The organism is Arthrobacter sp. GW460-12-1-14-TSB2, assembly GCF_059423525.1.
Window position 1 is genome coordinate 1 of record NZ_JBWKYC010000018.1, and the last position, 56,748, is coordinate 56,748.

At 63.4% G+C, this 56,748-nt stretch carries 49 protein-coding genes; 24 read left to right on the forward strand and 25 right to left on the reverse strand.

What is annotated here, in order from left to right; genetic code table 11:
* Positions 1-436 precede the first annotated feature (436 nt).
* On the forward strand, positions 437-1,654 hold the full coding sequence (locus AC07YR_RS18330) for an aminotransferase class I/II-fold pyridoxal phosphate-dependent enzyme (protein WP_494734858.1): 1,218 nt from the start codon (positions 437-439) through the stop codon (positions 1,652-1,654).
* 29 nt (positions 1,655-1,683) lie between these two features.
* Here AC07YR_RS18330 and AC07YR_RS18335 read toward each other — a convergent pair whose 3' ends face one another.
* Positions 1,684-3,012 (reverse strand): BTAD domain-containing putative transcriptional regulator, encoded by a 1,329-nt coding sequence (locus tag AC07YR_RS18335; RefSeq protein ID WP_494734859.1) that lies wholly within the window; start codon positions 3,010-3,012, stop codon positions 1,684-1,686.
* A gap of 284 nt (positions 3,013-3,296) precedes the next feature.
* Here AC07YR_RS18335 and AC07YR_RS18340 point away from each other — a divergent pair, with 284 nt between their 5' ends.
* On the forward strand, positions 3,297-3,908 hold the full coding sequence (locus AC07YR_RS18340; RefSeq protein WP_055804416.1) for a carboxymuconolactone decarboxylase family protein: 612 nt from the start codon (positions 3,297-3,299) through the stop codon (positions 3,906-3,908).
* A 61-nt stretch (positions 3,909-3,969) separates the two neighbouring features.
* On the opposite strand, the gene AC07YR_RS18345 is transcribed toward AC07YR_RS18340, so the two are convergent.
* Complete coding sequence (locus tag AC07YR_RS18345; protein WP_494734771.1) at positions 3,970-4,617, reverse strand: TetR/AcrR family transcriptional regulator; 648 nt, start codon at positions 4,615-4,617, stop codon at positions 3,970-3,972.
* An 81-nt stretch (positions 4,618-4,698) separates the two neighbouring features.
* On the opposite strand from AC07YR_RS18345, the gene AC07YR_RS18350 reads away from it, so the two are divergent.
* Positions 4,699-5,787, forward strand: a complete 1,089-nt coding sequence (locus tag AC07YR_RS18350) for a flavin-containing monooxygenase (RefSeq protein WP_494734772.1) — start codon at positions 4,699-4,701, stop codon at positions 5,785-5,787.
* A gap of 82 nt (positions 5,788-5,869) precedes the next feature.
* Here the strand turns inward: AC07YR_RS18350 and AC07YR_RS18355 are convergent, their stop codons facing one another.
* The 3 genes from AC07YR_RS18355 to AC07YR_RS18365 are packed head-to-tail and all read right to left on the reverse strand — an operon-like array spanning position 5,870 to position 8,715.
* A complete protein-coding gene (locus tag AC07YR_RS18355) occupies positions 5,870-7,519 on the reverse strand; it encodes an alpha-amylase family glycosyl hydrolase (RefSeq protein WP_494734773.1) in 1,650 nt (549 codons plus the stop codon).
* Positions 7,516-8,250 carry a hypothetical protein gene (locus AC07YR_RS18360; protein ID WP_494734774.1) on the reverse strand — a complete coding sequence of 245 codons (735 nt, stop codon included), beginning with the start codon at positions 8,248-8,250 and terminating at the stop codon, positions 7,516-7,518. The genes AC07YR_RS18355 and AC07YR_RS18360 overlap by 4 nt, the downstream gene beginning before the upstream one ends.
* 9 nt (positions 8,251-8,259) lie before the next feature.
* A complete protein-coding gene (locus AC07YR_RS18365; RefSeq protein ID WP_494734775.1) occupies positions 8,260-8,715 on the reverse strand; it encodes a DUF1579 family protein in 456 nt (151 codons plus the stop codon).
* Between the two features lie 81 nt (positions 8,716-8,796).
* Between AC07YR_RS18365 and AC07YR_RS18370 the strand changes: the two genes are divergently transcribed.
* Positions 8,797-9,789, forward strand: coding sequence for a zinc-binding metallopeptidase family protein (locus AC07YR_RS18370; RefSeq protein WP_494734776.1), 993 nt, complete (start codon positions 8,797-8,799; stop codon positions 9,787-9,789).
* Positions 9,790-9,843: 54 nt separating this feature from the next.
* On the opposite strand, the gene AC07YR_RS18375 is transcribed toward AC07YR_RS18370, so the two are convergent.
* Together AC07YR_RS18375 and AC07YR_RS18380 are read right to left on the reverse strand one after the other, a co-directional pair.
* The gene (locus tag AC07YR_RS18375; RefSeq protein WP_494734777.1) at positions 9,844-10,467 is read right to left on the reverse strand and encodes a dihydrofolate reductase family protein; all 624 of its coding nucleotides are present in this window, start codon (positions 10,465-10,467) and stop codon (positions 9,844-9,846) included.
* 101 nt (positions 10,468-10,568) lie between these two features.
* Positions 10,569-11,786: an MFS transporter gene (locus AC07YR_RS18380; RefSeq protein ID WP_494734778.1), complete on the reverse strand. Its 1,218-nt coding sequence runs from the start codon at positions 11,784-11,786 to the stop codon at positions 10,569-10,571.
* 116 nt (positions 11,787-11,902) lie between these two features.
* Here AC07YR_RS18380 and AC07YR_RS18385 point away from each other — a divergent pair, with 116 nt between their 5' ends.
* Both AC07YR_RS18385 and AC07YR_RS18390 read left to right on the forward strand, forming a co-directional pair.
* Positions 11,903-13,600: a multicopper oxidase family protein gene (locus tag AC07YR_RS18385; protein WP_494734779.1), complete on the forward strand. Its 1,698-nt coding sequence runs from the start codon at positions 11,903-11,905 to the stop codon at positions 13,598-13,600.
* Positions 13,601-13,616: 16 nt separating this feature from the next.
* Positions 13,617-14,390 (forward strand): hypothetical protein, encoded by a 774-nt coding sequence (locus tag AC07YR_RS18390; protein ID WP_494734780.1) that lies wholly within the window; start codon positions 13,617-13,619, stop codon positions 14,388-14,390.
* Positions 14,391-14,644: 254 nt separating this feature from the next.
* Here the strand turns inward: AC07YR_RS18390 and AC07YR_RS18395 are convergent, their stop codons facing one another.
* Positions 14,645-19,792 (reverse strand): peroxidase family protein, encoded by a 5,148-nt coding sequence (locus AC07YR_RS18395; RefSeq protein ID WP_494734781.1) that lies wholly within the window; start codon positions 19,790-19,792, stop codon positions 14,645-14,647.
* 424 nt (positions 19,793-20,216) lie between these two features.
* Here AC07YR_RS18395 and AC07YR_RS18400 point away from each other — a divergent pair, with 424 nt between their 5' ends.
* Both AC07YR_RS18400 and AC07YR_RS18405 read left to right on the forward strand, forming a co-directional pair.
* Positions 20,217-21,446: a BTAD domain-containing putative transcriptional regulator gene (locus tag AC07YR_RS18400; protein WP_494734782.1), complete on the forward strand. Its 1,230-nt coding sequence runs from the start codon at positions 20,217-20,219 to the stop codon at positions 21,444-21,446.
* Entirely contained in the window at positions 21,430-22,779 is a 1,350-nt protein-coding gene (locus AC07YR_RS18405; protein ID WP_494734783.1) for a sensor histidine kinase, read from the forward strand. The genes AC07YR_RS18400 and AC07YR_RS18405 overlap by 17 nt, the downstream gene beginning before the upstream one ends.
* A 46-nt stretch (positions 22,780-22,825) precedes the next feature.
* Here AC07YR_RS18405 and AC07YR_RS18410 read toward each other — a convergent pair whose 3' ends face one another.
* Positions 22,826-24,166, reverse strand: a complete 1,341-nt coding sequence (locus AC07YR_RS18410) for a DUF2079 domain-containing protein (RefSeq protein WP_494734784.1) — start codon at positions 24,164-24,166, stop codon at positions 22,826-22,828.
* A 211-nt stretch (positions 24,167-24,377) separates the two neighbouring features.
* Here AC07YR_RS18410 and AC07YR_RS18415 point away from each other — a divergent pair, with 211 nt between their 5' ends.
* Complete coding sequence (locus tag AC07YR_RS18415) at positions 24,378-25,118, forward strand: GAF and ANTAR domain-containing protein (RefSeq protein ID WP_436058373.1); 741 nt, start codon at positions 24,378-24,380, stop codon at positions 25,116-25,118.
* A gap of 30 nt (positions 25,119-25,148) precedes the next feature.
* Positions 25,149-25,904 carry an SDR family oxidoreductase gene (locus AC07YR_RS18420; RefSeq protein ID WP_494734785.1) on the forward strand — a complete coding sequence of 252 codons (756 nt, stop codon included), beginning with the start codon at positions 25,149-25,151 and terminating at the stop codon, positions 25,902-25,904.
* A gap of 10 nt (positions 25,905-25,914) precedes the next feature.
* Here AC07YR_RS18420 and AC07YR_RS18425 read toward each other — a convergent pair whose 3' ends face one another.
* The gene (locus AC07YR_RS18425; protein ID WP_494734786.1) at positions 25,915-27,279 is read right to left on the reverse strand and encodes a MinD/ParA family ATP-binding protein; all 1,365 of its coding nucleotides are present in this window, start codon (positions 27,277-27,279) and stop codon (positions 25,915-25,917) included.
* Between the two features lie 169 nt (positions 27,280-27,448).
* On the opposite strand from AC07YR_RS18425, the gene AC07YR_RS18430 reads away from it, so the two are divergent.
* A complete protein-coding gene (locus tag AC07YR_RS18430; protein ID WP_436058376.1) occupies positions 27,449-28,183 on the forward strand; it encodes a GAF and ANTAR domain-containing protein in 735 nt (244 codons plus the stop codon).
* 19 nt (positions 28,184-28,202) lie between these two features.
* Here AC07YR_RS18430 and AC07YR_RS18435 read toward each other — a convergent pair whose 3' ends face one another.
* Positions 28,203-28,898, reverse strand: coding sequence for a TetR/AcrR family transcriptional regulator C-terminal domain-containing protein (locus AC07YR_RS18435; protein ID WP_494734787.1), 696 nt, complete (start codon positions 28,896-28,898; stop codon positions 28,203-28,205).
* 255 nt (positions 28,899-29,153) lie between these two features.
* On the opposite strand from AC07YR_RS18435, the gene AC07YR_RS18440 reads away from it, so the two are divergent.
* On the forward strand, positions 29,154-29,411 hold the full coding sequence (locus tag AC07YR_RS18440; RefSeq protein WP_494734788.1) for a hypothetical protein: 258 nt from the start codon (positions 29,154-29,156) through the stop codon (positions 29,409-29,411).
* A gap of 89 nt (positions 29,412-29,500) precedes the next feature.
* On the opposite strand, the gene AC07YR_RS18445 is transcribed toward AC07YR_RS18440, so the two are convergent.
* On the reverse strand, positions 29,501-29,731 hold the full coding sequence (locus AC07YR_RS18445) for a zinc-ribbon domain-containing protein (protein WP_494734789.1): 231 nt from the start codon (positions 29,729-29,731) through the stop codon (positions 29,501-29,503).
* A 162-nt stretch (positions 29,732-29,893) separates the two neighbouring features.
* Here AC07YR_RS18445 and AC07YR_RS18450 point away from each other — a divergent pair, with 162 nt between their 5' ends.
* The 3 genes from AC07YR_RS18450 (at position 29,894) to AC07YR_RS18460 (ending at position 32,523) form a co-directional block, all read left to right on the forward strand.
* Positions 29,894-30,361, forward strand: a complete 468-nt coding sequence (locus AC07YR_RS18450; protein ID WP_494734790.1) for a MarR family winged helix-turn-helix transcriptional regulator — start codon at positions 29,894-29,896, stop codon at positions 30,359-30,361.
* 172 nt (positions 30,362-30,533) lie between these two features.
* On the forward strand, positions 30,534-31,007 hold the full coding sequence (locus tag AC07YR_RS18455; RefSeq protein WP_494734791.1) for a hypothetical protein: 474 nt from the start codon (positions 30,534-30,536) through the stop codon (positions 31,005-31,007).
* 97 nt (positions 31,008-31,104) lie between these two features.
* Positions 31,105-32,523, forward strand: a complete 1,419-nt coding sequence (locus AC07YR_RS18460; RefSeq protein ID WP_494734792.1) for a hypothetical protein — start codon at positions 31,105-31,107, stop codon at positions 32,521-32,523.
* 117 nt (positions 32,524-32,640) lie between these two features.
* Here the strand turns inward: AC07YR_RS18460 and AC07YR_RS18465 are convergent, their stop codons facing one another.
* The 3 genes from AC07YR_RS18465 to AC07YR_RS18475 form a co-directional block, all read right to left on the reverse strand.
* Complete coding sequence (locus tag AC07YR_RS18465) at positions 32,641-33,084, reverse strand: hypothetical protein (RefSeq protein WP_494734793.1); 444 nt, start codon at positions 33,082-33,084, stop codon at positions 32,641-32,643.
* Between the two features lie 286 nt (positions 33,085-33,370).
* Positions 33,371-33,508 (reverse strand): hypothetical protein, encoded by a 138-nt coding sequence (locus AC07YR_RS18470; RefSeq protein ID WP_156372455.1) that lies wholly within the window; start codon positions 33,506-33,508, stop codon positions 33,371-33,373.
* A gap of 413 nt (positions 33,509-33,921) precedes the next feature.
* Positions 33,922-34,086 carry a hypothetical protein gene (locus tag AC07YR_RS18475; RefSeq protein WP_494734794.1) on the reverse strand — a complete coding sequence of 55 codons (165 nt, stop codon included), beginning with the start codon at positions 34,084-34,086 and terminating at the stop codon, positions 33,922-33,924.
* Positions 34,087-34,466: 380 nt separating this feature from the next.
* Here AC07YR_RS18475 and AC07YR_RS18480 point away from each other — a divergent pair, with 380 nt between their 5' ends.
* On the forward strand, positions 34,467-35,009 hold the full coding sequence (locus AC07YR_RS18480) for a hypothetical protein (protein WP_494734795.1): 543 nt from the start codon (positions 34,467-34,469) through the stop codon (positions 35,007-35,009).
* An 86-nt stretch (positions 35,010-35,095) separates the two neighbouring features.
* On the opposite strand, the gene AC07YR_RS18485 is transcribed toward AC07YR_RS18480, so the two are convergent.
* Positions 35,096-35,665: a DUF6919 domain-containing protein gene (locus tag AC07YR_RS18485; RefSeq protein WP_494734796.1), complete on the reverse strand. Its 570-nt coding sequence runs from the start codon at positions 35,663-35,665 to the stop codon at positions 35,096-35,098.
* Between the two features lie 1,196 nt (positions 35,666-36,861).
* On the reverse strand, positions 36,862-38,247 hold the full coding sequence (locus AC07YR_RS18490; protein WP_494734797.1) for an O-antigen ligase family protein: 1,386 nt from the start codon (positions 38,245-38,247) through the stop codon (positions 36,862-36,864).
* Positions 38,248-38,343: 96 nt separating this feature from the next.
* On the opposite strand from AC07YR_RS18490, the gene AC07YR_RS18495 reads away from it, so the two are divergent.
* A complete protein-coding gene (locus AC07YR_RS18495; RefSeq protein WP_494734798.1) occupies positions 38,344-38,544 on the forward strand; it encodes a hypothetical protein in 201 nt (66 codons plus the stop codon).
* A 70-nt stretch (positions 38,545-38,614) separates the two neighbouring features.
* On the opposite strand, the gene AC07YR_RS18500 is transcribed toward AC07YR_RS18495, so the two are convergent.
* Positions 38,615-39,361: an SGNH/GDSL hydrolase family protein gene (locus tag AC07YR_RS18500; RefSeq protein WP_494734799.1), complete on the reverse strand. Its 747-nt coding sequence runs from the start codon at positions 39,359-39,361 to the stop codon at positions 38,615-38,617.
* A gap of 430 nt (positions 39,362-39,791) precedes the next feature.
* Positions 39,792-40,607, reverse strand: a complete 816-nt coding sequence (locus AC07YR_RS18505) for an MBL fold metallo-hydrolase (RefSeq protein ID WP_494734800.1) — start codon at positions 40,605-40,607, stop codon at positions 39,792-39,794.
* Between the two features lie 1,093 nt (positions 40,608-41,700).
* On the opposite strand from AC07YR_RS18505, the gene AC07YR_RS18510 reads away from it, so the two are divergent.
* Positions 41,701-43,764, forward strand: coding sequence for a hypothetical protein (locus AC07YR_RS18510; protein WP_494734801.1), 2,064 nt, complete (start codon positions 41,701-41,703; stop codon positions 43,762-43,764).
* Between the two features lie 506 nt (positions 43,765-44,270).
* On the opposite strand, the gene AC07YR_RS18515 is transcribed toward AC07YR_RS18510, so the two are convergent.
* From AC07YR_RS18515 to pdhA, 3 genes are read right to left on the reverse strand one after another with little or no spacing between them, the layout of a single operon-like run.
* Positions 44,271-45,797 (reverse strand): dihydrolipoamide acetyltransferase family protein, encoded by a 1,527-nt coding sequence (locus AC07YR_RS18515; RefSeq protein ID WP_494734802.1) that lies wholly within the window; start codon positions 45,795-45,797, stop codon positions 44,271-44,273.
* Positions 45,798-45,801: 4 nt separating this feature from the next.
* Entirely contained in the window at positions 45,802-46,914 is a 1,113-nt protein-coding gene (locus AC07YR_RS18520) for an alpha-ketoacid dehydrogenase subunit beta (protein WP_494734803.1), read from the reverse strand.
* A complete protein-coding gene (gene pdhA / locus AC07YR_RS18525) occupies positions 46,911-48,134 on the reverse strand; it encodes a pyruvate dehydrogenase (acetyl-transferring) E1 component subunit alpha (protein ID WP_494734804.1) in 1,224 nt (407 codons plus the stop codon). The genes AC07YR_RS18520 and pdhA overlap by 4 nt, the downstream gene beginning before the upstream one ends.
* Positions 48,135-48,293: 159 nt before the next feature.
* Between pdhA and AC07YR_RS18530 the strand changes: the two genes are divergently transcribed.
* The 6 genes from AC07YR_RS18530 (at position 48,294) to AC07YR_RS18555 (ending at position 54,565) form a co-directional block, all read left to right on the forward strand.
* Positions 48,294-48,758, forward strand: a complete 465-nt coding sequence (locus AC07YR_RS18530; RefSeq protein ID WP_028271531.1) for an Lrp/AsnC family transcriptional regulator — start codon at positions 48,294-48,296, stop codon at positions 48,756-48,758.
* Positions 48,759-48,984: 226 nt separating this feature from the next.
* Positions 48,985-50,496, forward strand: a complete 1,512-nt coding sequence (locus AC07YR_RS18535) for a tyrosine-protein kinase domain-containing protein (RefSeq protein WP_494734805.1) — start codon at positions 48,985-48,987, stop codon at positions 50,494-50,496.
* Between the two features lie 98 nt (positions 50,497-50,594).
* Entirely contained in the window at positions 50,595-51,524 is a 930-nt protein-coding gene (locus AC07YR_RS18540; protein WP_494734806.1) for a glycosyltransferase family 2 protein, read from the forward strand.
* A gap of 289 nt (positions 51,525-51,813) precedes the next feature.
* Positions 51,814-52,377 carry an acyltransferase gene (locus tag AC07YR_RS18545; protein ID WP_494734807.1) on the forward strand — a complete coding sequence of 188 codons (564 nt, stop codon included), beginning with the start codon at positions 51,814-51,816 and terminating at the stop codon, positions 52,375-52,377.
* Positions 52,374-53,237 (forward strand): glycosyltransferase family 2 protein, encoded by an 864-nt coding sequence (locus tag AC07YR_RS18550; protein ID WP_494734808.1) that lies wholly within the window; start codon positions 52,374-52,376, stop codon positions 53,235-53,237. The genes AC07YR_RS18545 and AC07YR_RS18550 overlap by 4 nt, the downstream gene beginning before the upstream one ends.
* 14 nt (positions 53,238-53,251) lie before the next feature.
* Positions 53,252-54,565 (forward strand): lipopolysaccharide biosynthesis protein, encoded by a 1,314-nt coding sequence (locus AC07YR_RS18555; RefSeq protein WP_494734809.1) that lies wholly within the window; start codon positions 53,252-53,254, stop codon positions 54,563-54,565.
* Between the two features lie 561 nt (positions 54,566-55,126).
* Here the strand turns inward: AC07YR_RS18555 and AC07YR_RS18560 are convergent.
* The 3 genes from AC07YR_RS18560 to AC07YR_RS18570 all read right to left on the reverse strand — a co-directional run bounded on the left by AC07YR_RS18560 (position 55,127) and on the right by AC07YR_RS18570 (position 56,712).
* Positions 55,127-55,513 carry a transposase gene (locus tag AC07YR_RS18560; protein WP_494734810.1) on the reverse strand — a complete coding sequence of 129 codons (387 nt, stop codon included), beginning with the start codon at positions 55,511-55,513 and terminating at the stop codon, positions 55,127-55,129.
* A 201-nt stretch (positions 55,514-55,714) separates the two neighbouring features.
* Entirely contained in the window at positions 55,715-55,933 is a 219-nt protein-coding gene (locus AC07YR_RS18565) for a hypothetical protein (RefSeq protein WP_494734811.1), read from the reverse strand.
* Between the two features lie 272 nt (positions 55,934-56,205).
* The gene (locus AC07YR_RS18570; protein WP_494734812.1) at positions 56,206-56,712 is read right to left on the reverse strand and encodes a transposase; all 507 of its coding nucleotides are present in this window, start codon (positions 56,710-56,712) and stop codon (positions 56,206-56,208) included.
* Positions 56,713-56,748: the final 36 nt, after the last annotated feature.

The window sequence follows — 56,748 nt, forward strand, 5'->3', positions numbered from 1 at the left end:
GGTCGAAACCGGTGCCGCGGCGGGGGCCGTTCCGAGGCCCAGCAGGAGGGGCAGTGCCGCGAGGGCGGCAACCAGGTTGATCTGAAGCAAAACGATACTCCTGGGTCTGGCCGGCCCGGTTGGATCGGGGGCAGGCATGGCGCAGCGAAGGCCGCGTTCGGGTGAGATGCGCAGTTGATCGAGCCCAGTTCCCGGTCAACCCATGGGACCGCGCACAAGGAGCGCCAGGGTCCGCCCCCTACTTTACGGATGTTGCGGCAGGTAGCGAAAAGCGGAAAAGCGAGTGTTGACCTGGCGGGTCCCTCATTGGTATGGGCCAGCGGAGTTCCGTCCCATTTACATTGCCGCCGGCGGGGGCCAGAATAAATCGCACAACAGCCTCCACTGGCTCAGCAGCGAGCTGACTTCCGTGCTGCTTAACCAGGGGGCTGATTTCATGGCCGGCATCTACGATTCAAAACTCTCCACCCGCGTGGATTTCCCGGCCCGGGCCAGGGCAGTGGCGTCCATTCCATCCTTGCTGAGGGTGCAGGGATTCCTGCGCACCCATGCCCGCCGCCAGCATGACCCGGGAATCTGCGATTTCACTTTGGGCAATCCGCATCAGATGCCGCAGGAGGCGTATGTCTCGGCGTTGCGGGACCAGCTCGAACCCCGGAACGAAAGCTGGTTTGCGTACAAGACGAACGGCGCGGAAGCCCAGGTCGCCGCGGCCCAATCGCTGCGGCGTCTGCTCGAGATGCCGTTCGAGCCGGAGGACTTCCTGCTCACCACGGGCGGTTTCACGGCCATAGCCATGGCGTTGAAGGCCGTGGCCGATCCGGGCGACGAGGTGATTTACAGCCTGCCGCCATGGTTCCTGTACGAACCGATCATTGTGGAGGCCGGGCTGGTGCCGGTCAAAGTGCACATCAACCCCGAGACGTTCGACCTGGATCTGATGGCTATAGCCTCCGCCATTACGCCGCGGACCAGGGTGGTGATCGTCAATACGCCCAACAATCCCACGGGCCGGATCTACCCGGAGACGCTGCTGGTGAAGCTGGCCGCGATGCTGGAACTCGCCTCGGAGCGGAACGGGCGGCGGATCTATCTCCTGTCCGATGAGGCCTACAACCGGATTGTGTATGACGGCGCCCGCTTCCACAGCCCTGCCGAGTTCTATCCGTACACGCTGCTGGCCTACTCCTACGGCAAGACGCACCTGGCACCCGGGGAGCGCGTTGGGTACCTTGCTCTGCCGCCCACCATGCCGGACCGTGACGGTCTGCGCGAAATCCTGAGCGCCCTGCAGGTTGCCCTGGGCTGGATCTACCCCAACGCCCTGCTCCAGTACGCGTTGCCCGCACTGGAGACATTCACCATCGACGTCGGGCAGTTGCAGCGGAAGAGGGACCGGCTGTACCAGGAGCTGACCGGGATGGGCTACCAACTGCACCGGCCGGAGGGCTCGTTCTACCTCTTTGTGCACTCACCGGTGGCCGACGACGAAGCGTTCACCGAGTCCCTGGCCACCCGGAACGTCTATGTACTGCCGGGCGTCCTGTTTGAAACACCCGGGTTCTTCAGGATCTCGCTGACCGCCAACGAGGAGATGGTGGAACGCAGCCTGCCCGTGTTCGCAGAGGCAATCCGGTTGGCGGAGGTTGGGTAGGGCGGAAGCAGAAGCGCGAGCCAGGGGCCCTAATCGTTGCCCTGTCCGAGCCTGGCCACTATGGACGGGTGCACCAGCATGTTGCCCGTTTTCGCATGACGGAGCGTTTCCAGCACGAGCGCCAGGGGGCCTTCCTTCGGAAGGAAGGCACACACTCCCATTGCCGCGGCTTCGCACAAAGCCGCGGGCGTACATTCGGCGGTCAGCATCACGATTCTCGTCTCCGGTAACGCCAGCAAGATCTGCCTGGCGGCGTCCAGCCCGCTACCGTCAGGCAGCCGATAGGACATGATCACGGCATCGGGCTTCACGGAACGCGTCATGGCCACACCTGACTCGACTGACGTTGCTGCCCCCACGCCATGCAGGCCCGGCTCGCGCTCCAGGGCATCAGTGAGCTGCTCGACGAACATTTCGGGGTGTCCAATTGTCAGGACCATCCGTTCGGCCGCCCCCGGCTCCGGTCGCCTTGGCTCGGGTCGCGCGTGTCCGGTGCCTCCAGTGCCTGGGGTACCCGCAATCTCGAGTACGGTCTCCGGTTCGTCGGTAGCGGCCGTGCCTTGCAGGAGGCGGGCGTGCGCCGCCTGCAGGATCGGCCCCGGCGCGCACCCCATTTCCTGGTCCATCACGTGCCGGCACCGGTCAAATTCCCGCAGCGCTGCGGTCAGCTGCCCGGACCGTTCCAGCCCAAGGACCAGCACCGTCCAGGCGCGTTCGGCCAGGGCATCGTCCTCCAGCGCGGCGGCTGCCCAGAGGATGGCGGTTTCTGATTCTCCCAGCGCGCACGCCGCCTGGGCAGCTTGGACTTTGGCCTCCACCACCCGCGCCGCGTGCAGGGTTCTTTCCTCCTCCGCCCAGGCGGGCAGGAGTTCTCCGCCGAGCAAGGGCGCTGGAGCAAGGGCGAGTGCCTCCGTCAGGAAGCTGAGAGCCCGCCGCGGTTCAGCCTGCGCGGCCAGGCGGAACAGGACGTCGAACCGGTCGAGGTCCAGGTCCACCAGGGCCCTGTCCATGAGGTAGCCGCCGGTCACTGTCTTCAGCGGTCCGGCCCGTCCAGACCCGGGCTGCAGGTGGCGGCGCAGGACGCTGACGTGGCTTTCCAACGTTGGATGCGCCAGGACGGGGGCGCGACCCTCCCACAACAGGTCGATCAGCCGCCCCTTCGACACCGGGCTGCCCAGATGGAGCAGAAGGATTTCCAGGATCTGGCGTGGCTTGGGTCCGCCCAGGTCATGCGCGCCCAGCGTCAGAGCCCCGCGTCGAACGGTCAGCGGACCCAGGACGCTGACGTCCAGCTTGCCGGACGGAACCATGGCCTCCGAAGCCGACAACCCTCTGTGCGGTTCTGAAACCAATTCCACTTCCAGCATGCGGGAAACCCCCAATTCCACACCGACGGCGATTAGGGACCATCCTTACTCAGCAAGCTGATCATTAGCCTGAGTAACCGCTACTTGTTAATCGGCCCCGGCTCCCTCAAAAACCGCCGTCGGCTACCCACTGCCCCTGCCGTTCCGCCGAACACGCCGGGCCATGTGTTGACTCACCGCGGGCCGCGGAGGAATATCGCAGGTGTCCGCACCGGCGCTGTCAGGGCTCCCGCCGTCGTGCAGCGCGGTGGCCCCAGCCGGAAGAAGGATCCTCCATGTCCATATTCGCCACCACTCCCGAAAGCCAGGCGTTCGGCCAAAAGGCGAAGATTTACGACGACGAACTCCGGTCCCGCGGCTACGTCGCCAAGCACGCCAAGGATCTGGCGGTGAACCCGGAAGCGTATCTGGCGTTCGAAGCGCTCATCAGCGCCATCACCCAGAACATGGACCTCCGGCGGTACGAGCTGGTCACCCTTGCCGCAGCCCAGGCACTCGGATCCGCCCACTGCCGGCTGGCCCACGGGCTAAAAGCCCTGCGGGCCATTGACGAGGAAGAGCTGATCCAGATCGCCCGGGACTACCACAACGCGGGACTGTCACCGGCGGAGGTGGCCATGATGGAGTACGCCGAACGGATCAGCACCGACGCCGTGAACATGACGGACTCGGACACGCTGGAGCTCAGGGACCACGGCTTCACCGACCGGGAAATCCTGGACATCACCCTCGCGGCCGGCGCCCGCAACTACCTGAGCCGCGTGCTGCAGGCCATCGCCGCCGAGGTGGACGTACCCACCAAGCTCTCCCCCCAGCTCCGCAGCGCCCTGTTGGCGCCGCTGGCCAAGTATGGAGCGGCCGCGAAGCCCCGCCACCGGGACGCCTGAACCGGCCGCCGCCGCCGTCAGGCCGCACGCCAAAGCCGTTCCTTACGCCAAGGGGGCTTCCCTACGCCAAAGCAGCGGCGAGCGCCCTGAGCATCCACTCCCGGTATGCCTCCGGGGTCCAGCCGGCGTCATTCACCAGCGTGCGGTAGGCCTGCGGGTGCCCCAGCGACCAGATGGCTGCGGCAGCGTCCTCGTCCGACATTCCCGACGTCAGGCCGCCCCGCTCGCGGACAGCCGCGGCCGCCTCGTGGTACCGCGTCAGCCGTTGCAGCGCCCGGGCCTTTTCCAGCTTCGCCACCTCCGTATCCACCGCCGCCGCCTGGGCAATAACAGCCAGCACCGCCCCTGTCCGCTGATGGACTTCCACGAACCAGTCCGCCAGCACGGCCAGCATGGATTCGAGATCCGGAGCCTGGCGGGTCCGTTCCCGCATGAACTCCAGCACCTGCGCCGGCGCGTTGGGCCCCGATGCTGCGGCGTCCAGCACGGCGGAGAGGAGCGCCGCCTTATTGCCCACGGAGTTGTAGACCGTCTGCACCGCAACCCCGCTCTCCACCGCGATGCCTTCGATGGTGGTGCGCACGTAGCCGTTCGCCAGGAAGAGCCGGCGGGCGGTGGCCACAATGTGCAGCCGGGTGTCCGCCGCCTGGGCCGTCCTGCGGGTGACCTTGGGTGATGCAGGGGTAGGTGCTGTGGTTTTTCCTGGCATGAACTTAGACTATCCCTCCACTCACTGGAATGGTATTCTAACGACATCGGAATAGGGGTTGTTCGGTCAAGGGAGCCAGTCATGGACCAGGACGTGCAGCAGTTTGATGTAGTGGTGCTCGGCGCCGGGCAGGCGGGTCTTGCCGCGGGCTATCACCTGTCCAGAGCGGGGCTGCGGTTCGTCATTCTGGAGCAGGCACCCCGGATCGGGGACGGCTGGCGGGCCAGGTGGGACTCCCTTCGGCTCTTCACCCCGGCCCAGCGCGACGGCCTCCCCGGCCTTGCCTTCCCGGCGGCCCGCAACACATTCCCTTCCAAGAACGAGTTCGCCGACTTCCTTGAGGCCTATGCCCGGGAGTTCAGCCTTCCGGTCCGGACCGGGGTGCACGTGGCGGCCGTTCGCCCAACGGACACCGGCTTTGCCGTCACCACAGGCGATGGCGTGCTCCAGGCGCGCAACGTCATTGCCGCCGTCGGCGCCAACGCGGTCCCCCGCATCCCGGCTGCGACCGCCGGGCTGGATGACGGGATCCTGCAACTCCACAGCTCGCAGTACCGGCACCCGTCGGACATTCCGGAGGGCGACGTCCTCGTGGTCGGCGCCGGGACCTCCGGTGCCGAGATTGCGCTGGAGCTCGCTGCCACCCACCGGACCTTCATCGCCGGCCGCCCCACGCCGCACGTTCCCGACCCCGTGCTGCGCTGGGCCGACCCCCTCTACTGGCGCTTCATCCATTTCATCCTGACGACGGACAACCCGCTGGGACGGAAGGTGCGCGCCAACTTCCACCGGCGCGGGGCGCCGCTCATCCGGATCTCGGTCAAGGACCTGGACAGGGCCGGCGTGGTCCGGCTGCCGCGGTTCAGCGCCGTTGCCGGCGGACAGCCGGCGTTCGACGACGGCACGTCCCGCAGCGTACAGACCGTCATCTGGGCGACGGGCTACAAGCCGTCGCTCGAGTGGATCGAGGGCCTGAACCTGACGGACTGGGGCTGGCCGGAAACCCGCCGCGGCGCCGTGCCGGAACTGCCCGGGCTGTATTTCGTGGGCATGCCGTTCCAGTACTCGCTCACGTCGGGCCTCATCGGCGGAGTGGGCCGGGACGCGGCGTATGTTGTGGACGGAATCCTGGCGCGAACCAGGGAAGGCGTCCCCGCTCCGGTTAAGTAGCCCCGCCCCCAACTAGGTAGCAGTTAATGTCGTTATGGGGGCTCAAAACGACATCTAATGCGACCTAGTTGGGCGGGGCGACCTAGTTGGGCGGGGCGAGTTCGAAGATCCCGCAGCCGAAGCCGTCCGCGTGGATTCCGCCGTCGTCGACCGTCACGCCCTTGCCGATCAGGCTCCGGACTGCCGAACCCGGAGGAAGCTCCACCGTCACCCGGGCCGCACGCCGGAGCGGGTTGACGACGACCAGGTGCGTCTCGTTCCTGACGTAAACGAGCGGATAGCCGACGGCGAGCAGTCTTCTGGACGGCCGGGTTCCCAAAGCCGGGGTTGATTTACGGAGTTGGACCAGGCCCCGGACAAAGTGCAGGAGCGACTGTGGATCGTCCATTTGCTCCGCTACGGTGGGCCGTTCCGGGTCGGGATCCTGCGGAAGGTACAGGTCCTGCGGCGCCGCGGTGGAAAATCCGGCGTTGGGAAGGGAGTTGTCCCACTGCATCGGGGTCCGGCAGCCAGCCCGGTTGTATTTGGGCGTCCAGATGCTGCCTTCCTTCTCGGGGGCATCTTCCAGGTAGCGCATGCCGATCTCGTCGCCGTAGTAGATCGACGGAATGGAACCCCAGGTCAGCAGGAACGTGAAAGCCGCCGGGAGTTGTTCCCGCGTCCGGTTCCCGCACACGAGCCGCGAGAAATCGTGATCGGCGGAGGGCAGCACCACCAGGCGATCCGTCCCGTTGGTCTCGGGATGGTGATTCCACAGGCTGAGGAACCTCTCAAAAGCACGGGTTCCCTCGGCAGCGTCAGCGTCCGCGTCGAAATAGCAGGGCTCGGTGCTCTCCTGCCAGGGCAGGATGCCCGCGCCGCCGTTGTTGAAGAGCGCGCTGTGTTCGTCGTGGATGACGAGCGAGAAGTCCGCATCGAAGCCGCCGCGCACTCCGGCGTCCGCGGTCCTCAGCTCGTCGCTCTCCGGGATGAGGACGGCGTCCGGATAAGCGCCGCGCATCCACTCCCCCAGCTCACGCCACAGAGCCGTGGTCTCAACGAGTCCGGGGTCGTCCTTCACCAGGGAGAATGCCATGTCCACGCGGAAACCCGCGATGCCCTGGTCCAGCCAGTACCCGATGATTTCCCGGAGCGCGGCCCTGTTCTGTTGGGGTCCCTCCGCGTCCGGCAGTTGCCGCCACGGTTCGTCCGGCGTCAGCCGCGCAAATCCAAAATTCAGCGCCGGCTGTTCCGGGAAGAAGTTCTTCAGGTACCAGCCGGGGCGGCTTCCCGGCGCGGCGACAAGGGCATCACCGGCGCGGTCCGACCAGACGTAGCGGTGGTCGGACTCGTCGTTCATGGATGCCTGGAACCACGGATGGTCAACGGACGTGTGGCCCGCCACCAGGTCCAGCAGCACCCGGATTCCGCGCGCGCCCGCTTCCTGGACGACGGCGATCATGTCCTCGTTTGTCCCGTAGCGAGGGGCGATGGTGAGGTAGTCCGAAACGTCGTAGCCCGCATCGCGGAAGGGCGAGGCGAAGCACGGGTTGAACCAGATCACGTCCACCCCAAGCCACTCCAGGTAGTCCAGGTGCCGCCGCACCCCGGCGAGGTCACCCACACCGTCTCCGTTCGAGTCCGCGAACGACTGGGGATAGATCTCGTAGATCACGGCGTCCGCCAGCCACTGAGGGGCCACCACGGCGCCGGCCGTGGCCTCCCTGCCAGCAGATGCCTCCACGCCGGTCACGAAGGCATCCCCGGAAGTGCGTGATGCGCGGCGGGGTCGAACGGGTCGAATGCGGCCGTGCCCATCATGAAGATCCCGCGCTGGGGAATCCAGAAGTCACCCAGCCGGGTCTGCACGGGGAGGGGCTTCAGGCTGCCCAGGTCCTCGCCCCGCAGCGTGGCGGTGCTTCCCGAGATGAACCACACCCGCTTGGGGTTGGCCCGGAAGCCCTGCCCGTTGGGTACCCGGCCAATGAGCCCCATCTTTCCCGACTGCAGCACCGGGCCCGCCACCGCTCCCATGACCCGCAGGAACGCCGGGTTCTGCCACAGTCTGGCCGGCAGCGCGGAGGCGACCGCGGACATCGCCCGGGTGATTGGTGTGGCGGCGAGGCTGACCTCCCAGTGGAGGCCGACGTCGTCCGCTACATCCACCGTGAAGCGGTGGTCATCAAGCCATGCGACGTCAATCCGGTGGACCGAGGTGGACTCCAGGGCGCTGCCGAAGTAGCGCGGGCAGGACACCGCAGCGGGCACACTCGTGTACATGGTCCAGGAACCGGAGGGGCGGCGCACCCACACCGATGTGTAGCCCGGCCCAACAGAGGTGACAGGGAACCTGCGCATGGCGAGCAGGTAGCCGGAGCTGAACGCCTGGCCCATGAGGCCGTAACCGGAAAACCGCTCGTCTTCCCCGTCCGGCAGCCGGGATTCGCGTTCGGCGGAGGCGATGATCGCCCTGATGGACTCCATGGCGCGCCCCTACGCCTGCCGCCGGTAGGTGGCCTCAACCACCTGGTACGGGTCGTGGCCCGGAACCACGTTGTGCATGGTGATGCGTCCGCCGTTGCCCGTGCCGGGCTCGACGTGGATCTGCCAGCCCCAGTCGGGGCCCTCCGGAGCTGGATATGTGCAGGCCAGCCGGACCACGCCGTCGTCGTCGATCGTCCCGGACAGGGTGAGCCACTGCGGCGCCGCATGGAAGGAATCCACCCAGACGGCAGTCGCGCCCGCCGGACCTGAGCCCAGAAGCAGCAGGCCGTTCTGCGGCTGGCCCTCCTGCGACCACGTGTACTCGATGGTCACGAAGTCCTTGGCCGTTACCGCGACCGTCGCGGCCGACACTGATTCCTGGTATTCATCGGTGGGCATGAACCGGAAACGGTTGTGGCCCTGCCAGCTTCCGGTGAACGGCGCCAAAAATTCGACAATTTTCATACGGGCAGTCTGTCCCGGATCCGCCTGCACCGCTAGTAGCGCAGCCCGGCGAAGCACATCTGACAAGGGTAGGATCGTGAGGTGAAAAAACAATCCTGCGGTGCCTGCGGTTCGGCCGTTTACTTTGAAAACTCGGTCTGCCTGCATTGCGGGTCCAATCTCGCTTACCTGCGGAACTCGCGCGCCGTGGTGGTTGCGGACAGCCAGGGCAAGCACACGGATGCGTCCGGAAACACCTGGCACCGCTGCGTCAATTTGTTGCTATCCGGGTGCACTTGGCTTGCGCCGGAGAGCGGCCGCCAATGCTTCAGTTGCGAGCTCACGCGTACTCGACCGAACGACAGCGATGCCAAGGGCCTGACGCAGTTCGTTGCCGCCGAGCAGGCCAAGCGCCATCTCATTGCCGAACTCGATGAACTTGGCATGCCCATCGTCACCCGCGCCGAAGATCACGACGGCGGCCTGGCGTTCGACCTGTTGTCCAGCGTCAAGGAAGATGTGGTGATCGGACACGCTGAGGGTGTCATTACCATCAACCTGGCCGAGAGCGACGACGCCTATCGCGAAAGAATGCGAACCCAACTCGATGAACCGTACCGGACCATGCTTGGTCATTTCCGGCATGAAGTGGGGCACTATTTCGAGACGGCGCTCGTGTTCGGCCACGAGGGACGGACGCGCGAGGCGAGGGAACTCTTTGGCGACGACACCAAGGACTACCAGGCAGAAATAGACCGCCACTACAGCGAAGGCGCTCCCGCGGACTGGAACGAGCAGTACATTTCAAAATACGCCACCATGCATCCCTATGAAGACTTCGCCGAGTCCTTCGCCCACTACCTGCACATCTGCGACACCCTCGATACTGCACGGGAGTTCGGACTAATTTCTGCCGCTTCCGGGGATTCCTCTTTCCGTAAGCGCGTGGAAAAGGAGTGGCTGCCCCTCTCGATAGCTTTGAACCAGGTCAACCGCAGCATGGGGAAAGCCGATCTCTACCCCTTCGTTCTCTCAAGTGCCGTGATCGACAAGCTCGAGTTCGTCCACGGGCTGCGCACTTCAGGGACCGCCTAAGCCTGCCTGCGGCGGGCGGCCCCGGCCTCCTGTTTAGGCTGCCAATGGCCCCGCTTACCCTTCCGGCTCGCCGGCCGCCATATCGCCGACGCCGGGCGTGCCCCCGGCGAGCGCGTAGCGCTGCAGCACCGCACCCTTCGGTGAGGCGAGCACCGGCTCGATGAGGGTGAGGTTCGTCGGCACCACCCCGTCGGCGAAGACCTTCTTTCCGCTGCCGAGGAGGATCGGATACACCCAGAGGGTGAGCCGGTCGAAGAGCTTCTCGGCGAAGAGGGTCTGCACGAAGTTGAGGCTGCCGATGACGTGGATGTTCTCGTGCTGGTCGCGCAGTTCGCGCACGCCGGCCGCCACATCAGGGCCGAGCAGTGTGGAGTCGGCCCACTCGAGGGTTGGCGCCTGCCGGGAGGCAACATATTTCGGGATGCGGTTGAACAGCTGCGCGATGTCACCGTGCTGATGCGGCCAGTACGCGGCGAAAATATCGTAGGTCCGGCGCCCCAGCAGCAGCGCGTCCATCCCCGCCATCCCGGACTGGATCTGCTCGCCGACCACCTCGTCGATGAGGGGTGCCTGCCAGCCGCCAAACTCGAAGCCGTCCGTAGGGTCCTCGTCCGGGCCGCCGGGCGCCTGCGCCACGCCGTCGAGCGTCGTGAACAGGTCTATATGGATCAGTCCCATGCCGTGTTCCTCCTCTGTCGCCCGTCGTCGTCCCGGCGACGGGATCACTTCGAGGCTGGCACACGATTCCCGGCGAAGCAACAGGTAATGGACGCCGGCCGCTAGTAGTTCCGGCGGTGCCTGAGCCGGGGAATGGTGATGGCAAATACGACGGCGGCGGCGAACCCCAGTACGCCGGTGGCCCAGACGCCGGCCCCCAGTGAGACGGCGGCGGTGACGCCGGAGAGGAGCACCGGGCCGCCGGTGGCGCCGGCGTCGGCAATAAAACGCCAGAGCCCCAGGAACTGGCCGCGGCCGCGGTCCGGGGAGAAGTCGGCGCCGAGGGTCATGATGAGGCCGGAGCTGATGCCGTTGCCGAACCCGATCAGCAGCGCCGCCAGCAGCAGGCCGACAAAGCTGCCCGTCAGCGGGATGAGCATCAGAGCGGTACCCATGATCACCGTGGACGGGATGGCCACCCACTGCCTGCCCTTGCGGTCCATGAGCTTGCCGGCCGGGTAGAACACCAGCATGTCGATCGCTCCGGAGAGTCCGTAGATCAGCGAGGCGTGCGTGGCGTCCATGCCCAGGTTGTCCGCCCACAGCGGGATGACCACCTGACGGGACGCCCGCAGTGCGCTGAGCAGCAGGATGCCGGCGCCCACGGTGAGGAACACCCCCGCGTGGGACCTGGCGATGCCGCGCATGGTGGGTTCCGGTCCGCGGTGCGCGTCGCCCGAACTGCCAACAGCGGGCAGGTCGGGGATGGTGACGGACAGGACGGCGGCCGCGGCCATGGCGGCCACACCCACCCAGCACGCGCCGCTGATTCCGGCAAACTGCATGACGCCGGCGCCCACGAACGGCCCGATGAAGATGCCGATCCTGCTCACGCCGCCCAGGGTGGACAGGGCGCGGGCGCGGAAGGCCACCGGCACCGCTTCGGTCAGGTATTTCTGCCGGGCCAGGCTGAAGACGCTTGCAGCCATCCCGACGACGATCATCGCCACGGCGAGCAGCCACAGTCCGTTGGGAATCACCGAGGACAGCCCCGCCGCCGTTAGCGCCAGCGCACCCGCTGCGGCGGCTCCCACGATGGACCAGCGTTCGCCGAACTTGAGGGTGATCAGGGAGGCCGGCAGGTTGAAGAACCACGAGCCCAGGCCGATCAACGTGACGATCAGCGCGGCCACCGCCACGGACGCGCCAAGGTCGCGGGCCGAAAGCGCCACCACCGGCAACACCGCCCCCTCACCGATGCAAAAGAGCAGCGCGGGCCCGAACGCGGGGACGGCAATGCTGCGGAGGCTGAAGGGTTTCGTGGCTTGTGCGGAGGTCATCCCTTTCATCCTATGCAGGCCCGGCCCGGACGGCCGCCGGCGGCCCCGCTCCAGCCTTTTTACAAGTTGCGCGGAGCATCATCTGATCAGGATTGAGCAAGCCATGAGGAGAGGTCATGACAACTCGCAGGGAAGTTCTAAAGCTGGGCGGAACGCTAGGGGCATTCAGCCTTGTGGGGATGAGGGGGGCCCCGCTCACCGTTCCCCCACCCACCACGCCGCCCATCACCACGAGCCAGCTGGCGCCTCAAAACACGCCGGTTCCCTATGCCGGCGTCTTCCGGCGGCCGCCCGTGCTGGAGCCGTTCGAGACCGGCTTCGACGACGGCGATCCCAGCCGGCCGTATGCCAAGTACGCGCTGACCCAGAAGCTTGGCCAAACCCAGTTTGTTCCCGGCCTCACCACCACGCTGGCCGGCTACAACGGCATTTTCCCCGGCCCCACCATCCGAGCCATCCAGGGCACCCGGACCGAGGTGCGGATCCGAAATGACTTCCCGGCGCTGGGCCTGCTGCATCCTCTGGCCTTCCAGACCGTCACCCACCTGCACGGCTCGGCGTCGCTGCCGCAGTACGACGGCTACGCCAACGACACCACCTCGCCTGGGTACGTGAAGAACTACCACTACCCCAACTGGCAAACCGGCCGCACGCTCTGGTACCACGACCACAAGCACCACGTGACGGCACAGAACGTGTACTCAGGGCTGGCCGGCTTCTACCCCCTCTCCGACGCGTTCGAACGTGACCAGCTGCCGCAGGGTGAGTTCGATGTGCCGCTGATGATCTCGGACGCACTGTTCAACGCCGACGGCTCCTTCGGCTACAACGACAACGACCACGACGGCCTGTGGGGCGACATCATCATGGTCAACGGGGTTCCGTGGCCGACGATGAAGGTGAAGCCGCGAATCTACCGTTTCCGGGTCCTTGTGGCCTCGATTACCCGTTCCTACCGCCCCACGCTTTCCACGGGCGAGCCGGTCTATATCGTTGGCACCGACGGCGGCATGGTGCCGAAGGTCCAGGCTGTCCAGTCCTGGCGGCAGGGAACTGCCGAGCGCTACGAGATCCTGATCGACTTCCGGAGGTACAAGCCCGGGCAGAAGATCCAGCTGAAAAACCTGAGCAACAAGAACAACGTGGATTTTGCCAATACGGACAAGATCATGCAGTTCGAGGTCGTGCGCAACTCCGGCTCAAGCAAGGGGACCATCTCCGCGATTCCCAAGACGCTCGACGACGGCGGCTCGCCGAATGCGGCCCGCGGCGGGCTGCCCACCATGAGCCTGACACCGGACCTGGTGGTCGCCAAACGGGAGCTGAGGGTGGAACGCGAGAACGGCGAATGGGTCGTCAGCGGCGTCACCTGGGCCGACGTGGAAGCTTCCGGATTTACCAAGCTGCTGGGCAACCCCCAGGCCTTTGACGTCGAGCAGTGGACCATCACCAACGCTTCCGGCGGCTGGTTCCATCCGGTGCACATTCATCTGATTGACGCGAAGATCATCGGCCGCAACACCAACGGCGGGCAGCCGTTCGCGTGGGAGACGGGGCCCAAGGATGTCTTCTATACCGGAGAGAACGAGTCCGTCACCTTGCTTACCCAGTTCGACACCGGAGCGCACACAGGCGGCCGCTACATGGTGCACTGCCACAACCTGGTGCACGAGGACCACGACATGATGGTCCAGTTCTCCGTGGGTGACCTCCGGAACAACGACCCGATCACCTCGGACCCGGCCGTCCCGGACACCCTGCCCGCCAACTTCTTCGTCCCGAAATACCAGCCGGGCTTCCCGGCGGGTACGTGAGATGAAGGCACCTGAGATGAAGGCGGCTGCCGTTGCCGTCTCGGTGGTGCTGGCTTCTTCCCTGTTGGCCGGCTGCACCGCCGGAGCGCCCGGTCCCCGTCCTTCCGACCCGTCCGGCGTCGTCCTGACGTCCGGGTCGGGCGCCGAGCTGGGGAACGGCCGGCCCCAGGTGAGCCACGACGGGCTAATGGTCCGCCGGCGCATTGCGGTGGCCATCCACCCTGCCCCGGACGCGGAGGTGGACAAGCTCCGCACGGCTCTTTCCTCGGCCGCGGGCAGCCTTGGACTGGCCATTTCCCCGATATCACCGGACGTCCTGGGGGCCAGCGTGCTGCAGCATACGGTGCCTGAACTCATTGTTGCGTTGCCGGGTGATGCCACCATCGCAGACGGCGGTGAGCTGGTTGACCTCGCATTCGGCCACGACCAGGCGTTTCCGGGACTGGACCACGTTCACGTGGCCCAGGTGCTGGTGCACGATCTCCGCTTCACCGTCAGCTCGCCGAACCCCGGCACCGTGGCTGAGTCCGTCGCGCTGGAAGGAATCCTCGCCGACGCGCTGGGCAACTATGACACGCGTGTAGGCGACGGCGAGCTCGAATTCGCGTACACCGGCCCGCTGCTGAGCGACAAGACGGTGGAGGCTGTCCGCCGCGGCGTTGCCCGCGCCGCAGGCAACACCGCGGACGACGTCAAAGTGGCTCCGCGGTCGGAAACGGGAACAGGCGTGGACATGACTAAGGAGCCGGCGGAGGCCGCCGCTGCCGAGGAACCCGTGCACGGCCACTGACGGCAAATAACGACGACGGGCCAGGCCGGCTGAGACAACAACATCTCAGCCGGCCTGGCCCTTCTTTATGCCTGTCTGGACCATGACCCACGGCAGCCTCTGGGCAACGCTGGGCACACAGCCAGGCACACAGCCGGGCACGGGAACAGGAAGGCCCCGGGGCCGCACGCACAAGGAGAACCCCACAGCAAAGGGGGTGGCCGGTGGGCCACCCCCTTCACTTGCCAGCGACTGCTAGCTGCGCTGCGCCTTAGCTACCGCGCCACCACGCTGTTCGAACGGGCGGACTCCGGGCTGGTGCCCGCCGCGTTGATGGCTACCACTATGAAGCGGTAGTTGTTGTTGGTCAGGGTCATCTCCAGGGACCTGGCCGTCGCCGGCAGGACTGCAGAGTCTGTCCGTGAGACCACGGTGGCGTTGGCTGCGGCCGAGCTCATCCGCAGTGCCGTTACCTTGTAGCCCGTGATCGGGGAACCGCCGGTGGCGGCTGGCGGCGTCCAGTTGGCGATGGCCGTCGCTGCTCCCCGGTTGGCCCCTTGCCTGGCGGTTCCGATCACCGGAGCGCTTGGCGCGGCTGGCGTGTTGATCGCATTCGACGGTGCAGAACCCGCACTGGCGCCGGAGGCGTTGACCGCCCGGACCACGAACGTGTACTGGGTACCGTTATCCAGGCCTGTGACCACCTGGCTGGTGGCCGCGTTGGTGAAGGTGACGGTCCTGACCACAGCGGTTCCCATGCGGACGTCGATCTGGGACCCGGTAATCGGGGACCCACCGTCACTGGCCGGCGCCGTCCACGTCACGGTTGCCGAAGCAACCCCCGCAGTGGCCGCCACATTGGTCGGTGAACCCGGAGCCGTAGCAGCGGGGGTGACAGCGTTGGATGCCGCGGACAGCGCCCCTGCACCGAACTGGTTCACCGCGCGCACCTGGAAGGTGTACGAAGTGCCGTTGGTCAGTCCCGTGACCGTGGCGCTGGTGGCCGTGGCCGCAATGCCGGTGACAGTCCGGACCGCGGTGCCGCCGGTGTTCACGACGACCTCGAAGCCCGTTATCGGCGAAGACCCGTTGGCGGCCGGGGCCGTGAACTCCACCGTGGCGGAGCTGTTGGCTGCGGTCACCGAGGTGATGATCGGCGCATCAGGCACCGCCAGCGTGACCACCTGGTCGGTGAACTGCAGACGCTCGATGTTCCGCAGCGTGTCGATCCCGTCGCTGGCCCGCTGGCCGACCACGTCGGCGCCGGTCTGGGTGACCGTCACCTTGGCCAGCTCGGTGTCCGTTGCCGGGGTGGCAACGACCGTGTAGTTGGACAGCGGTCCGGAGAACAATGCCGTGTCGGTGCCGCCGGTACCCGTCAGGATCTCGCGCACTGCCACGATGTTGCCCGGGTTCACGGTTCCCGCGAACACTGCTTCCTGGAGGGTCGGACCGGTAAGGTTGCCGGCGCCGTCCCGCAGGTACTGCGTGGTCATTCCGGCCGCGCTGCCAATCTCGGAGGCCGGGTTGTTCGCGTCCGTGCGGACGCTGAGCCGGACACTGAAGTACCTGTCGCCGTCGATGATGTCATCGGCGCCACGTCCTTCGATCAGGTCGCTGCCGCCGCCGCCGAGGAGGATGTTGCCGTCGCCCCAGACGTTGCTGCCGGGGACCAGCAGCGGGCAGTTCCTGGATGCCGATGCCGCGATGACCGTGTCAGCGGGAGTGCTGAGCGCGGGTACCAGCGGGTCGAGGCCCGCGATGCGGTCAAGGCCCGCCTGGTCCAGCACGTCGCATCCGATAAATCCGGCACCGCCGACGGCGCTGGGAACCACGTCGTCGCCCCGAAGGATGTCGTCGAGGTTAGCACCGGAGAGCGCCTCAAGTTCGTTGAACTTGTCGCGGACGCCCACCTGCAGGATGTCCAGCGGCGGGATCGGGAGATTCAGGTCGGCGTCCTGTGCCTGCGGATCCTGAAGGCCGATTTCCCAGTCGTACCCCGAAGCTCCGGCGACCTTCTCGATGCCGGGTCCTGCGAGACCAACGTCGTCGCCGCCCTCCATGTCGTAGTCGTCGTCGCCGCCCTGGCCGATGAGGATGTCATGGCCCGGCTTCTGGGAATCGTCCAGGAAGAACAGGTTGCCGCTGTCTCCTTGGAGGAGGTCCGGCTGATCGCCGCCCTCCTGCCAGTCATCGCCGCTGTCACCGAACACTGCGTCTTCTCCCTGTCCGGCGATGATGAAGTCATCACCGGCACCGGCGAAGGTTTCGTTGATGTTGGCTCCGCCGTTCGAGAAGTCCTTGCCGTCGCCACCCATGAGGATGTCCAGGCCCGGACCGGCGTCGATCGCGTCGTTTCCGGGACCGCCCTTGGGTACGTCGTCGCCGGCGAGGTCGGTGATGATGTCATCACCTTCACCGCCGAGTGCGACGTCGGCGCCGTCACCGCCCTGGATGATGTCGTTCCCGAGGCCACCCCAGAAGGTGTCGTTGTCGTTGCCTCCGTACATCCGGTCCACGCCGGCAGTGCCGTTGTAGACGCTCTGGCCGTTGATCCCGGAGGGGTCCACGGTGTTGATGGCCCGGTACTTGATGGTGCCGTCGGGCATCCGGATCAGGAGCGCGGTTTCGTTGCATTCCGACGCCGGGTCATCGGCCACCGTGTTGCCGGAGGCCGTGAAGCCGTCGGTAGTGCCCGCCAGGTTCTTCAGCTCGAACTTGCAGTCCGCGGTGGCGAATGCATCGGCCTTCAGGGTGTGCACATTGGTGTTGCGCATCATCAGTTCGGCGAATGAGTTGCCTTCCAGCTGCGCCCGCAGGTTCATGCCCGGGGTGCGCGCGAGGTAGTACAGCCGGTCGCCGTTTTGGAGGTCGGTGAGCTGGCTTTCAAACACGAAGTTGAACGTGCTGCCCAGCAGGCCGCCGAACAGGTTGGTCCGTTCGGCGAGGCCGCCAACCCAGAGGTCCACGGTGTCGAGTCCGGTGATGGACCTCGTCCCGTCGTTCGCCCACGCACCGATGCTGTTCATGAACGCCGCGGCGTCACTCGGGCCGACTTCGCCGGCGAGGGTGTCTGGGCTGACGATCTTGCGGGCAGCCGTACGGCGTGATTCAAGGGTGGCCGGTCCGTCGTCGGCCGTCCCCAGTGTTGCATCGGGGCCGGCATCCGTGAGGATGGTCGGGTGCTGCCCGTAGGCTGCCACGAAGTTGATCAGCGACTCCGGGTGCTTGAGGTTCTCGCCGAAGTCGATCCAGTTGGTGTAAGGCTGCAGCTGGCCGTCGTTGGTCGAGGCGTGGAGCTCCCGGCGGAGGTTGTTCAGCGTCGGGATGCCTTCGGACCGGGCCCTGGTCATGTTGATGGTTGGCAGGTCCAGCGGCAGGCCCAGCAGGTTGTTCCGGAGCGTGTCGGTGACGAACTCGTCGAGCTCGTTGCCCACCTGGTCCGACATGCCCATGATGATGCTGCCGGCTGCTTCCTCGGAGGTCAGCGAGCCGGCGGGGCCGCCGTCCGTGTAGGCCGGCGGGTTCAGGAACCCGTCCAGCAGCGAGATGTCGTTGTCGCTTCCTCGGATGTCATCGGAGGTGCCGAACACCGCGTCAGGACCGGCCTGGTCCTCGTTGCGGCGGGAGATCGTCTCCGTCAGCATCGAGTGGCCGAAACGGTACACGGCATGGGCGAATTCCGCCTTGATGGCCGGGTTGAGCTCGGTCTGGGTGAAGGCGAACGGCTGGAAGGGGTTGATCGCGGGCTGCACCTTGCGGGCAAACTCCTCGAAGACCAGGTGCTGGTACTCCATTTCCGTGATGAACCGTGCCGCCTGGAAGAGGCGCTCACCGTTCCAGCCCTCAGCACCCGCGGCCAGCTGCCACTCCTGGAGCGCAGCAGTGCCGCTCGCCGAGGTGTCGTCGGTCAGCACATTCTTGATGTCGCCTACCAGGCGGTCGTGCTCGGAGTGGAAGATCTGGTGGATGGCGGTCAGGCCGATGTTCTCATTCACACGGCCGTCGCCGGCGATGAAGTGTGCGTTCAGCATTTCATCGTCGTACGTTCCCGCCGGCTGGTTGGCGAAGTCGGCGGAGGCGACGTTGTCGTCGTCCGGGACCGGGGCCACCGGCGGTGTATCCGGGTTGCGGTCGGTGTCCACCGGCGTGGGATCCGCGTTGTGCGCAATGTCCGTCAGGAACGGCGTGTCGAAGTGCAGCGCGTTGGCCGGAACCGGAACCGGGGAGGCGATGTTGCCTTCCACCAGGCCGGTGGCGGTCACGTACTGCGGCAGTCCGTTGGGGCCGGGAATGAACTTGCCGTAGGGGTCTGCGGCGATCATGGGGATGTTGGTCACGTCGGTGTCCACCAGCCGGAGGCCGAGCAATGCTGCTGCCTGCGTCTTGGTGGTGGCCCAGGTGGCCATGCCGCCGGCGGTGGGCCCTGCCGGGCCGCCCAGCAGCTTACCGGTGGACACCGGCTTGCCGTCGCTGTTGTTGACGTATTCGCGGAGGAATACCTGGTGTGACGGGTGCGAGGTGTAGGTCTGGCTCTGGTCAACCCAGGGCGAGTCCGTGTTGGTCGCATCCTGGATGTCGTCATCGGTACCCAGGATGCCGTCCGTCCCCGGCTGGTTCTGGCCGCGGGTCAGCACCATGAAGCGCAGGTTCGGGTCCAGGTCGTCGCCGTTGCCCAGGATGTGGTCGGGACCTGCGATGAGCGGATCGTCCGCCTTCAGCGGCACGAACACCGTGCCTCCGCCCTTGACGGTCTGATCCACGCCATGGTCGAAGAACTGGCCGAACAGCGTGAACATCGAGTTGTACGGTGGCGAAAGGCCCACGTCGGTGGTCACGTTGGGCATGAACAGGGTCTGGTGGGACGGAACGCAGCCGGCAGGAATGCCGGCAGCGTCCGGAGTGGGATCGGTGGTGCACGGCACAACGCCCTCGGCGCCCTGGGTCCTGACCGGGTTCCCTGCTGCGGCCACGGCGGCGGGGTTGGTGGAAGTCTGGTCAACCACGAGGTTGCTAATCACGCGGGGCTGGGAATCGAAAACGACGCCGGACTTCTGCTCGTAGCTGGTCGGCGCGGGCGGTCCGCCCAGCGATCCAGACTCAGCGGGGCGGAATGATTTGGAGCCCAGCCGCGGGAATATCTCGTCGGCCGCGCCGAAGGTTTCCTGGCCGGGCACGAGGTTGTTGCAGGAACCGTCCACAGTGCGCAGCCCCTTGGAGACGAGGGGGCTGGCGATCTGGTTGGGGCCGGTGCCGATCATGGTGTCACACGGGTGCTCCGGCGACAGCGTTGCAGCGTGCGCTTCGGCGATCTTGATCTGCTGCAGGATGAACGCCAGGTCGGCGGGGCTCACCGTGAACCCCTGGCCAACGGCGGCCGTGACGGCGTTGGCGGCCACGGGCAGGCCCATGCCAACCGGCATGACTATCGCCGCGATGGCCGCGACCAGCCGGACCCGCGCCGGCCTGACTCGTGCCGGGTTGACTCGTGCCGAGCGGGGGGCCGCGTGCCGCCCGCGTCTGGCGTGGAAACTGCTGTCTTCAGGGTTTGGGGGCGCCGAGGCCTTACCGTCGGCCGGGCCCAGGGGCATCCAATTGAAGGGTCTCATGACATGCCTGCCGTTAGAGGGATGGAATGACGCCATGGTGAACCGGACACCTCGGAAAAACCTTGTTGAGACAGTCAGCGCACCGCGGCAAAAGGAGTGGCGGGCGGGTGCGAAAGAAGTGACACCGGGCGAATAAGTACATTCGAGGGGCGAAAGACCAGTAGGGGCCACTCGTGTTCCCGGGGCGGTAACTAGCGACGATGGACAAAAGCTTCCCGACTGAATCGCAGGTTTCTTGATGTCTTCAGTGGATATAGCCAAATCAGACCAGGCATTGCCGCCGGCCCTGACAGGGCCGGCAACGTGCCGTCTCGAGGCGAACATCATCGGCCCGCTCAGGATACGGCGCGGGGAAACAGTGCTCGGATGCCGGGAGCTCGGCGGACCGAAGCCCCGGCAGATTCTCGAACTCCTGCTTCTGAATCTAGGCGCTCCCGTTTCCAAGGACCGCCTGATCGACATCCTCTGGGCCGGGCAGGCCCCGCCGGAGGCACTCCCTACCCTGGAGAGCTATGTGAGTGTGCTGCGTCGCCATCTGCAGCCCGGGATGGGAAAGGACGGTCCGCTGCGGACCGTGACCGGCGGCTACATGCTGGAACGGTCGCTGGTGGACCTGGATCTGGACCGCTTCGACGCCCTCATACGCGGCGCCGAAACCGCCGAGCCAGAGCGCGCGATTGGGCTGCTCCAGGAGGCTCTGGGCCTGGCGTCTGCTCCCTTGATGGGCGATGAACTGATGCCTTCCTGGGCAGAGGCGGAGCGGACACGCCACGCGGGGCGCGTTTTCCGTGCCCGGATACTGGCAGCGGAGTCGGCCCTTGCCCTCGGAAAAACCCAGCTCGCCGCTACCTGGGCCAGGGAAGCGGTGTCGGATGATCCCCTCAGCGAGCAGGCCTGGACGGCCTTGGTCCTTGGGCTCGAGAAAAATGGCCAGCCCACGGAGGCACTACGTGCCTTCAATCAGTGCCGGCGGATCATGGACCGGGAAATGGGCTGCGCTCCGGGTCCTGTGTTGCGGTCCATCCACGCCAGACTCCTGGAGGCCACGGCCGACGTCACCCCGCCGGGGGTCGGTGGCGCCCCGGCCACGCGAAGAATCCGCGTCATGACCATCAACCGACACCGGACGTTCACCGAGCTCCTCGCCGGCGCACTGGACCGCGAACCGGACATGCTCAGCGTGGGTACCGCGGACTCGGCGCAAGCGGGTGTTGACCTGGTCCGCGAACTGGCCCCCGACGTCGTCATTCTTGACTACCGCCTGCGCGGCGAGGACGGCATAGCGGCGGCGGTGCAAATTCTTGCTGCCGCGCCCCACACGCGCATTGTCATGCTGGTCGGGGCGCCGACTCCGGAGGCGCAACGGCAGGCAGCCGCAGCGGGAATCTGTGCATTCCTGCCCAAGGACGGTTCACTTTCCACGCTGCTGGATGCCCTCAGGCAGACAAGCAATGTCCAAGTACGCTGACTGGCGCCTCGGCGCACGGCCGCCGGATGACCACGGTTCAGCCGAGCATTCCGAAGTCCGCACGGCGGTGGTGAAGTTCCTCCTGATGGGTGTCCTTGCCCTGGTCCTGGTGGCACTCCCGGTAACGTTCTGGGTCCGCGCCGAGGCGGAAGACCATGCCCTGCAGGAGGCGATCCTTGTCACCCAGCGGCTGGCGGACCATACCGCCGGCCCGCTCGCCACCGAGAAACTCCTGGCCGGTGACCCCGCCGCGATTGCGGAACTGGACCAGAAGGTGGGGCCGTGGCTGGATAAGGAAGGTGTGCTGCGGATCAAGATTTGGACTCCCGACGGCAAGGTGGTGTATTCGGACCAGGGCTCCCTGATCGGCCAGGTTTTTGAACTACGGGCTCCTGAGCGCCAGCTGCTGGCGGGAGGCGACGCCACGGCCTCCCTCAGCCATCATCAGGAATTCGAGAATCAGTTCGAATCGGCCCGCGGGGAACTGGTTGAGGTATATGTCCGCTTCGCGGCCACCAACGGGACGCCGCTGGTCTTCGAGGCTTATTACGACGACGAACCCCTGCGCGAGGTACAGGAAAAGGTTCTGCTCGGCATGGTTCCCCCGCTCCTGCTTGCCTTGCTCGCACTCCAGCTGGCGCAACTGCCCACCGCTATCCGGCTGGCTCGCAAGATCCAGGCGAACAGAACCACCGGCCACCGCCTGCTCAAACACGCGGTGGAGGCGTCTGACCTGGAACGCAGGAGAATCGCCAGGGACCTCCACGACGACGTGATCCAGGACTTGTCCGGCCTGTGCTACGCCCTCGAGTCCGAGGAGCTGCATGGCCAGGGCAAGAACCAGTTGCTCACCGAGGCGCGCTCCATCCTGCAGCTCAACGTCAGAAAACTCCGGGAAATTACTACCGAGCTGTACCCGCCCGACCTGGACGAGTTTGGTTTACCGGCAGCGTTGGCGAGGCTTGCCGGTCCGGTGCAGGGCCGCGGCATCACGCTGCAGCTGGATCTCCCCTCGGACATCGACTTGGACCGCGACCAGTCCGCCATGCTGTACCGGGTGGCCCGGGAGTCCCTGGCCAACGTTGCCAAGCATTCGCACGCCACCAACGTCCGGGTCAGCTTGAAGAACGACCCCGGCGGGGCCGAGATTTCCGTCTCCGACGACGGCATCGGCTTTGACCAGGCCCACGGTTCCCCTGAAGGGCACAGCGGCCTGCGGATTCTGCGGGACACGTTCAAGGCGGCGGGCGGAACGCTGGAAGTCCGGACGGCGCCCGGGGCGGGCACCACCGTCAAAGCCCGACTGGAAAGCCCGACCGCCGCCCTCCTTTAGCCGCGGATGTAGCACCGCATTTACCGGCATGTCTTGTGGGCGGTCGTTAACGGTCGATACGGCAGGCGAGTTCGTAGCCGTCGACCTCGTGAGTGATGGTGTAGTCGGTGGATGGGTGCAATCGCTTAGCAATGCTTTTGAGGTTGCCCCATTCCTTGGGAATGCCTCCTGCGATCCGGTCCACGAGGATGCAGTCCGGGGCGGGGTTCGTGTTGCCGATCCAGTACACGTCGTGGTCATCGACTAGATAGTTCATCAGCCCGATGTCTGTCTCAACGCTCGTCCCGGCCGGCACGGGCGCGAGCACGGCCGCTACGGCATCAGCCCGGGCGGGCGTTGTCCAGGCTTTCGGGTCAGTGAGGGTGCGTAGCGGAAGACCGGGTTGAAGCACGACTGCTGCGGTGATCGCGATGGCGACACCATGGGAAGTGTAGGTGCGCAGCCAGGCCCAGCGGCTATCGGGTCCATGATCGATCGCGTCGAGGAGGGCGACGAATGCGATCGGCATGAGGACCGCACTGTAGTGCCAGGTAGGCCCCCAATGGCCGTCATTGGTGGACAGGAACCGCCATGCCAACGTGGGAACCAGCACGAGCGCAATGGGGGACCGCGCTATCAGCCCTCCGGTGACCACGATGAGCAGCAGCAGAGTCTCACCCTTGGACGGATTGAAGAGCGAAGCGGGATCGGACAGGACGGCCACCGGGTTCGCATTGGCTGCATATGCCCATGCCCCGTTCGGGTTCAGCCCAGGCAGGATGACCCGGGTGGCCAGCACGAACCAGCCGAACCCCCACGCGGCCAGCCAGAAGCCGACCGGTTTGCGGGCACGATAGGCGATGAGAAGGCCGACCGCGACCACAGTAAGCCCGAGGTCCTCTTTCACGAACACCAGGGGTGCCGCCCAGATCGCGGCCGCCCGCCACCGGCTCTCAAGAACGGCGACGAGACTGGCGGTGAGGAGGGGAACGGCGAGGGCAATTTCGTGAAACTGAGCTTCAGCGGCGTTTTGCAATCCCCAGCTGAGCCCGAATGCGATCCCAAGGAGGATGCCAGCCGCTGGGCCGAGGCGTCGTTGCGCTGCGCGGGCGAGGATGCCTGCGGCCGCGGCGAAGCACAGCGCCTGGATCACGAGGAGGGTGAAGGCGTGGGGGAAAGCAGCGTAGACCGGAGCGAAGATGGCCAGCAACGGGTGGAAGTGGTCACCCAGGAGGTTGAACCCGTCGCCCTTCACCGTCACAATCGGAACCCGCAGCGTTGCGTACCGGTCGAGGAGTTGGGCGAAAATGCTCAGATCCCACGACTTCACCGTGAACTGCGACCACTGCCACGCCGCGAACAGGACGTACGCCGCGGCGACGATAACTGCCACGACGACTGGTGCCATCCACAGAGCGTGAGCGTGGCGGGCCGGCTCTAGGCGAGAGGCGGGCTGCACAGCGGCCATATGCCCGACAAGATGTTCATCACGGAAACGACTCTAACCCGCAACTGGTCTCCCCGGTCCTCTCTCGTGCCGGCCCTTTGCGGACTACGATCAGAAGTATCGCGAAGTACACCTTCGCAGTCCCCTGGTTTAGGACGAATAAGGACGACACATGACATCGAAGTCCGCCAGCACGCGTGAACCGGTTGAACAGCCGCCTGCCGTCATTGGCGGGCTGGCCGGCCGGCTCAGTGACCTTGCCCGTGACCTGCAGCAGGAACAGGACACCGAAGCGATCCTGGCCACCATCGTCCACGCCGCGCTGGAACTGATCCCGCACGTCACCGATGCATCCATCAGCCTCGTTACCGGCCGCCGCGAGATTCAGTCCCGGGCTGCGTCGGGGGAACTTCCCCTCAAGGTGGACGCGCTGCAAAGCGAAAAAGGCCAGGGCCCCTGCCTCGACGCCGCCTATGACCAACGCGTCGTCCGCGTCCCTGACCTGAGCAAAGGCAAACGATGGCCGGATTTCGCTCAGGCGGCCTACGACATTGGCGCGCGGAGCATGCTCTCCATCCAGCTCTTTGTGGAGGGGGACAAACTCGGCGCCCTGAACCTTTACGGCGACGAGGTGAACGTCTTCGACGAGGAATCAGAACAGATCGCAATGCTCTTGGCCGCCCACGCCGCCATCGCTTTCTCCGACGCCAAGGAAATCGCGCAGCTGACCCAGGCACTGGACACCAGGGACCTGATCGGCCAGGCGAAAGGGATCCTGATGGAAAGATTCAAGATCACGTCCCAACAGGCCTTCCTGGTCCTGACCAAGGCCAGCTCCGAATCGAATATCAAGCTCAGGGACGTCGCCGAGCACCTTACCAGCAGCGGGGAAATCCCCACCCGCCGGAGATGACCCGGAGCTCTGCTCCATAGGAGGCACGTTATGAACATCGCCGTTGCCGGGGGAACCGGAACTGTCGGCCGCCATGTGGTCAGCGCCGCCAGGCGGCGGGGGCACCAGGTGGTGAGCCTGAGCCGCGCAGACGGCGTGGACCTGCTCACCGGCCGCGGCCTCGACGAGGCACTCCGGGGCGTGGAAACGGTTATCGACGTTTCCGGCCCCCGGTCCGTGTCCACCAAGAAGGCCGTGGACTATTTCACGAACAGCACCCAGAACCTGCTCGCGGCAGAGAAGGAGGCGGGCGTGCGGCACCACCTTGCCCTCTCGATTGTGGGCATCGACAGGGCGGCGTCGGGGCTCTATGCGGGAAAGCTGGTGCAGGAGGACGCCGTCCGCCACGGGGATGTGCCGTGGACCCTCCTGAGGTCCACGCAGTTCCACGAGTTTGTGCCGTTGACCGTCAGCGTCGCTTCACTGGGCCCGCTGGTGTTCGTTCCGCGGATGCGGACTCAGCCCGTGGCGGCGCGTGAAGTGGCCGAGGCACTGGTGGACGCCGCCGAAGCAGGGCCCCAGGGCCGGGTGGCGGACCTCGGCGGGCCCCGCCCGGAGGACCTCGCCGCCCTGGTCCGCGCCTACCTGAAGAGAACCGGCAGGCGGAAGCGGGCGGTGAAGATCTCTGTCCCCGGCTCCATGGGCAAAGCCATGCGCAACGGCGACCTCATCCCGAAGCCGGGAGCCGCCGTCGGACGCCAGACGTTCCGGGAGTGGCTGGAGACGCAACCGTCCTCCCCCCGCTAGCAGAAGCCGCCTACACGTACCCGTCCACAATCGCCGCCGCGATTTCCTTGTACGCACGCCGGGTCTCCGGCTTCAGCACGTCCAGGGTGACCAGGTCGCCGTCGGCCACTCCGCGGTCGTGCGGGACGGCGATCAGCTGCCGGCAGATGCCGGAGAGGTGTTCCTCGATCGCGTCCTTGTCCACGCGGGAGGAGACCTCGTCCTTGTCCGTGATCACCACGATCGCGTTGCGGGCCAGGTCCTCGTAGCCGTGGCTGGCGAGCCACTGCAGGGTGCTGCGGGCACGCTTGGCGCCGCTCACCGCGTACCCGGCGGCGATCACCAGGTTGTCCGCGGACTGCAGGATGCCGCTCATGGCGTTGTGTGTGACGCCGGTGCCGCAGTCGGTCAGGGCCACGGAGTAGTAGCCGGAGATGAGCTTGCGGATGCGGAGGTATTCCTCGGCCGTGAGCGAGTCGGACACTTCCGGGTCCTGCTCCCCCGCGATCAGGTGCAGGCGGCCGGCGTGGTGCATGTAGCGGGCCAGTGCGGTGAGGGAGTCCACGGAGTCGATGTTCTTGAGCAGGTCCGTGATGGTGCGCGGGCTGGACTGCTGGTAGATGCCTTCGCCCAGGGCGCGCTCCACGAGGTCGCCCGAGTCCGGGTTGGCGTCGATCGCGCAAGGGGCGTCGCCGCGGAATTCGGCCAGGGTCAGGCCCACACCCACGGTGGTGGAGGTCTTGCCGATGCCGCCCTTGAGGCTGAGCACCGCGGTGTTGTAGCTCCCCTGCAGCTGGCGCGAGATCCGCCGGCCCAGTTCGTCCTCTTCGCGCTGGCGGGGACCGGGGCCCAGGTTGATGGCTCCGCCGGTCAGGGCGAACAGGGCGCCGCGGAAGCCGCCGCGGGGGCGCGGCTTCTGTTCGCGGACAAAGGAACCGGGTGAGGTGATGAAGTCGGAAACGGGCGCGTCCGCAGCCGCCAGTTTGGCGGCCTGGCGGGAAACGTTCGACGGCGGCGCGCTGGGTTCCGCGGGCACGCCGCCCCTGCGGGAGGTGGCGGGCTGCGCCTCAGGCTGCGAGGCGGGCTGGGCCACCGGCTGGGCGGCGGGCTGGGCCGGAACAGCAGGAGCGGAAGCCGGCACCGGGGCCGCCGCGGAAACCTCGGCGCCACCTTCCGCTTCCACCTGCGCGTCCGCGACGGCTGCCGCTTCGGCCCAGGAACTCCGGCGGGTGGGAGCAGTGCGGCTGTTGTTCGGGGTGGCAGCGGCGGGCATGGTTCCTGTCCGGGCGTCCGGAGATGCACCTGCCGGGCGACGGAGGTCGCGGCGGCGGCGCGTCTGGGGCTGCCCTGCATTGTGTGCAGTGGCGCGTGCGTTCTTATCGGCCGATTCGGGCATGTTCGTCCCCCCAGGACATTCGGCAAAGCGTGCAACGGCTCTTTACGGCTTCGGTCAAGGAGCAATTCTAGGCGCAATAGGCCAAAAGTCCCCCATATGCCGGCCAGGTTCCGGCGGAAGAGAGGCACGGCACAGTTGCCCGGGCGGGGCGTGCGCTTTACATTGAGGCATGGCCAACTCTTCCGAGCACGAGCGCGTCCTGGAACTTCAGGACCTCATTGTCGGCACGCAGAATGTCGCCGAGTTCCTGCAGCGCCTGTCCGTCATGGCGGCGGGGGCTCTGAGCCGTGAAACGTCCGGCACCGTCGAGTGCGGTGTCACGCTGAAGCGGAGGCGTCGGACCTTCACCGTGGCCGGGAGCAGTCCGAAGGCGGTCCTCCTGGACGAGATCGAACAGCGCATCGGGGACGGCCCGTGCATCGAGGCGCTCCGGGTGAAGGCGCCGGTGCTGCTGGCCAACGTGGACACGGATCCGCGCTGGCCGGTCTACCGGGAAGCACTGGAGGTTGAGGGATGCCGTGCCACCCTGGGTGTGCCGCTGGAACTCGGTGAGGATGCGGCCGCCGCGCTGAACTTTTTCGCGTTCGAATCAGGTGTATTCACCCCGGCCGTCGTGCAGGAAGCCGTGGAATTCGCGGACCTTGCCGGCGGTGCCGTGCGGCTGGCTGTGAGGCTGGGCACCGCGCAGTCGCTGGCGGACGATCTCGCCGCCGCCATGCAGAGCCGCACGTCCATCGACCTGGCGTGCGGAGTGATCATGGGCCAGAACCGCTGCAGCCAGGCTGAGGCCATGGCCATCCTCACCAAGGTGTCCAGCCACCGCAACCAGAAACTTCGCGTAGTGGCCGAGGAGATGCTCGCCAATCTGGTGGGCGGAGGCGTCCACACGCACTTCGATCCCTAAGGATTGAGGCACGATAACGTCAGCCGGCCGGTGCGTCCTTGCCCGTCGTCAGTCTCTCGGCGAGTCCGGAGAGCAGGATGCTGATTCCTTCATCCAGCTCCGCCTCGCCGTCGTAGTCCGCCAGTACGGGCGCCAGCTCGCGAAGGTTGGGGAAATCCCTGGCAGGGAGCCGGTGCAGGCCCAGCCGGAGCAGCGCTACGTTTTCTTCCGGATCCACGATGTATTCCTGAAGTTCGTTCAGGATGTGGCCGTAGAGGAAGCCGTAGTAGGCGCGGTAAACGTGGAGGGCGTCGTTCGGCGCAAAGCCCGCCTCGACCAGCAGTCCCAGGATCTGCTCCAGCGGGCGCAGCGTCCCCAGCGGACGGAGGCCCAGCGGTGTTGAGAGCGGGCGCGTCACCAGCAGCGGCACAACGTTCGGATGCCGGAGGGCCAGGAGCCGGAGGTCGTGCGCGATCCTGCGGAGCTGGGCCTGCCAGTCAGGGTCCGTCGGGAAGATCGCCAACTCGTTGAGGACCAGTTCGGTGATGCCGTCCAGCAGGTCGGCCCGGTTGGCGGCGTAACGGTAGAGGCCCATGGGGTCCCGGTCCAGCGCCTGGCCCAGCCGGCGCATGCTCAGCGCCTCGAGCCCCTCGGAGTCCACCAGCTCAAGCGCTGTCCGGAGGACTTCCTCCCGGTTCAGCCTTCTTCTGGAATCTGTTTCCTGCGGCGCTGACATGGCGGTGGGTCCTTACGTCGGTGTGGCCGGTGGGTGGAAAGCATGTGGCTGTCCACTCTTGCTTAACCCGTAGTCTACGCCTAGAGTCTACGGTGTAGATGCATTCGGCGGAGACTAATTCTTAGCCCTACGGATGCGGCTCGTCACTGCTGCTAATACAGGGCGTGGAACTCCTCAGGCTTAGTGCAGGGACCTGGGGTTCAGCTGCTGTAGCCGAATGGCGGCACTTGACGCACAGTACGGAAAGAGCCAACCATGGGCATTTCAAAAATTGATCGTTTTCTCACTGAAGCCACCGTTCCGGACCAGGAAGGCGACTCCTCCCTCAGGAAAGACCAGCTCTACGGGCTTTACACCAGCTGGTGCATGCTCAATCAGTTCATCCCGGCAACCGCCGGGGAATTCTGGTCGGAGATGAAGGCCCGCAGGATCAGGTCGTCGGACAGTCGCCTGCGCATGACCGGGGCAGCCGCCGCCGACTACATCCTGGCCACCCGCCCGGTTCTGGTCTAGCAGACAGCAGGCCCGGCAGAAGCACGACGACGAGAGGCCGGTTCGCGGTCAGCCTTGGGGGCTGACCGAGGAACCGGCCTTTTTCGCGCCTACCGGGCCATCGCCTTCATCCCCCGCTTCGACAGCGACGAACGCTGCCCGCAGTTGGAGCAGGTAATGCGGTACGTGCGTGACATCGTGAAGATCGGGATGAAGAAGAGCGTGAACTTGTTTGCCCGTTCTTCGAGGTACTGCTCCACGTACTGGCCGCAGGAGCGGCACAATGAAAGCCTCCCGGGCAGTGCCCGCTGGACGGTCTTGAGGCCGAAGAGTAGAAGCATCTCTGCCTTTCTGGGTTTTCTCGACCCGGGGTGGCGAAACACCCGGATTATCAGGGTGCTTACGGTCCAATAGTAATCATGCTTAGTATTAGGTGAGGTTTATCCAGCAGACCCACCACCGTGCCCCCAGCCGCGGTCTCCCGGAAGGCAGGCAACACGCACATGGCTTTGGCCCAGCAGAACAGACCGGCAGGATGGTCCACCCACCGCTTATTGTCGACGGCGGCGCGGCTGGACGAGCGCAGAATTAACCGCCGGCTGGTCGGGCTGGGGCTCACCAAGTCATCCTTCGACGCGCTGGACTGCGTGGAGGAGCTGGGCCCTGCCACGCAGAACTGCCTGGCCGACGAGCTTGGGATCACCGCCCAGAGCCTGGGAAAGATCCTGGACCGGCTGAGGGACCTGGGCCTCCTGACCAAGGAGCGCGGCGCGGGCGACGGCAGGAGCCGGAGCGTCCGGCTGACGCCCCGCGGGCGGTCCGTGCTGCGGACGGCCGAGGAACTGGTCCGCGGACTCCCCCGGCCCGAGCATGAGGTGGAGGTGGATTTGCGGCGGCATCTGGAACAGCACATCGCGCACCTCGCGGAGCCTCCGCAGGAACAATCCCGGGACGCCCAGGCAGAGGCCTGACCCGGGCAGCATCGCCCTCTTTTCTGTTACAGGAGTGACAGAAATAAAGTTGAGTTAATCTTGAGTCTTCCTTGGCGGCCACTTGAGTGTGCTCCCTGAGACTTTCTATATCGGAGCCGGACAGGCCTCGAAGGTCTGCGGATACGCCGCACAAGTTCAAGGGGCACTTCAAATGAGCAAAGTAGCTGGACGCAAGAAGCGCATCATCATCACCACGGCTGCCCTGGTGGCAATCGGCGGCGGCGCGGCCTTCGCCTACTGGACCGCCACGGGCACCGGAACCGGCCAGGCTTCCGCCGGCCAGACGGTGGCCTTCAAGGTCGCCAGCACCCCGGCAACCGGCGACGCCCTGACCCCGGGCGGCCCCACCCAGTCCGCGGCCTTCACGGTCAAGAACGAAAACACCGGCACGCAGATTCTGGCCAACGTCACCGCCAAGGTGGCCAACCCGGACGGCTCCGCCTGGGTTGCGGTAGCGGGTTGCTCCGCGGCCGACTTCGCCGTCGGCACCCCGGACATCACCAAGGGCCAGATCGCCGCCGGTACAACGGTTTCCGGCACGGTCACCATCCAGATGGTCAACCGCGATGCCAACCAGAACGGATGCCAGAACGTCACCGTGCCGCTGTACTTCGAAGCAAGCTGAAGAGGTAGCGCCCTTACGCTCCTCCTAAATACCGCCACGTTCATCCCCCAATGGTGAGCGTGGCACCCACCCCTGAGCCAATGTCGAGAAGGTGCGAATGTCCGGCAGGCGCAACACCAGCTCCCCCGAAAGCCCCCGCGGCTTTCGGCGGGGGCTGGTGCTGTTTCAGCGCCTGTTCGGCCGCGGCTTCATTGCAGGCATCGCCATGGTGGTGGTGGCCCTGATCGGCGCCACGGCAGCATCCGCTTACTGGCCGGGCTCCGGAACGGGAGGTACGACGGCGGCAGTCGCCACCCTGGCACCGCCCACCACTGTGACCGTCCCGGCCAGCAGCACCCCCAACGTTGCGGTCAGCTGGACCGCGGCCGCCGGACCCACCGCACCCACCGGCTACTTCGTCACCCGGATCACCGGCGCCACGTCAAGGCCCGCATGCGGCAGCAGCCCCACTGCCCTCATCACCGGCACCAGCTGCACGGACTCCTCTGTCCCCGAAGGCACCCACAAGTACCTAGTCACCGCGGTTCATCGTTCTTGGACCGCAACCAGCGCGCCCAGCGGCAATGTCCTGGTGTGGAGCATGCAGAGCGCTGCGTTCACGGTTCAGCCTGCGAATGTTGTGGCGGGGCAGGCACTCCCCGCCGTCAAGGTGTCGGTTCGAACTGTGGACCTCCTGCCGGTAGCAGGGGCGGCGGTGACTCTGGCCCTCAGCAACAACCCGGGCGGCGGCACGCTCTCCGGCACGCTGACGGCGATTACCAACAGCTTCGGTGAGGCCACGTTCAGCGGCCTGTCCATCAACAAAGCCGGTGCCGGCTACACGCTCGCGGCGTCGAGCCCCGGAGTTGCCGGTGCCATCAGCACGCCCTTCACCGTCACGGCAGCCGCCGCCACCCAGCTGGTTGTTACCGGTCCTGCCTCAGGCATCGCGTCCGCCACCGCCACTGTGGGGCCGTTCACTGTGCAGCGCCAGGATGCCTTCGGGAATGCCGTGGCTGCCGGCAGCACCGAGGTCACCCTCGCGTCCAACTCCGCCGGAACCAAGGTGTTCGCCGCAACGTCTGGCGGCGCAAGTGTCACGAAGGTGACCATTCCCGCAGGGTCCGCGTCGGCGTCGTTCTTCTATGGCGACACGAAGGCGGGATCGCCCTCCGTCACCGCAGCGGCAACAGGCCTGGGCCAGGCCACGGCGCAGGTCAGCGTGACGGCGGCAGCTGCCACCAAGCTGGTCTTCGGGCAGCAGCCCACCAACACGGCGAAGGCGCAGAGGATTACACCCGTGACGGTGCTGGTGTTGGACCAGTTCGACAACCTGCAGACCACAAGCGTCGCCACGGTAACAATGGACAAGACCGTCAAGCAGGGAAACCTGGGCGGAACCGTGGTTCAGAATGCGGTGGGCGGCGTGGCCACGTTCAGCGACCTGACCATCAACCCGGCCGGCGTGCACACGCTGATCGCCACGAGCCCGGGCCTTGGAACCGTCACCAGTGCGGAGTTCACCTCAGGCGGTTAGACCCGGGAGGTGCTGGCAATAGGGCGCGGCCAAACTCATGGGCCCCGATGATTGTCCTTTGATCAGACAAGCCCACGGTCCCTGACCGTCTGGGCTCAATGCTCGCCCTTATGAAAGTCAGGCTCGGCCGATGCACTCGGTTCTGTCCGTTAAGAGAACAGCGTCGCCATTTGCCAAAATTGTGAACTTTATAAAGGCGACAAAGTTCGGCGCTGAACCCTTGCTAATGAAGTGAAATTGATCCTGAACGAGTACGGTGCCATCGGCCTTGACGGTGGTTGACGCATTCTCGTTGAGGACGTAGGCATTGCCTTCGTCGTCGCTGGCAGTGGCCTTGATCGTGACGTGGCCGCTCCAGGAGCCGTCGGCATTGGTGTGGATGACTTCCTGATAGGTGCCATCCACCCTGATAGTTCCGGTGGTGCAGTCCACGGTGATTACAGCCCCACCGCCGTAACCAATTCGGATAACCGTGGCCGGAGCCGCGTTGGCTGCGGTGGCCGGAACAACGGCGGCCACGGCCAGGACGGCTCCTGCGAGGGATCGGCTAATAGCGCGCATGTAGAAGTCCTAACTAGGCGTATCCCACAAAGTGCGGGGTTCTAGCAAGTTAGTCATAACAGGGGGCCAGTGCGCGGGAGTGCCCGCTACCCGTCTTCAACACGCACGGGGCGAGTAGCCAAGGGGACGTTACCCACCAAATGATCAGCGCCTCCCGCAGCCGTACGTCACCCCCGGAACAAAGCCGCTGCCACCACGCCCGCGGTGATCACCAGGAGGACGCCGAGCAGCAGGTAACCGCGCCACTTGGGGCCGGAGCGGTGGGGGTTGATGTCTACGTAGGGCATTACCGGCGGACCTTTACGGGAACGGGCTTCGCTGCGGCGCCGCGCTTGAGGCGGAGCAGCAGGTACAGAGCGGTGAACGGAATGAACAGGGTTCCCATCAATGCGCACAGCGCAAAGGCATAATCGGTCAGGGCCACGGAATTACCTCCAGGATGCGTCGTTGCACTCGAGGCTGGCACGCTAGCAGAAAGCTCTTCGCATCAACGGCCGGCAACGAACTGTGGGATCCCCCATGTCGGATCGTGGATCACTCTACAGGTGAGGCCGGTAATGTCCAAAGCAGTATAGGCGCGCCACAAATCCTGTCAACCGAATGCCGGTTTTGGGCCGTGTGATCCCGGACTCAGCGCCCCAGCGCCATCCAAACTACGACGGCGGTGGCAGCGGCCAGCGCCGCCAGCCCCACGTTCGCCAGCACGCGAAGACGCCGTCTCCGCAGTTCCCGCCGCGAATCCCTGGACGTCAGACCACTCGTATATTTCCCCATGACGGCGATAGTACCTGCACAATGTTTCAGGAAAACCAAGTCAAGCGGTTTAAGACGCAGGAATTAGTGCGAGAACCCGTTCGTGTCCCGCAGGGGCGGCGGGAAAGTGTTCCGGGTTTCCGGGGGCATGTTCTGCTGGTCCAGCCAGGATCGGACGGGGTACGGATCATCAGCGACGATGTTCCTCGCCACGAAGCGGCGGAACGCTTCCTTGATGGCTCTAATCATGCACTTACGCTACGGGCAGGTAACTCCTCTAGACAGAGTGGTCTGTACTCGTCTTTTCGGGGTTTAACCACTCGTAAAAGGATGTAAACGGTACTTGTTTTTCCGCGAAAGCGGCAAAAGTGTTAGCGGGCATTTCAGCAATTCAGTAGCAGTGAAAACCCCTGCATTTAAACATTCGCACCGCATCTAGCGCCGCTTCCCGGCGGAGGAGCATACTTTTAACGCCGCCCCAATCGATGGATATTCTCCACCCGGACGGCCCAACACCGGCCGTACCCATCAGGTCCGCCGGCATCCTGGCGAAGGCGGGGCATCCCTCCCCGTGCTTCGCGTCCCTTGCCGAACAATGAAATCTCGGGTCTCAGAGGGTTGGAAGAAAAATGAGGAATCGCACCAGAACAGGACTGATGTCCATGGTGGCCGCAGCGGTGCTGGCCGTGGGGCTCGCACCCGCAGCCGCCGTCGCGCATGAAGGGTCCGGACGCGGCGGCGACTCGGACAAGAGCGACGACTGGAAGAAGAATTCGGAGCAGCGCAGGCTGGTCAAAACGCTGCGGGATGTCACTGACGATTACCGCTGGCTGGATAACGCAAAGAAGGACGGCTACAAGAAGATCACCGAATGCATCGAGAAGGACGGCGTCGGCGCGATGGGATTCCACTACGCCAAGGAATCATTGATCGATGACAAGACCCAGGCCCGCAAGCCGGAGATTCTGGTGTACATGCCAAATGATCGCGGACGCATGAAGCTGGTGGCGGTGGAGTTCCTGTCCACGGCAAAGGACCGGCCGGAGATCGCCGGCCTGGACTTTGATAACGGTCCGTTCCCGGGTTCCTTTGCCCTGCACGCCTGGGTGTGGAAGGACAATCCGGACGGCATGTTCGCCGCCTACAACCCTGACCACAAGTGCCCGAAGTAGCTGACTCCTAACAAAAGGTCACTCGTGAAGGGTGGCGGCGCCGCGGTCCTGCCGGGGTGGCGCCACCCTTCACTGTTGCAGGGGCTTCAGCCCTTGGCGGTGATCAGTGCCTTCTGCAGGAGGGGTACCAGCTTGGAGTTCCGGCCCCAGACGGGGTCGAAGATCTGCAGTTCCCAGCACTCGGCCAGCGATTTGGCGAGGGTCTCGTTGGTCCAGTCCGTGTAGGTCTCGTGGGCATAGGAGGGCCCGCCGGAGCTGCCCAGCCAGGTGAACTCCCTGGCCCCGTCCAGCGTCACGCAGATCTGCCCGTTGCCGGTTTCGCCCGGAGGGAACACCAGCACCACCAGGTCCGTTTCCACCAGGACTGCCGAGATGACGGCTGCCGACTGTTCGGTGCACCGGCCGGTCACAAAGGCGCGCTGCCCGTGGCCGCTGGACATCTCCGCCCCGGGCTGTGAGTCGTCCGTGAGGAAGCCAAGCCGGTTGATCGCTGCCAGGGCTTCGCTCATGGGGCCGTTCTCGCCGGCGTACTGCGGCGCGGCATAACCGGGCACGTAGCTGAGGGAACCCTCAAGCCAGCGGGCGGTCAGTTCGCAAGCGCCTTCAAGCGTGGTGCAGTTGCGCCACGCGTCCTCGTCGGGGACACCTTCAAACATGCAACTATCTCCTTAAAGTTCCCCCAGTAGTCACAAGCAGAATGTATCACTGCTCACAGTGGTTACGCTTGGTCACTTGTGTAACACGTTGGTGTATTCGGTACAGGCACGGAAGCCGCAGGAGCCCCGCCACAACAAGCCGAAACCGAATCCCATTGCCCGTCCCCATTAGTAAATGGGTAATTCAGCATTCCACTTTCCGGGCCGTGGCGCGGGTCGAACTCCTTCTTTATCGGTTTCGGCACAAAATGCCACTTATGCAGGCAAGGCAGTGGAGACTTCCAGCTGGACAAAACCGAGGCGGCGTCACGTATGCGACGGCCGTCGAGAAGCTTGACCTCTACCCTGGTCCCGGCAACACCGTGGCTATTGGTTACTCGCTCACGGCTTGGGGCGGAGATGGTAAACCGCTAGGTCAGCTCTGCGCCCGCACCTACTAGCGCATCCGCTAGGGTGGCGTGTTCGCCACCGGCTCCTGCAAGCTTGGCCCAGCAACTCGATGCCAAGGGAATCGCCTCGGTACCCGTGCCCCTCCTGCCCCGGTCGGACGCGAACAACACCAACCACCAGAACTGGAACTTGGACTCCGCCCCCTTGCGGCCAAACGCAACTGCCTGCTGCACGACCCCGCCCCCCGCCCTGCTCACCGCATCGGGAGCGCAACCAAGACACTCTACGCGGACAGTGCCCCGGCCATCCACCCGGTACGTCCGGCAGGTCACACTGCCATGACGGAGCGCGGCATCAGCGACGACCTCGCGGCAGCCTTCCCCAGATGAGGGTGACCTGCAAGGAAGCGAACGCGCGAACACTCCTTCTGAGGTTCAACACCGGACTGTTCCTCGTGGACACCCGCCGCCAACGGACTGGCGGACAACTAGTCAGCGGCTGGAACCAACTTCACGTTCTGACTCGTCGCACCCATCGGCGAAGGGGACATCGTCGGCAACTGCCAGCGCGCCGTCCGCACCACTGACGGCACAACCTCCACCGTAATGCAGCGCTCCGCGGCCACCGGATTCGCCGCGGGCAACCGCATCTCCCTATCCGACCGCTTCAAAGCCACAGTGGAAGGCACGGGCAGCACCTACACGTCCCCATCGGAACACCGTCCCTCAACGTTCGGGTTGCGCTTTCCATACCCACCCGCGGATCGTCCAGCATCCAAGTAGCCGAGCTCACTTGAGTGGACCAGCCTAAGGGGAGTGCACTACTGCCCGCCTAGTCCTGACACGATGCTTGTGAAGGGAAGCCGCAGTCGGATCAAGACGGGGCTCGGCATGAGCTGCCTCTGGTGAGAAAAGCATGACAGCTAGGGGAATCCAGCCGATGTAGGCCAGCTCGGTCAGGTCCGTGTACGTGATGGTGTTCTGGAGCCATCCGTTGAAGATCAGCCCGATCAATGCCGCGAGCATGATGGGACGCAGGTGGCGAGGCATGCCGTTGGCCCGGCGGAAGGCGACAACATACAGCAGTAAAACGGAGGCGACCAGAAGTAGGCCACCTGTCGTCAGAAGGTGGATAAGGGCGTTGTGGCCGGAGAAAGCGGTCAGGCCAAGGTCATTCGAGTACTGCGCAATGTCACCGTAGAACCGTGGCCCCCGGCCCAAGATGGGGCTATCCTGCCAATATTCGAGGCTGCTCATCCAGATCTGTCCACGGTAGCTGTAATCGTCAGCCGATGTCGACGTGAGCGGCGTGACCACGACGAGTGCCGCGCCTGCGACCGCTGCGACAGCAGGGAGCAGCTTTCCGGTGGGGCGGAACGATGTATAGGCGTATATGGCGATGCACACGGCCGCCGCGAGGATGGAGCACCTGTTGCCGCTCCATAGGACCGACAGGAAGGCTAGTCCCACACCGATGATCTGGATCCAGCGCTGCTTGATCAGGAGGATGAACGGTATACCCAGCGAGAGGGCAAGCCCTAGAACGTTAGGGTGTGCGTATGGACCGGCAAGCAGTGTAGGCCAGAACGCCTTGTCACCGACAATGGGCGGCAGTGTGGTTCCAACCAGCGGAACAGCAGCCCCGAGGCCGAAGCTGGCCGCCGATGCCAAGCCTGTAATCCAGCCAATGACCACGAGCGTTCGGATTGGCACCTGAGTGCGCCACATGACCAGGACCGTCAGCGGGTAGATTACCGTATCGAGTGAGAACTTGTCACCGTTGAGCATGGCCGAGAAGGATGTGAACACGAACGGCGTCAACATCACGAATAAAAGCCAGTGCCTTGCCGGGACCTTTGCCTTGAGCGTTGAAAGCAAGAGTATTACCGCCAGGGCCACGAACGCCGCGAAGATGACCTTCAGCGTCAGCTGCGCAGCCGGCACTGGGCCAAGGACTTTGTCTACTTCAACCCGGCTTCGGCCGTTCTGGAAGGTGGTAATCATGTTGGGGAAGAAGCCGTAAGACCAGGCCAAACCGAGTAGCACCATCACCCACCGCTCTGTCCGAGTGCGAGGGGATGCCGTTTCCGCTGCCCGCGCGGTGCGCCCGCGACGGGACCATTGCGTCACGATTACTGCAAACCAAACCGCTGCCGATACCCCGACGCCCACCCAAAGCCAAAGCATTTCCATTTCGCAATTATCGCAGAGCAGTGGCCACTCCCTTGCCCATCAGCCACGCCTGTAACATGCCGCGGGAGAAATGGCGCAACCACGTAGGGGGAAATCGTGTCAGACGTCGAGTACAACTACGGGACCACTGCGTCGAACTGGGACGCCGGGCCCGGGCTGGAGCCTTTCGTCGATCAGGTTTTCTGGATGGTGTTCGTGGCCGTAATCATCGGTGCGGCAGTGGGGCTCCAGCGGCTGGTGGCTCAGACAATCGTCCTCAGGAAGCGCGGACCATCGGTCAACGACCAGACGAGATGACGATCAAGGCCGCTTGGTGGCCCATGCTGCACCCTCCAATAAGAGGGCCGAGACACACGTTGGGGAACGGCTAGAGCTTCACCTTCACCGCTGCTTTGATGGCGGCGTGCCCCTTGTCATTAGGATGCACTCCGTCGGTAGCAACAAAGTCCCGGTGCCCGACGAGCGGTTCGCCGATGTCAACATACGTTGCCCCTACATCCACCGCCAGTGCCTTGATGATTGCCGCGTACTCGACCAGCGTTCCGGGCGCAACATCGTCGTCCCAGATCGGACTAGTGACAATGATCTTCGCCTCCGGGAGTGCCTTGCGTAGATCCTGGAAGAACGCGGTCACGGCTGCGGCAGATTCATCCGATGGCCCGTCATTCCGGCCGCCGGAAACGATGACAATGGACGGTTTAGCCTTGACCGCTTCGGGGATCATCTCCCGGTAGTTCGGGCAATAGTCCAGTCCGCAGCCGGCCTTGCCGCTGGTTGCTAGGTAACCGGTGCCGCCCTTAGCGACGTTGGTTTCGCTCCATCCCATCTCGGATGACAGTAGGGAAGTCCAGCGCAGCGCGGGAGCCGAAGCTCCGGCGCCCGCAGAGTAGGAATCTCCGATGTAAGCGACAACGGGCGCGGCCTGCGCCGCTGTCTTTGCCGGGAGGTTCTTGTGCGTCTCGTAGTACTCCGAAACCTTCTCGGAGACAGGCGGGGCGTACTGCGCATTCGCGCTCGCACCGACCGCCCATGCAGTCAGCAGGACGGCGCCGACAGCGCCCGCGCCGATAGCCCCGAATTTGAGACGAGTGCGCGTCTGACGGCTGAGCTTCAAAGTTCCCCCAAAAGAAAGTACGTGCGTATGTGCTAATTCTACGGTCCCCGAATCGCCCTCAAGTCTCAACCAAAGGTGGGGCCGTCTATGCTCCTCCCGAGTCGCCGCGGCCACTTCGGTCAGCTTCTTAAGTCGTCGCCACCGAGTCGGAATCAGACAAAGTTACGGTCCCATAAGACCTGTTTTGCTCACCAACCGACGCCCGCAACGGCCTGTCCCGCTGGGAGGCAACCGATGCAATCAGCGACTAGCGGTCGCTGGTAATGCCACTCAGAGGCCGTGGTAATGGAGAGCACAAGGGAAGCCAATGGACACCTCCGGACTTACCGCTCCTGACGCGCACACGGCGTTAGAACAAGTTGCCTCACCGGAAAGGACGCTCTGGCATGCCTCCATCCCAGTACTCTGGACCCGGACCCTCCGACGGAATCTAGTGGCGCGACTGAGTCTCCTGCAAGCGCTTGATGAACCAGCGGGATTGGTCCGGACCGTACGGCAGCACCGGGATCGCCTTGGTGGCGTCGCTGGGGGTATCGCGGATGGACTGGATGGCCTGGCGGACGGCGGTGGACATGGTGTTGGCCATGGTCTTTACGAACTGGTCGCTGCAGGGTTCGCCGTGGCCCGGGATGAGGAATTCGTAGCGGTGCCGGAGGGCGGAGATGTGCCGCAAGGCGTCGGCCCATTCCTCCGGGAAGGCGTCCTCGAAGGACGGGTGGGCGCCCTGCTCCACAAGGTCGCCGGCGTACAGCGTGGTGGACGTTCCCACCAGCAGGTCGCCGTCGGTGTGGCCGCGGCCCAGGTAGAAGAGGGTGACGGTCTGGCCGCCGAGGTCCACCAGGACGGGCTGGTCCTTCACAATCGCGTTCGGAACCACCAGTTCGGCTTCGGCGCCTTCGCCAGCCGCCATTTCCGGCTCCAAGGCGGCGACCATGCGGCGCTGCCGGTCCCCGTTTTGCTCAATCTCACGTGCACAGTTTTCGTGGGCATAGAACTCCGTGACGCCGTCGTCCGCGAAGACGGCATTGCCGAAGAAGTGGTCGTAGTGAGCGTGGGTGTTCACCACCACCAGAGGCAGCTGGGTCTTTTCGCGCACGGCGGCCAGGATTTCCCGTCCCTGCCGGGGTCCGCCGCCGGTGTCGATCACCATGGCGCGTTCGGCGCCGACTATGAGTCCGGTATTGAGCTTCGAGCCTTCGGTGGCCAGCACATAGTTGCCCTGGCCGACCTCCATCCATCGCGACATTCTGTTCTCCGTATTCATGCGTTCCGGCGATCTTAGGCCTCGATTCTACCCACGCCTTGCTGGTGGAAGCCTGATGAACGGCCCGCGGCCGCCGAGCAAACTTGACCAAAATTGACGGTGGCCCCTTATGCCGAATGCTGTCGCGGAGTCCTGCAGCACTGGCGGCAGGTTGCAAATGAAAACTGGCCAGTCCGGAGCGCCCGGCGAAAACCTGTCGGCCCGATCGGTATCGCAACAGGATGGCGGCCGCGCCCAGGGCTGCGACCAACGGGACAAGCATGATCGACCATCCCACGAGACGACTAGTGATGGTCATGGTGCTTGCGCTGTGTTCAATGGAGTTCGTGGGCCATACGACGGCGTGGGCTGGAGAGTGGACGCAGCCCTGACGCCTGTCACATACATCAATGTAGCTGTGGCTCGTAGAGACGTGGTGGCAACGTTGCTGTGACCTCGATGCACCATTTTGTTCCACTGTGGTAACCCCGGGGAAACGCGCCACTGATTATGATCTGGCTATGGCTACTAAACAACACAAGGCTCATTGCGGTCCGTGCGGCGTCGCGACGAACCACGTCACGTCATACGGATCTTCCGACGGACGCAACGGCACCTATGTGATCAGTGTCAGGTGTTCGGAACATTCAGAGCTGCGTTCATAGAAACGGCGAGTCAATTTCGACGGGGCACTCAGCTTGGGCTCAATCCTTGCCTGGTATCTTGGTCCAACTCCTAGGCTGTCGGCATGTTATTGTCGATAGGCTTTTTTATACGGGTTGCGGGTGCGGTCAAGCTCGAACGCCATCTGGGACACTTCGAATCCGATACGTGAGAGCGAAAAAGTCCTCCTTATTGTGTTACGAATTTTCCGGTTGGATGGTGGTTTACCGCCGACGAATGCGCCTTTAGATCAGCCCAAGCGGCCGAAGCCCGTTCAACAGGTCATCCTGTTTGTGGCTGGTACTCGGACGACAGTCTCGCTGAGTAACTCCACATCAACTGAGTAACACGGGTATATATCAGGTACTCACGCCACATTAAACGCGTAGCCTCCACTGTGGTTCGTATAGCTCTGAGGAAATAGCTTCTACTCATGGCTAGCGAAAGTGTAAAGAAGAATCATCCGGTGTCTCCGCACACTGCCGATGTCAAACGCCGCGGGCTCCTCAGATTCGGAACACTGTTGACTGCTTTCACTGGTGCTTCCGCCATATCAGCCATAGGTGCCAACATTGCTCATGCTGGCCCAGGGGATAAAACCCCGCCTACTTCCTACGTTCCCCTTTCGGAAAAGGGCGCACCAACTGGCGTTGCAACCCTGGACGCAGCTTCTAAGATCTTACCTGCCCAGCTTCCTGACCTTTCTGCCGCATTTGCACCCACCTCCGGCTCGACTGTCTATGCGCCGATGGTCTCGCCGGCGCTGACCGGCAACCCCCTTGTCGGAGGCGTTCCGATCTCCACAGTCCACGGCGGTGTGAGCGTCCTCAGCTACGGCGCCCAAGCCGATATGCGCTCACCCTCTGATGTGACCATGAACTCCGGCAGCGCCACCATCACCAGCTCCTCGTTTGGTTTTACAGTTGGAGATGTCGGGAAGTACGTCAGGTTGGCTGGTGCTGGCGTTGCCGGGGCAGCGCTGGTGACCACAATCGCGTCAGTCACCAACGGCACCACCGCTGTGCTCGCAGCTTCAGCTTCGACCACAGTCAGCGGCGCTACGGCCTTCGTCGGAACCGACAACACGGCTGCATTCCAGAATGCGGTGAATGCGCTGCCAACCGGCGGCCAGGTAACGATTCCTCAGGGCCGCTACCTGCTGTCCGGCACGGTCAATGTAACCGTCCCGATCCGGTTTCAGGGATCCGTGGCGAGCTACAACAATCCTTCGCACGGCACGTACCTGGGGGAAGTATCTCCCGGAGTGTCTGGCTTTCTGTGCTCGGCGGACAACGTCCGCTTCTACAATATCGCGCTGAACAATACGGCAACCTATGCGGACGTTTCCGCTGCGGCCGCAGCCATTGGTATCAACTTCACGTCCGGCACCGGTTGCAGGGTTGAAGACTGCCGTATCTACGGGTGGTACACCGCACTGTGGTTCCAGAACTGCGCCCTGTGGTCCGTGGAGAAGAACTCCATTTCAGCCAGCGTCAAGTACCACATTCGGATTCAGAACGTCGCCACCCCAGACGCTGGCGACCAGTTCCTCGAACGGAATTACTTCACGTCGACCCCTCCCTACGCGCCAGAGGCCACCATACGGTACGAATCAGGTGGCGGGCTCAAGATGATCGGCAACAAGATCCTCGGCGGAACCTACGGCGTTGACCTTGCGGTGGCTGACGGCGTGTCCACAAGCATCATAGTCATCACCGGCAATAGCTTCGAAACCGTCACCAACGGGCACCTCCGCTTCGGTCAGCTAGGAACTACGGGTAAATACCGTCAATGCGTCATCAGCGGTAACCAGTTCTCTGGGCAGAACATCGGCTCGAACTACTACATGCAGTTCAATGCTGGGATATCGGAAGTGAACATCAGTGGCAACATGATGTACGGACCCAATGGCGCGGCCAGGTACATCAATATACTGGGCGGCTCGCGATACAACATCGATGGGAACTCCTTCAACGACGGCCTCGTCGGGATCAACATCAACACGGGCGGCCTCGACGTACGGGTCGGCGATGGCAACAAATTCCGCGGCATAATCGACCCCGTCATTGATGGCGGCGTGTTCAGCATGAATTCACGGGAGACCATCATCCACGAATACTCGCGGACGATTCCGGGGATCGGCACCGGCTCCTACACTGCACTTGTGCAGATCGGCTTCGGCACACCTGGCGCTGCTGAGGTTGAGTTTGCCATTTACGGCAGGCTAACTACAGCTGGAGTTATTGCCGGTGTTGGCGTGCGCGTGCATCGGCTCCTTGTCCAAACCGTCGCCGGCGCTGCGCCATTGGTAACGGTTATTGGAACGGACACCCAGGTCGGCCAGTTGAATCTCCAATTCGACACAACCACAACAGTCGGTAGTCTCCGGATTGGCGTAAAGCGAGACCCATCAGACGGGGCCGACAGCTTCAGCGGCATGTACAGGGTTAAGGTGTCGGGAGCGCAGAACCGTGTCTCGCTTCTGACTAACGCCTAGTTCACACAATCGGTAACGGCTAAGGGAGAACGTCCATCGCCGGATCGACGCGAATGGCAGATCCTCGGGCGGGCCAGCCATCATCGCGACGTGAAAGATAGGCGAACCTACCTGATAGGCGCCGACGGCGAAAAACAACAGGGACGTAGCGGAGCTCGTCCTTAGGAACGTCTGCCTCATCTCTGCCCCGAGAAGACGTCGAGGCCCACCCCGGCAAAGTCTCGCGCGGTTCCATCGACTCGATCAAGCTCCGCGACGAGCTCAGCAGGGAACCGAGGATCTCCAATCCAACACCAGCATCGGCGACACCATCCAAATGATCAAACCGATGCCCAGTACCAGTACACCTAATAGGGGCCAGTAGAAGAAGAGGAGAGGAATTCCAGCGATCATTGGCGTTTGAAGAAGCAAAGGCGCCGTCGGAGCCGCCCATTGCCATGCGCTGGCGGACTTCTGCGACTTTGTGGCCCAGATCCGATCAAATCCTCGGGGCCCAGTTCACCTAGTCACATATCGACCAACACAGACACCGAGTTCTCGATCGCATCTGCCACGTAGCGGAGGAACCCTCCGGCTGCTTCGCCGTCGCACACACGGTGATCGAAGGTGAGCGTCAGCTCCGTGACCTTACGGACGGCGAGCTGCCCGTCAACCACCCAGGGTTTGTCGACGATCCGTCCCAGGCCTAGGATCCCCACTTCAGGGTGATTGATGATCGCGGCGGATCCGTCCACCCCGAAGACGCCATAGTTGTTGAGCGTGAAGGTGCCGCTGCCCAGCTCGGACGGTGTCGCCTTACCCTCCCGCACGACTGCGGTGAGCCGGCGAATTTCGACATCCAACTCTCGGGCACTCATCTTATCCGCGTTTCGGATCGACGGCACCATGAGCCCGCGGTCCGTCTGAGCTGCGAAGCCCAGGTTGACTCCGTCGAACGCCACGATTTCCTGGCTCTCTCCGCCAACGGCGTCTTCGATAGTGACGATCCGGGTGTTCAGCTCCGGGTACTTCTTCAGTCCGGCCGTGACGAACCGCGCGATGAATGCCAGCAGGCCCGGGGTATTGTGCGGGTCCGCCTTCTTCAAGGTGGCGCGTATTTCCACGAGAGCAGTGGCGTCCACGTCGACCCATACGGTGGCTTCCGGGATCTCCGAGCGGCTGCGGGCCAGATTCGCGGCCACAGCCTTCCGCACTCCTCTGACCGGCGTGCGGCTACTGATGCCGAGGCCCGTGCGGGAGTCGGTTTCAGTTCTGGGCCCTGCAGGCTCAACCGCCGGGCGCGGGCGGCGGGTTTCGACAGGCTCAACCATCGAGCGCTTCTGTGGCACTTCGGCAGGCTCAACCTTTGAAGGAGCGATCGCCGCCTCGACATCTTTCCGCATGATCAGCCCGCTGGTTCCCGAGCCCTGCAGTCCGCTCAAGTCAACACCGTGGTCACGGGCCATCCTGCGGACCAACGGCGAAATCACGGCACCGAGCTTGCCTGGCACGCGGGTGCGTAGGAGGATGACATCGTCGGCGGCCATTTCCGCGGCGCTGACCTTGGTTGCCACAGAGCGTATCCCGGCGGTTTCGACCGTGGCGGACTTCCGGGCACGGGTGCGACGGGCTTGGCCGTGTCCGCCCGGCGTTCCGTAGCCGATGAGAACGTTGCCGGAGCCGGCCTTTTCCTCGTCTCGATAGGTTTCTGCTGCGGCAGAGGCTGTGGCCCCGGTTTCGGCAGGCTCAACCACCGGCGTTTCGACACGCTCGACGGCCGGAGACTTAGGCTCAGCCGCCGGCCCAGCGCCAATAGGCGTGACCGAGATCAGCGGCTTGCCAACGTCGAGGGTCTGTCCCGGCTCTCCGTGGAGCACGGCGACGGTGCCGGCGTACGGGGAAGGGACCTCGACCATGGATTTCGCGGTCTCAACCTCGGCGATGGGCTGGTCGACGCGGATTTCATCGCCCACGGAGACGAGCCAGCTCACCAGTTCGGCTTCGGTGAGGCCCTCGCCCAGGTCCGGCAGCAGGAATACTTTCGGTTCACTCATCTGATCAGTCTTCCCACTGGAGGTCGTCAACGGCGTCGAGGATGCGGTCCACGCCGGGCAGGTAGTAGTGCTCGAGTTTCGGTGCCGGGTAGGGCACGTCGAAGCCAGTGACACGGCGGATCGGCGCGGCCAGGTAGTGGAAGCAGCGCTCCTGGACCCGCGCCACGATCTCTGAGGAAACCGATGCAAAGCCGTGCGCCTCAGCGATCACGACAGCACGTCCGGTCTTGCGGACTGACGCGCAGACAGTTTCGTCGTCAAACGGCACTATGGAGCGGACATCGATCACTTCGAGTGAGCGGCCTTCCTCTGCCGCCGCAGCAGCTGCTGCCAGTGCGGTGGGCACGGACGGACCGTAGGCGATCAGGGTGGCATCGGTGCCGGGGCGGGCGACGGCGGCACGGCCTTCCGAGGACGTTCCGCGCTCCGTGTTGTCGGCGTGCTCGGCACGGAGTCCTTCCAGGTCCACCACGTCCTTGGACCAGTAGAGCTTCTTGGGCTCCATGAACATCACCGGGTCATCGGAGTCGATGGCTTCGCGGAGCATGCGGTAGCCGTCGGCGACAGTGGCCGGGGTGAAGACCTTCAGACCGGCAGTGTGGGCGTAGTAGGACTCGGAAGAATCGCAGTGGTGCTCCACTCCCCCGATGCCGCCGGCGTAAGGGACGCGGATGACGATGGGCAGCTTGACCGCACCCTTGGTGCGGTTGTGCATCTTGGCCACATGGCTGACGATTTGCTCAAAAGCAGGGTAGGCAAAGGCATCGAATTGCATCTCGATCACCGGGCGCATGCCGTTCATGGCCATCCCCACGGCCATGCCGACAATGCCGGACTCTGCCAGCGGGGTGTCGAAGCAGCGGGACTCGCCGAAGGTCTTGGTGAGTCCGTCCGTGATCCGGAAGACGCCGCCGAGCATTCCGACGTCCTCGCCGAACACCAGCACGGAGGAGTCAGCATGCATGGCGTCGGCCATGGCGGTGTTCAGCGCCTTGGCCAGGGTGATGGTCTGCGGGCCGGTCGATTCGGCGGTGGCGGCGGCCTTGGCAGCGGCGCGGGCGGTTGCCGCGCTGACGTTACCGTTGACCTCGGAGGACGTGGTGACAGTGGGGCTCATTTTGCGGCCTCGTCTCGGGAGATTTCGTCGGCGAGCATGGCGGACTGTTCCTTCAGCTGCGGGGTGGGGGTGGAGAAGACGTAGCGGAAGAGGTCCTGCGGGTCGACGGGGACGTCCTCGCCCAGGCCCTCGCGGAGCTGCGTGGCAACCGCTTCCGCCTTCTCCGCGATCCGGGCGGCGCCGTCGTCGTCCAGCAGTCCGCGGCCGGTCAGGTAGGTCTGCATCCGCTTCAGCGGATCCTTGGCCACCCACTGGGCCACTTCGCTGTCCTGGCGGTAGCGGGTGGCGTCGTCGGCGTTTGTGTGGGCCTGCATCCGGTAGGTGTGGGCCTCCACGAGGAGCGGGCCGGAGCCATCGCGGGCCAGCTTGACTGCGCGGCCGAGCACGGCGAGGAGGGCGACGACGTCGTTGCCGTCCACGCGTTCGCCGGCCATGCCGTAGCCCACGGCCTTGTGGGCGAGTGACGGCGCCACGGACTGGTGGGCCAGCGGTACCGAGATGGCGTACTGGTTGTTCTGCACGAAGAAAACGACGGGCAGGTGGAAGACGGCCGCGAAGTTCAGTGCCTCGTGGAAGTCGCCTTCACTGGTGGCGCCGTCGCCGCACATGGCCAGGACCACGGTGTCCTCGCCGCGGAGCTTTGCGGCGTGGGCGACGCCGACGGCGTGCAGAAGCTGGGTGGTGAGCGGCGTGCACTGGATGCCCACCTTGTGCTTTGTGGGGTCGTAGCCGCTGTGCCAGTCGCCGCGGAAGAGAGTCATCGTCTGCACCGGGTCCACGCCGCGAGCCATCACGGCCACGGAGTCGCGGTAGGTGGGGAAGATCCAGTCGCCGTCGGCAAGGCAGAGGGCGGCCGCCACCTGGCAGGCCTCCTGGCCGTGGCTTGACGGGTAAACAGCCATGCGGCCCTGGCGGACCAGAGCGGAATTCTGGTCATTGACGCGGCGGCCGACGACAAGCTGCTCGTACGCGGCCAGCAGTTCGGCGTCGCCGGGCAGCGCGTATTCGTGGCCGGGCTGGGCGCCCTGCTCGGTGTGTGGGTTCAGGGTGCCGTCTTGATCCACCATCTGGATCTGGTGGCGGGCGGGCAGCATGTAGTCCTCCACCGTGATGCCGAACTTGCGCACAGCCTCGGCTGCCGCACCTTCGGCCAGGTGGTTCCCGTTCGCCTGTTCCGGCGCGTCCTGCCCGAGGGCGGTGTGGTCCGCGGAGATCGTCATTGGTCCGTCCTTCTGTAGCCACTATTCGCTTCAAGTATCACTCTGAAGGAACTTTCGTATCCAGTCCCGCGCGGAATCGTGGAGAAGTACGTTATTTTGGCCTAGTCTGAAAGACGAATCGTAAGTGTGAGCTGCGTTACCGGCAGGAGTTGTGGACAAATGGCAGAGACCGAGGCGGACCAGGTGGCGGTGCCGCTGGATGACGTAGACCGGAACATCATCGCGGAGCTGACCCGCGACGGGCGGATGTCCGTCACTCAGGTTGCGGAGAACGTCCATATCTCGCGGGCTCACGCCTACACACGGATTGCGCGACTGACCGGCGAGGGCGTGCTGACGAAGTTCACGGCGCTGGTTGATCCCATTAAGGCGGGGCTCAAATCCTCAGCCTACGTAACGTTGAAAGTAAGGCAGCATTCCTGGCGAGAACTGCGCGAGCTGCTCCGCGCCATCCCGGAGGTGCACCACATTGCCCTGGTGGGCGGGGACTTTGACGTCATCCTGCTGGTCCGGGCAGTGGACAACGTGGACCTGCGCAGAGTGATCTTTGACCAGTTGCAGTCCATGCCTGGGGTGCTGGACACGCAGACGTTTTTGGTGTTTGAGGATGTTGATACGCGCTAGAACAGCGCGCGGCATGAGGCAAGTGGTCCAACTCACTTTGTTTGCAGGAGCAATGGCCACCCCCTTGTCCGCTAGTTCGCACAGGACAGTTTTGCCTCATCCTCAGCTTCGACACAGAGAATTCACAAATTCTCAGTCCGGGTATGATGGCTGTGACCACAAGAATATTGCCGTTCTGAGGCATTCCTTTCGGTTGCCTTGAGAATCAACACAGGGGGACCCCGGTTTGGACTTACGCGACTACTTGCGCATCCTTCGGCGACATTGGATATTGATTCTGGCCGCATCTCTTACTGGCCTGCTCGGTGGCGGTGCAACAGCCTTCGCGACTCAGCCGACGTATACCGCTGAGACACAGTTGTTCGTGGCAATCCAAAGTTCCGGGTCGGTCCAGGAACTTCAGCAGGGCAATACCTTCAGCCAGGCTAGGGTTCAGTCATACGTGAAGACCGTAGGCTCTCCAGTCGTTCTTCAGCCTGTAATTGACAATCTGGGCCTTTCCATGACGGCGGACGAACTGTCAAAACGAGTTGCCGCGACGTCGGATATTAATACTGTCCTCATCAATATTTCAGTCGAAGATCACTCCCCAGTTCAGGCGGCCGGAATCGCCCAGGCCGTGGCGAATAGTCTCATCGTGGCTGTCGATTCATTGGAACGACCGAAGGCTGGTGGTTCGTCGCCGGTCAATCTTTCAATCATCAAACCAGCAACTGCCCCGCCCCTGCCCTCCGCACCAAACACAAGGCTTAACCTATTGCTCGGACTGACCCTTGGCTTGGCCGCAGGCGTAGGTTCAGCAGTACTCCGAAGCACACTGGATAATCGGATTCGTGGCGAGCAGGATCTCCGCCAAGTCACTGATTCGCCTCTCCTCGGCGGCATTTCGTTCGACCAAGACGCAACGAGAAAACCTCTTCTGACTCAAACTTCTCCGCAAAGTCCTCGAGCGGAGTCCTTTCGACAGCTACGGACTAACCTTCAGTTCGCGAATGTCTCGGGAAAAGCAAAAACAGTCCTTGTGACGTCATCGCTTCCCGGTGAAGGGAAAAGCACAACCGCAACGAACCTCGCAATTGCATTGGCCCAAGCGGGGCAGACCGTGTGCTTGATTGATGCGGACCTTCGCCGCCCCATGGTAAGCGAGTATCTTGGAATCGACCGAAATGCTGGGCTTACCACAGCATTGGTAAGCGCTGCAGATATCAATTCACTCCTTCAGCCGTGGGGCGAAGACAGTCTTTTTGTCTTGACCTCAGGCCAGATTCCCCCAAACCCAAGCGAGCTCCTCGGTTCGGAGGAGATGAGGGATCTGATAGGCAGTCTGGAGCAGGTCTTCGATACGATCATCATTGACGCCCCGCCCCTGCTTCCGGTTACCGATGCGGCAGTTCTGTCCCAACATGTCAGCGGGGTCGTGCTTGTGGTTGGTGCCCAAAAGCTTAGAACTCAGGATCTGCAAAAGTCACTAACGGCCTTAGAGATGGTGGGCTCCAACGTACTTGGAGTCGTCTTGAATCGTCTTCCGGTGAAAGGCCCCGACGCGTACTCCTACAGCTACTACAGCCACGATACGCAATCCAAGGGAAGCCCCAATGGCTCTCGCAGGGGGGACAGCACATCAAACGACTTGCACGGTGAACGAACCGCGCGACGTGACTACCCGTCCGGCCTCAGCGGCCCGGATGGCACACAACGTCCCGCGACGAAGTACCTGTCACAGGCAGAGCATCTCTAGACCTTGCGGAAGCGGGGCGGCCTGGGTCCGAAATCACCAATATGGTACCCAGCCTATGAGCCACTGCAGAATAATCTCCAAACCACGTGGAAGTAGCTATGAGCGGGAACTTAGACGAAAATCAAAGTAGCGGGTCGGGTCCCACTGCCTCAGACCTTGATGTCACAGTGGTAATCGCTGCATACAATGCAGAGGCGACGATAGCTGAAGCTATCGTCAGTATCGCCTCTCTAGCCTCTTGGCCTGTAATCGTTGTTGATGATGGAAGTACAGATGGAACTGGCGCCATCGCCGCCGCCCACGGGGCGGAAGTCATTCGCCAAGATAACAGGGGGGCCAGTCTCGCGAGATCCGCTGGGCTTACCGTCGCAGATTCGACGTTTGTCATCTTTCTGGACAGCGATGATGCCCTCTTGCCCGGGGCAATTAATGCGGCACAGTTGCTCAACAAGAATCCCACGGCAGGCGTCATTGGTGGCCTGATCACGCCTAATAGTGAATCCAATCAGGGCATGCTCCAGCCCCGCCGAAGTCTGCCCCGTCAACTTGACACGCGATACCTCCTGCAGGAGACCTACGCACCATGGCCTCAGAGCGCTGCCATTTGGAGACGGTCGTCTTTGGTATCTGCGAGCGGCCAGGATCCAGTCGCGCTGCATCCTAGGTTCGCAGAAGACTTCGAACTCCTCATACGAGTTTCCCTTGTATCGGATGTTCTCGCCATTCCCGAGCCTACGTGCCTCCACCGTCTGGCAGGCGGTAAGTCTGCCACCAAGGCCATTGAAGCTGTGAAACAAAGCGAGCGCGTCCGCTCCTACTATTCGTCGTTCCTTGGTCTGGATATAGACGTACTAACAACAAGGGGCATTGAGGACCAGGCAGCGTGGCGACAGTTTCGGGCCCTGCAGTCAGAACTGGGGCTCCCTCGAGCAATTGCAGAAAGAATCGCGCGCCCGCATACTCTGTTCCGCCTATTGCGACATCAGATAAGGCGCATATCGAAAAAACCGTCGATGTCTCGGGCCTAATTGAAGGGTTCAGCCCCTGGACGAACCGGGCCTTTCGAAACCATCAGTTCAGCCGATCTGCGATGAATTCTTCATCGCGGAACGATCGTGGTCCTACCGACCATTGGATTAGAACCCTTGGACTTTAGTCGTTTTCCTGCAATCCGCTCCAGGTCCGGCCAACGGCGAAACCAACGCTGTTGCGGCACCCGACAAAGTTAAGGTGAGGTCCTACTCGTCACGGCGGTGGCCATTCCTTGAACCCAGAAAGGCAATCCTGAAATTGAAACTTACGGCCAAGGCTTCCATAATGAGAGTAATCAAAGCCAGTTTATTGAGACACCAGGGCCTGCAACTTTCAGCAACAGCTCGTTTCAATGGACTGCCGATTGTAAAGGTCCATCAGGGCTCGACAATACTTGTTGGCAATAATGTCGTTATTAACTCAAAACCAAAATCCAACGACATACTCTGCCAACATCGCAGCGCTCTCATAACACTCACTCCCCAAGCAAAAATTGTGGTTGAAGAGAGCGCCGGCTTATCTGCAGCCATTCTGTCAGCCAGAGACTCCATCACTATTGGTAAACGTACTCTCATCGGCGCCGGCGTGCTGATTACTGACTCGGATCACCACCCGGCGAAACTGGCAGACGTATCCTTGCGTCGTTTTGCCCCTCCCGGTGATGTTGATACGGCTCCCGTCGTGATTGAAGACGATGTCTTCATCGGAACAAGATCTACGGTATTGAAAGGGGTCACGATTGGTCGCGGGTCGGTAATCGCAGCCGGGTCCATTGTTTCTAGGAGCATCCCGGCAGGAGTCGTCGCTGGGGGAAACCCATGCCGCGTCATCTCAAGGATTGAATCATGAGCACAAACCCAGAAGGCCTCAATTCGCCCCCTACTATTGTGGTAGCAATGACTTGCCACAACCGCCGACATCTTTCAACTCGGATTGTTTCCCAAATACTTCGTCAAGCCAATGAAGATGCATGCGTCCGATTTGTCGCAGTGGACGATGGGTCCACCGATGGCACAGGTGAAGCACTTCGAGCCATGGGCGTAAACGTAATAGACGGCAATGGAAACATGTACTGGGCGGGAGGTATGAGGGAGGCACACAAAGTTGCACGCCGCGAAGACCCAGATCTAATCCTCTGGGTGAACGATGATTTAGACTTATCGGCCGACGCAATCAAAGTCCTTCTTGCGGGCTACCGAGCAACCCAAGGAAACGCCATTCTTGCTGGTGCCGTAGAGTCCGCAGATTCAGGCGAAATCTCCTACGGTGGCCGAAATCAAAGCAGACTTAACCCTCTCAGCTTTCAACTCAGTGGCGCATCCGATCTCGGCAAAGAATGCGACACATTTAACGGAAACTTCGTGGGCATACCTCGCGCAATCTATGACAATGTTGAATTTCCGACAGGTTATCGCCACGCCTATGCAGACCTGGCATATGGAATTCTCGCCAAAAAGCATGGCTTTAAATCGAACATCTTACCAAAGGCAATCGGCCAAAATGATCGCAATCCGCAAACGGGAAAAATGTTCCGCCATGATGTCCCACTCTATCTTCGCGTGCGATTTGCGCTCTCCCCCTTCGGATTGCCTCCTGCCCAGCAGTGGCGTTTTGCCTGTCTCACCACCGGAAAGTTAGCTCCTCTCTGGTTTATACGATCATATGTCCGGGTGTTCTTCCCTTCTAGGAAATTGCGGCAAGAGGAATGAAGATGCCCAGTTTAATGGCAAGTGTAATCAAGGCTGGCGGTGCACGCAGTGTAGCACTTGCATCGAGTCTTATATTCACTGCATTAGCTTCGAAAATAGTCTTCCAAGAGTACGGTGCAGCGGCATTCGGTATCGTTACTTTCATCGCAAGTCTCCAGTACTTGATTCCATTTGCGGATCTTGGACTAGGCGCTGTGATTATGAACAGCGTTTCAATTGCCAGGAGAGACGGCGACGTCCGTCGATCACATCCGATGATTTTCCGAAGCCTAAAAGCACAATTAGTATTTGCTCTTTTAATTGGAATGGGCGTCGTGGCAGCCGCGTTTCAATTAGGACCTGAACTGGACTTCGCCGCAGGGAGGATACCCACCGCGGCCTTGCTCGCTGCGGCGGCGATTATTAGCGTTAACATACCAATCTCATTCGGCAATCGAGTTCTTATCGGACTTGATTCAACCCACACAAGTATCTACATACTCTCGATCGCGCCACCTTTGGTATTGTCGGTGGTTGCGATATTTGCGGTACTGAGAGTTGACGTAATTTATCTCTACTCAGTTTGGCCGGCGGCAGCGCTGGTTTCATCCGTGGCCGTAACTGTCGTTGCAATGACGCGTATCCACCTCAGACCTGGACAACTTATTCGTGGAATTTTTCGAACGAAAATGAGGGATAGATCTGAGCCCATATGGGGCACTGCCGTCAGTATGTTCTTAATTTCCGTTTCATCTCCATTGACGCACAATTCCCATCGTCTTATCCTTGGAATAACGGCGGTCCCGCATGGCCTGGCGACCTATGCTTTGGGCGCCCAGATATTTTCTCCGCTTCTCAGCCTAATAACCAGTTCAGCGACACCCCTGTGGACGAGGTTTGCGTCGGCGAGAGGTTCTAAACGTGGATTTGTGATTGCCACGGGGTTGTTTGGCCTAATTGGTGTACTGGCTAGTGGATTGTTGTTCATCGCCACACCCCTCTATTCTTGGTTCGTCGCCGGTGACGCAAATTATGTTCCGTGGCAAGTAACTTCAGCGTTTGCGGCATTTCTAATAGCTAACTCTCTATCCTTGCCGTCCATGATGAGGCTTAACAGCGGCCGTGACATCAATTTTCAGGCGCTGGTCACCTCAATTGCATGCCTAATCGGCCTTCCCTTTGCGGTCTGGGCAGCACTGACTTGGGGGACTCCGGGGCCTATCGTTGCATCTGCAATTACAATGACGGTAATCCAGTTGGTTCCAATGCTTCTCTGGCAGCTATTGGGAAGTAATAGGTCAGCTCCGAAAGCACCAGCACGTATGACGGCGGCCTCACAAGAGGCTTAGCCCAAGACATACCGGCGTTGTGCCTGTTCGAATTGGATCTCCCATTTAGGCACGTAACAATTTCGTCGCTAGATGAAGCAACTCCCGAGCGTTGCATGGTGGCCACTATGGGGCTCTTCATGGTTGACGGTGAGTGTTCTGCCGTGAGGATTGTTCATGCCGCTGTTCTGGCAGCACTGCGCAACACGATACGCGTTTGTAGGTTGCGTGCATTGGTGAATCCCGGGCCCGTCTTTTTTATTTGCTTGATGGCGGTGTTGTTCGCTTCTACTTTGGCGGCTCTTCACGGTTAGTGGGAAAATGGATTCCCGGGTGAGTGTCATGCCGCCGTCCGGACGACACTTCTCATGAAGATAACTGATTTGTAATCGGCTGGGTTCCGGTAGTCACGGGCCGTGCACTTGATGTGCTTGATCGGGGTGTTGTTTGCCTCGACCTTGCCGGTGGTGGCGCCGGTGAAGATGAGAAATTCGATCTTGTTCCATCACCGGCAGACGGTGCTGTAGAGCCTGCTGTTCTCGGGCCGTCCGGCGGCATCCACGAGGACCTTTAGTTCGTCTTTCACGGTCGAGTCATCGGCAGCGAAGACCTCGGCCAGGCGTGAGCGGCTGCCTCTGACAGCGTTTCGACGGCGCGCAGGAGCAGCATCCGGTGCGCCCGGGCCTTGTCATCCCCGCGGCCGCGACGGCCCTTGGCCCGCTGGGACAGGTCCTGGCGGGCCTCGGTCACGGCACGGTTGGCCAGCGAGATAAGGTCAAAGTGGTCGACCGCCACGGCAGTGCGGGGCAGCCACCTGTACAACGCCTTTCGGAATGCTGCAGACGGGTCGATCGCAACAACATGCACTCCCACCCGCCACAGAAGCGGACGGGCGAAGAGCCAGTCACCGACGCCCTTGGGGTCCAGGCCATCCACGATCCCCCAGCAGCTGGCCGGTGTCGAGGTCAACGATGGTGGTCATCCACGGCTCGCGCCTGACCCCAAAATCTGGACTGAGGGTCTCGGAAGAACCGCACGGACCGCAACCGGTGCTCGTCGACGCCCAGCATCCGGGGGCTGAGCTCATCCACGTCGCGCAGGGTGAGGAAACAGGCTTCGGTCAGCACGACAGTTCCTCGCAGTGCCAGCAGTAGTTGGACCAGAGGACTTTCATGGCGCCGGCAACAGGGATGTCCCGGATCCGCTGGCAGAGGCGTTCCTTCCGCCGCGTCGCCACGGCACGGCAGGTCGACAGCCCGGTGGCTGGTCCGTTTCGACAATGACTTGGCGGCGCCCATCGGCCAGCATGCTGACGGATATGACGCGGTAGTTGGGCAGGTTGAAGATGCTGGTGGCAGCGTCGGACGCCACGACGATAGGCTCAGTCAAGGCTCGTGGTCCTTGTTCCTGGTTTGAATGCTTAGACACGCTCATCCCAGCCGGGCCGCAGGCCCCCTGATTATCTACGACACGAAATCAATTCCCACCAACCACGAAGAGCCAGTTTGGCTGTCGTTGCGCCGGTGACGATGAGGACTTCGATCTCTTTCCGCCACCGGCACAGCCGGTTCGTTTCCGGCTGGGCGGCTTGCTAGACCAAGCCTGCAGCTGGTCTTTCGCAGCGGTCGCGTCGGCAAGGGATCCCGTGGCCAGCAACGTCTTCAACTATTCCTTGACCAGCCAGGCGGCCCGCAGCTTCCCGATGGCGTCGTCGGTCGCGAACACGGTATTAAGCCTATCCGGGGCCCGGTCCGAGAGCCTGTCCCCGGCGCGGAGGAGCAATCGCCGATTGGCCCAGACCGGGTGGATGGAGCGTTGCCCTGGACCTGCTGGGTGAGCCGCTGCCGGATTTCGGTGACCATTTCATTGCCGAGCTTGACCAGGTGGAACGCGTCGACCAAGACCGCGGTGCCCGGCAGCCACATCCGCAGGGCCTTCCGGAACGCCGCTGACGGATCGATCGCCACAACCTGCACGCCAGGCAGCGGCCGGGCGAACAGCCGTTCCCCGACGCCCATGCTGTCGTGGACGTCCACAATCCCCAGGGCCTGTCCGGTGTCGAGATCGACAATTGTGGTCATCCAGGGTTCGTAGCGTTTCCAGGCCTTGGTGGCCGGGTCGCGTAAGAACCGCACGGCCCAGTAGCGGTGTTCGTCGATGCCGAGCATCCGGTGTGCCAAGGCGTCAACATTTGGCAGGGTCAG

What these genes read in the sequence shown, in the direction of transcription:
- AC07YR_RS18330 (WP_494734858.1), top strand. Translation starts at nt 437, where the DNA reads ATGGCCGGCATCTACGATTCAAAACTCTCCACCCGCGTGGATTTCCCG.
- AC07YR_RS18340 (WP_055804416.1), top strand. Translation starts at nt 3,297, where the DNA reads ATGTCCATATTCGCCACCACTCCCGAAAGCCAGGCGTTCGGCCAAAAG.
- AC07YR_RS18345 (WP_494734771.1), bottom strand. Translation starts at nt 4,617, where the DNA reads ATGCCAGGAAAAACCACAGCACCTACCCCTGCATCACCCAAGGTCACC.
- AC07YR_RS18350 (WP_494734772.1), top strand. Translation starts at nt 4,699, where the DNA reads ATGGACCAGGACGTGCAGCAGTTTGATGTAGTGGTGCTCGGCGCCGGG.
- AC07YR_RS18360 (WP_494734774.1), bottom strand. Translation starts at nt 8,250, where the DNA reads ATGGAGTCCATCAGGGCGATCATCGCCTCCGCCGAACGCGAATCCCGG.
- AC07YR_RS18365 (WP_494734775.1), bottom strand. Translation starts at nt 8,715, where the DNA reads ATGAAAATTGTCGAATTTTTGGCGCCGTTCACCGGAAGCTGGCAGGGC.
- AC07YR_RS18375 (WP_494734777.1), bottom strand. Translation starts at nt 10,467, where the DNA reads ATGGGACTGATCCATATAGACCTGTTCACGACGCTCGACGGCGTGGCG.
- AC07YR_RS18380 (WP_494734778.1), bottom strand. Translation starts at nt 11,786, where the DNA reads ATGACCTCCGCACAAGCCACGAAACCCTTCAGCCTCCGCAGCATTGCC.
- AC07YR_RS18385 (WP_494734779.1), top strand. Translation starts at nt 11,903, where the DNA reads ATGACAACTCGCAGGGAAGTTCTAAAGCTGGGCGGAACGCTAGGGGCA.
- AC07YR_RS18390 (WP_494734780.1), top strand. Translation starts at nt 13,617, where the DNA reads ATGAAGGCGGCTGCCGTTGCCGTCTCGGTGGTGCTGGCTTCTTCCCTG.
- AC07YR_RS18395 (WP_494734781.1), bottom strand. Translation starts at nt 19,792, where the DNA reads ATGCCGGTTGGCATGGGCCTGCCCGTGGCCGCCAACGCCGTCACGGCC.
- AC07YR_RS18400 (WP_494734782.1), top strand. Translation starts at nt 20,217, where the DNA reads ATGTCTTCAGTGGATATAGCCAAATCAGACCAGGCATTGCCGCCGGCC.
- AC07YR_RS18405 (WP_494734783.1), top strand. Translation starts at nt 21,430, where the DNA reads ATGTCCAAGTACGCTGACTGGCGCCTCGGCGCACGGCCGCCGGATGAC.
- AC07YR_RS18410 (WP_494734784.1), bottom strand. Translation starts at nt 24,166, where the DNA reads ATGGCACCAGTCGTCGTGGCAGTTATCGTCGCCGCGGCGTACGTCCTG.
- AC07YR_RS18415 (WP_436058373.1), top strand. Translation starts at nt 24,378, where the DNA reads ATGACATCGAAGTCCGCCAGCACGCGTGAACCGGTTGAACAGCCGCCT.
- AC07YR_RS18420 (WP_494734785.1), top strand. Translation starts at nt 25,149, where the DNA reads ATGAACATCGCCGTTGCCGGGGGAACCGGAACTGTCGGCCGCCATGTG.
- AC07YR_RS18425 (WP_494734786.1), bottom strand. Translation starts at nt 27,279, where the DNA reads ATGCCCGAATCGGCCGATAAGAACGCACGCGCCACTGCACACAATGCA.
- AC07YR_RS18430 (WP_436058376.1), top strand. Translation starts at nt 27,449, where the DNA reads ATGGCCAACTCTTCCGAGCACGAGCGCGTCCTGGAACTTCAGGACCTC.
- AC07YR_RS18435 (WP_494734787.1), bottom strand. Translation starts at nt 28,898, where the DNA reads ATGTCAGCGCCGCAGGAAACAGATTCCAGAAGAAGGCTGAACCGGGAG.
- AC07YR_RS18440 (WP_494734788.1), top strand. Translation starts at nt 29,154, where the DNA reads ATGGGCATTTCAAAAATTGATCGTTTTCTCACTGAAGCCACCGTTCCG.
- AC07YR_RS18445 (WP_494734789.1), bottom strand. Translation starts at nt 29,731, where the DNA reads ATGCTTCTACTCTTCGGCCTCAAGACCGTCCAGCGGGCACTGCCCGGG.
- AC07YR_RS18450 (WP_494734790.1), top strand. Translation starts at nt 29,894, where the DNA reads ATGGCTTTGGCCCAGCAGAACAGACCGGCAGGATGGTCCACCCACCGC.
- AC07YR_RS18455 (WP_494734791.1), top strand. Translation starts at nt 30,534, where the DNA reads ATGAGCAAAGTAGCTGGACGCAAGAAGCGCATCATCATCACCACGGCT.
- AC07YR_RS18460 (WP_494734792.1), top strand. Translation starts at nt 31,105, where the DNA reads ATGTCCGGCAGGCGCAACACCAGCTCCCCCGAAAGCCCCCGCGGCTTT.
- AC07YR_RS18465 (WP_494734793.1), bottom strand. Translation starts at nt 33,084, where the DNA reads ATGCGCGCTATTAGCCGATCCCTCGCAGGAGCCGTCCTGGCCGTGGCC.
- AC07YR_RS18475 (WP_494734794.1), bottom strand. Translation starts at nt 34,086, where the DNA reads ATGATTAGAGCCATCAAGGAAGCGTTCCGCCGCTTCGTGGCGAGGAAC.
- AC07YR_RS18480 (WP_494734795.1), top strand. Translation starts at nt 34,467, where the DNA reads ATGAGGAATCGCACCAGAACAGGACTGATGTCCATGGTGGCCGCAGCG.
- AC07YR_RS18485 (WP_494734796.1), bottom strand. Translation starts at nt 35,665, where the DNA reads ATGTTTGAAGGTGTCCCCGACGAGGACGCGTGGCGCAACTGCACCACG.
- AC07YR_RS18490 (WP_494734797.1), bottom strand. Translation starts at nt 38,247, where the DNA reads ATGGAAATGCTTTGGCTTTGGGTGGGCGTCGGGGTATCGGCAGCGGTT.
- AC07YR_RS18505 (WP_494734800.1), bottom strand. Translation starts at nt 40,607, where the DNA reads ATGTCGCGATGGATGGAGGTCGGCCAGGGCAACTATGTGCTGGCCACC.
- AC07YR_RS18510 (WP_494734801.1), top strand. Translation starts at nt 41,701, where the DNA reads ATGGCTAGCGAAAGTGTAAAGAAGAATCATCCGGTGTCTCCGCACACT.
- AC07YR_RS18515 (WP_494734802.1), bottom strand. Translation starts at nt 45,797, where the DNA reads ATGAGTGAACCGAAAGTATTCCTGCTGCCGGACCTGGGCGAGGGCCTC.
- AC07YR_RS18520 (WP_494734803.1), bottom strand. Translation starts at nt 46,914, where the DNA reads ATGAGCCCCACTGTCACCACGTCCTCCGAGGTCAACGGTAACGTCAGC.
- pdhA (WP_494734804.1), bottom strand. Translation starts at nt 48,134, where the DNA reads ATGACGATCTCCGCGGACCACACCGCCCTCGGGCAGGACGCGCCGGAA.
- AC07YR_RS18530 (WP_028271531.1), top strand. Translation starts at nt 48,294, where the DNA reads ATGGCAGAGACCGAGGCGGACCAGGTGGCGGTGCCGCTGGATGACGTA.
- AC07YR_RS18540 (WP_494734806.1), top strand. Translation starts at nt 50,595, where the DNA reads ATGAGCGGGAACTTAGACGAAAATCAAAGTAGCGGGTCGGGTCCCACT.
- AC07YR_RS18545 (WP_494734807.1), top strand. Translation starts at nt 51,814, where the DNA reads ATGAGAGTAATCAAAGCCAGTTTATTGAGACACCAGGGCCTGCAACTT.
- AC07YR_RS18550 (WP_494734808.1), top strand. Translation starts at nt 52,374, where the DNA reads ATGAGCACAAACCCAGAAGGCCTCAATTCGCCCCCTACTATTGTGGTA.
- AC07YR_RS18555 (WP_494734809.1), top strand. Translation starts at nt 53,252, where the DNA reads ATGGCAAGTGTAATCAAGGCTGGCGGTGCACGCAGTGTAGCACTTGCA.
- AC07YR_RS18570 (WP_494734812.1), bottom strand. Translation starts at nt 56,712, where the DNA reads ATGCTCGGCATCGACGAACACCGCTACTGGGCCGTGCGGTTCTTACGC.